The following is a 53,324-nucleotide window of genomic DNA, read 5'->3' as shown; positions in this document are numbered from 1 at the left end:
GCGCACTTCGGACAGCGCACCGACCATGCCGAAATCGATCACGCCGATGCGGCCGTCGCGCAGGTAGATGATGTTGCCGGGGTGCGGATCGGCGTGGAAGCTGCCGTCCTCCAGCACCATCTTCAGCACGATGTCGGCACCGCGCTGGGCCAGCTCGCGGCGGTCCAGCCCGGCCGCATCGACGCCGGCCAGATCGCGACCGGGAATACCGTCGACGAAATCCTGGACGTTCAGGCTCTCGCAGGTCCACTGCCAGTGCACCTGCGGAATCAGGATGTCGTCACGTCCCTGGAAGTTGCGGGCGATGCGCTCGGCGTTGCGGCATTCGGCGGCGAAATCCAGTTCGCGGCGCAGTGACACGGTGAACTGCTGGACCACTTCGGCGGGGCGGTAACGGCGAAGGTCCGGCAGTCGCGCCTCGACGATCTCGGCCAGCCGCGCGAGCAGGCGGAGGTCGGCTTCCACCACGTCGCGGATGCCGGGACGGCGCACCTTCAGCACCACCTCGCGGCCGTCATGCAGGCGCGCGCGATGGGCCTGGGCCAGCGAGGCGGCGGCCATCGGGGTTTCATCGAGGAAGGCGAACACCTGCGATGGCGAGGCACCGAGGTCGGCTTCCAGCTGCTCGCGGATGGTCGCATACGGCAGCGCCGGCACCGCGTTCTGCAGTTCGGACAGCTCGGAAATCCACTCCGACGGCAGCAGGTCGACGCGGGTGGCCAGCACCTGACCCAGCTTGACGAAGGTCGGGCCGAGATCCTGCAGGGCACTGCGCACGCGCACCGGCGCGGTCATGCGTAGCATCTGCTGGCTTTCCTCGTTCCAGTGCAGCAGGCGGCCCGCGCGCTCGAGCACGGTGGCCAGGCCGATGCGCCGGACCACGTCGCCGAAGCCGTAGCGGATCAGGACGGCGGCGATTTCCTGCAGCCGGCCCAGGTCACGGACGGTACCCAGCGTCTCCCACATTGATGCCTACTCCGGTTCCATACCGGGCCAGAATGTCACAGCTGGGCGTCGATGCCATGCAGGGCGGCCGCGACGGTCTGCCGCCGTATGGCTTCGCGGTCGCCATCGAACTGGAACAGCTCGGCGCGGGCATAGCCACCGCGGCGCTTCCAGCCGATCCAGACACTGCCCACCGGCTTGTCCGGGCTGCCGCCGCCGGGCCCGGCGATGCCGGTCACCGCCACGGCGATCCCGGCGCCGGAATTGATCAGCGCGCCGGACACCATTTCCAGCACGGCCTCGCGGCTGACCGCACCGAACTGTTCCAGGGTCTGCGCGCGCACGCCCAGCAGGCGCTGCTTGGCTTCATAGCTGTAGACCACCATGCCGCAGTCGAAGAACGCCGAGGAACCGGCGATATCGGTCATGCACTTGGCGATCCAGCCACCGCTGCAGCTTTCGGCGGTGACCAGTTGCAGCGCGGCCTGCTGCAGGCGCTGCCCAAGCGCGGCGGCCTGGGCGTTGAGATCGGCGTCGGAAGGGAAGGACATCGGTACGGATCGAGGTAGCAACGGTCATCTTGTACCGCAGATCGGCGGCGCTGTCCTCCCTTGCCCCTCAGTGGTCGTGGTGCAGGTAACGGGCCTGGCGCGGCAGGCGGAGGCTGACCAGGAAGGCCACCACCATCATCACCGTGACGTACCAGAAGAACAGCTGCTCATGGCCCAGGCTCTTCAGGCCCAGCGCGGCGTACTCGGCGCTGCCGCCGAAGATCGCGTTGCCGATGGCATAGGCCAGGCCGACGCCGAGCGCGCGCACCTGCGGCGGGAACATCTCGGCCTTCACGATGCCGGAAATGGAGGTGTAGAAGCTGACGATGGCCAGCGCCAGCACTATCAGGCCGAAGGCCGCCCACGGGCTGCTGACGTGCTGCAGGGTGATCAGGATCGGCACGGTGGTGAGTGCGCCCAGCGCACCGAACAGCATCATGCTGGTGCGGCGGCCGATACGGTCGGACAGCATGCCGAACAGCGGCTGCATGCACATGTACAGGAACAGCGCGCCGGTCATGACGTAGCTGGCGGTCTTGATCGGCAGGTGCACCGTGTTGACCAGGAACTTCTGCATGTAGGTGGTGAAGGTGTAGAAGATCAGCGAGCCGCCGGCGGTGTAGCCGAGCACGGTGAAGAACGCGGCCTTGTGGTCACGGAACAGCGCGGACAGGCTGCCGGCGTCCTTGTCATCGCGGTCGGCCTCGCTCTGCGTTTCGTGCAGGGTACGGCGCAGCAGCAGCGCGACCACGGCGGCGACGGCGCCGAGCACGAACGGGATGCGCCAGCCCCAGGCGCGGATCTCGGCCTCGCTGAGCAGCGCTTCCATGATGACGATGACCAGCACCGCCAGCAGCTGGCCGCCGATGAGGGTGACGTACTGGAAAGACGAGAAGAAGCCGCGCTGGCCGCGCAGCGCGACCTCGCTCATGTAGGTGGCGGTGGTGCCGTATTCGCCGCCGACCGACAGTCCCTGGATCAGACGCGCGACCAGCAGCAGCACCGGTGCCATCGCACCGATGGTGGCGTAGGTCGGCAGGCAGGCGACCATCAGCGAGCCGCCGCACATCATGCTGACCGAGATCAGCAGCGATTTCTTGCGACCGAGGCGATCAGCGATGCGGCCGAACAGCCAGCCGCCGATGGGCCGCATCAGGAAGCCGGCGGCGAACACGCCTGCCGTGTTGAGCAGCTGCACGGTCGGGTTGGAGGCAGGGAAGAACGCGCCGGCGAAGTAGATGGCGCAGAAGGCGTAGACGTAGAAGTCGAACCATTCCACCAGGTTGCCGGACGAGGCCGACATGATGGCGAACACGCGGTGGCGTCTCTCCGCGGCGGTGTACTGGGGGAGTGCGTCGGGGCTGACGTGGGACATGAAAGGGACTCCGGGGTGCCGTGGGGGCAGACCTTCGGATCATCCGCCCGGCGGGCGTGAGGGGATGTGCACTATCGGGCGGCTGGAATGCGGTAATCGGCCGGGAGTGCGATATGGAGTGTTCCAGCAGGGCTTGCAGCCCTGCACCTGCTAAAAGCCAGAGCAACGGCAGAAGCTGGTTTCCTGAGGGATGGCGGGGTGGGTCCGGTTGAGGGGGACGTCGTGAACCCATCCATGGGGCTTGGTCGCGGCATCCATGCCGCTCACACCCCCTCAACCGGACACACCCCGCCTTCGACAGTTTTCTGCGGGCTGTCGGGACGGCGTTCTGCTTTGGTGGGTGCCGACCGTTGGTCGGCACGGGGTCAGATCCCTTTGCGCAGCAAAGGGCTCTGACCCCGCCCGTCGTGGCTTACCACTCCGGCAGTTTTTCCGGCAGCAGGGCGCGGATCGGGCCGCCGTCGGGGCTGGCGGCCAGCTTCTCGGCTTCGGCGATCGGGATGTCGACCTGCAGCAGCCAGCCGTCTTCGTCGGCCGCTTCGCTGCGGATTACTTCCAGCTGGTGCAGGCGCGCGCGCAGGCGGCCTGCGCTGGGCGGCAGGCGCAGTTCGCCACTGACGTGCTGCAGGCCCAGGCGCTTGCCCAACACGCTCTGCAGCAGTTCCAGGCCTTCGCCGTCGCGGGCCGAGATCCAGACCCGCTCGCGGCGCGAGGGATCGGGGATGCCGTCCTGGCCGTCGTGACGCACTTCGGCACCCTCGATGCGGTCGATCTTGTTGAACACCAGCAGCTGCGGCAGGTCACCGGCACCGACGGCGGTCAGTACTTCGTCGACCTGGGCGATGCGCTCCTCGCGGTGCGGATCGGCAGCGTCGACCAGGTGCAGCAGGAAGTCAGCCTCGCGCGCTTCGGACAGGGTCGAGCGGAACGCGGCGACCAGGTCATGCGGCAGGTCGCGCACGAAGCCCACGGTATCGGCCAGCACCACGCTGCCGCCGGGCACGGCGATGCGGCGCACCGTCGGGTCCAGGGTGGCAAACAGCTGGTCGGCGGCGTACGCCTCGGCACCGGTCAGGGCATTGAACAGGGTCGATTTGCCGGCATTGGTATAGCCGACCAGGGCCACGCGAGGCAGCTCGCTGCGCAGGCGCGCGCGGCGCATCTGGGTGCGCTGCGTTTCAACCTTTTCAAGCCGCTTCTGCAGCTGCTCCACCCGCTTCTGCAGCAGGCGGCGGTCGGTTTCCAGCTGGGTTTCACCCGGGCCGCGCAGGCCGATCGAACCACCGCGCTGACGCTCAAGGTGGGTCCAGCCGCGCACCAGCCGCGTGGCCAGATGGCGCAGCTGCGCCAGCTCGACCTGCAGCTTGCCTTCGTGGCTGTGCGCACGCTGGGCAAAGATGTCCAGGATCAGGCCGGTACGGTCGATCACCCGGCGCTCCAGGAAGCGTTCCAGGTTGCGTTCCTGGCCCGGGCTCAGCGAATGGTTGACCAGGATCAGGTCCGCGCCGGTTGCGTCAGCCGCAGCCTTGATCTCGTCCAGCTTGCCGCTGCCGATCAGGGTCGACGGGTTGGGACGGTCCAGGCGCGCGGTGATGGTGGCGGCGATGCTGGCCCCTGCCGAGCGGGCCAGATCTCCGAACTCTTCCAGCACGTCTTCTTCCAGCTTGCCGAAATGGGGCTGGATCAACAGGGCGTTTTCGCCCTTTTTCGAGCGGTCAAACATTCACCGCTCCGGAATTACTCGTCTGCTTCATCACCCGCCTGACCATCATTTTCACCTGACTGCACGTAGCCACCACCCGGCCCGACTTTCACGTTACGCGCCGGCACCACGGTGGAAATGGCGTGCTTGTAGACCATCTGGCTGACGGTGTTGCGCAGCAGGACCACGAACTGATCGAACGATTCGATCGTGCCCTGCAGCTTGATGCCGTTGACCAGATACACCGAAACCGGCACGCGTTCGCGCCGCAGTGCATTCAAGAAAGGATCCTGCAGCGATTGCCCCTTGGACATTGCTAACTCCTGATTATTGTTCTTATTGGGTTGCCGGCGGATGCCGCGGCCCCCGAGCCGGCCGCCGACCCATGATGGTACACGGCCGGCGGCAGTTCAGCGTGCGACGAAGGTCGACACCGCGCCGGACAGGCGCTCGTGGTCGATATGGGGGTCGAACCAGCGGGCATCAAGCTCGCCACGAAGCCAGGTCAGCTGGCGCTTGGCCAGCTGCCGGGTGGCGAAAATGGCCTTGTCTCGGAAGCGGGCGGCGTCGCCCTGCCCGTCCAGGAATTCCCACGCCTGGCGGTAGCCGACCGCGCGCACCGCCGGCAGGTCCAGCGGCGCGGCCACGGCCGCCATCTGTGGCAGGGCCCGCAGGGTACGGACCTCGTCCAGGAAGCCCTGCAGCAGCATGGCGTCGAAGCGGGCCTCGATGCGCTGGTGCAACACGGCCCGGTCGCGCGGGGCCAGTATCAGTTTCAGGGTTCGCACCGGCAACGGCGCCACGCCGGGGCGGCGCTGCCATTCAGTGATCGGGGTGCCGGTCAGCCGGTAGACCTCCAGCGCCCGCTGGATGCGCTGCGGGTCGGTGGCGTGGATGCGCGCGGCGGCCGCCGGGTCGACCTGCGCCAGTTCGGCATGCAGGGCGGCCCAACCGCGTTCGGCGGCCTCGGCACTGAGCACCTCGCGCATTGCCGGGTCGGCCTCGGGCATCGGCGAGAGCCCCTGCAGCAGGGCGCGGAAATACAGCCCGGTGCCGCCGGCCAGGATCGGGGTCTTGCCGCGGGCGACGATGTCGGCCACCACGCGACCAGCATCGGTGGCGAACTCGGCCGCCGAATAGGTCTGCCAGGGATCGCGCAGATCCAGCAGGTGATGCAGTGCCTGCGCGCGCTCGGCGGCGTCGGGCTTGGCGGAACCGATGTCCAGGCCGCGATAGACCAGCGCCGAATCGACGCTGACGATCTCACCGTCCAACGCCTGGGCCAGGCGGATCGCCGTGGCGGTCTTGCCACTGGCGGTCGGGCCCATCACCGCGATCGCCAGCGGACGCTGGTCGACAGCCATCAGTCTTCGTCCGGCCAGCGGATCGACGGAGCAGCATCGACGCGGGACGCGGGCACCGCGTCCACGGCCTCCCAGATCTTCAGGGCATCGACCGTGGCGGCCACGTCATGCACGCGCACGATGCGGGCGCCGCGCTGCACGGCGATCAGGTGCGCCGCCACCGACGCGGCCACGCGTTCGGTCGCCACCTCGCGGCCGGTCAGCTCGCCCAGGCTGCGCTTGCGCGACAGGCCGGCCAGCATCGGCACGCCCAGCTCGAGGAAGCGCTCGGAACGGGCCAGCAGGGTCATGTTGTGCGCCGTGGTCTTGCCGAAGCCAAAGCCCAGGTCGATCAGCAGATTCTTCTTGGCGATGCCGGCCATTTCGGCAGCGAACAGACGCTGCACGAGGAAACCGTGGACCTCAGCCACCACGTCGTCGTAATGCGGGTCGGCCTGCATGTGGCCGGGTTCGCCCTGCATGTGCATCAGCACCACCGGCACCCCGGTATCGGCGGCCGCGTCCAGCGCGCCCTCCTGACGCAGGCCGAAGATGTCGTTGATCATGCCGGCGCCCGCCGCCACTGCCGCGCGCATCACCTCCGGCTTGAAGGTGTCGATGCTGATCGGCACGGTGGTGCGGGCAGCGAGCTGTTCGATTACCGGCAGCACGCGCTGCAGTTCTTCTTCCACCGACACCGGCGCGGCACCCGGGCGGGTCGACTCGCCGCCGATATCCAGCAGGTCGGCACCCTCCTCCACCAGCTTCAGGCCATGGGCCACGGCGGCATCGGTGCTGTCGTGCGCGCCACCATCGGAGAACGAATCCGGGGTGACGTTGACGATGCCCATGACCCGGGCGCGGTCCAGGCGCAGGATGCGGCCGGCGCAGTCGAGCTGGGGGGAGATATCGAACATGGGCGATCCTGCGGGCAACGGTGTTTAGTTTAGTGCGGCAGGGCTGCGCCCTGCACCCGCAGAGGCAACGGCAACGGCCGAAGCGACAGCAACAGCAACAGCTGGCTATCCGTGGGTTTGCGGGATGGGTCCGGTTGAGGGGGACGCCGTAAACCCATCCATGGGGGCTTGGTCGCGCCATCCATGGCGCTCACACCCCCTCAACCGGACCCACCCCGCCTTCGACAGACTTCCGCAATCTGTCGGAACGGCACGGGGTCGGATCCCGTTGCTACGCAACGGGCTCTGACCCCGGATGAATGTCGATATCTGACAGATTTCATCCACGCATGGCGTGGATCTACTGGCCGCTCCGACCCCATTTTGAATGTCGATATCTGACAGATGTGCCGACCAACGGTCGGCACCCACCAACAGCGCACGGAATCTGTCGAAGGCGGGGCGGTTTCGGATTGCGGGGTGTCCGCGGCATGGATGCCGCGGCCAAGCCCCCATGGATGGGTTCACGGCGCCCCCGCAATCCGACACCGCCCCGCCATCCCACGGATAGCCCGCCTTTGACGTTGACGTTGACGTTGCTTCTGCAGGTGCAGGGCGCAGCCCTGCCAAGAGAAAACCCTCAACGCTGCCGGCGGCGCTTCCGGTCCACGTACAGCGTCTTGATGATGCTCAGCAGGATGCCGACGGCGATGCCGACACCGCAGCCCAGCAGCAGGTTGTCCACGCTCAGGCCCACGGCGACACCGACGATGGTCGCGATGACCATTTCAACGGTATGGGAGATCGGTTGCGGCGGAGGAACGGACATGCAGGCTCCAGCGTAAGGCGGTGAATTCAATCGGGCCTCGCGGCCCGGAAACAACGAGGCCGGGTTTCCCCGGCCTCGTCTGCGATCAGCAATGGCGGGCCGTCAGTGCGACTCGGCCGGCCCGGCGATCGGCGGCAGCGGACGGGCGTCGCCGCCCTTGTCGTTACCACTACCGTCCTTGTTGGACTTGTTCCAGCCCGCCGGCGGCGGCGGATCGCGGCCTTCCATGATGGCGTCGATCTGCGGCGCGTCGATGGTCTCGTACTGCAGCAGCAGCTGCGACATCGCGTGCAGCTTGTCCAGGTTGGCCGTCATCAGCTCGGTGGTGCGTGCGTAGGCCTCGTCGAGGATGTTGCGCACTTCCTCGTCGATGCGGCGCGCGGTGTCGTTGGACACGCTCTTGTGCTGGGTGACCGAACGGCCCAGGAACACCTCGTCATCCTCTTCGCCATAGGCGATCGGACCGAGCTGGTCGGACAGGCCCCACTTGGTAACCATGTTGCGGGCCATCTTGGTGGCACGCTCGATGTCGTTGGACGCACCGGTGGTGACCTTGTCGGCGCCGAAGATCAGCTCCTCGGCCACGCGGCCGCCGTACAGCGAGCACAGCTGCGACTTGATCGCCACGCGGTTCATCGAGTACTTGTCGCCTTCCGGCAGGTACATGGTCACGCCCAGCGCACGACCGCGCGGAATGATCGTGACCTTGTAGACCGGGTCATGCTCGGGCACCAGGCGACCGACGATGGCGTGGCCGGCCTCGTGGTAGGCGGTCAGGGTCTTCTCTTCCTCGCTCATGGCCATCGAGCGGCGCTCGGCACCCATCAGGATCTTGTCGCGGGCACGGTCGAAGTGGTCCATGCGGACTTCCTTCTCGTTGCCACGTGCGGCGAACAGGGCGGCCTCGTTGCAGAGGTTGGCCAGGTCGGCGCCGGAGAAGCCCGGGGTACCACGCGCGATCACCATCGGCTCGACGTCGTCGGCCAGCGGCAGCTTGCGCATGTGCACCTTCAGGATGTGCTCGCGGCCCTTGACGTCCGGCAGGCCGACCACGACCTGGCGGTCGAAACGGCCCGGACGCAGCAGCGCCGGGTCCAGCACGTCCGGGCGGTTGGTCGCGGCGATGACGATCACGCCCTCACCACCCTCGAAGCCGTCCATTTCGACCAGCAGCTGGTTCAGGGTCTGCTCGCGCTCGTCATGACCGCCGCCCAGGCCGGCGCCACGGTGGCGACCGACGGCGTCGATTTCGTCGATGAAGATGATGCACGGCGCGTGCTTCTTGGCCTGCTCGAACATGTCGCGGACGCGGCTGGCGCCGACGCCGACGAACATTTCCACGAAGTCCGAACCGGAGATCGAGAAGAACGGCACCTTGGCTTCGCCGGCGATGGCCTTGGCCAGCAGCGTCTTGCCGGTACCCGGCGGGCCCACCATCAGCACGCCGCGCGGGATCTTGCCGCCCAGCTTGGTGAACTTGGACGGGTCGCGCAGGAAGTCGACCAGTTCGCCCACTTCTTCCTTGGCCTCGTCGCAGCCGGCGACATCGGCGAAGGTGACCTTGATCTGGTCCTCGCCCTGCAGCTTGGCGCGCGACTTGCCGAAGGACATCGCGCCCTTGGCGCCGCCGCCACCGCCCTGCATCTGGCGCATGATGAACAGCCAGAAGCCGATGATCAGGATGACCGGCAGGAAGTTCATCAGGATGGCCGCGAAGGAAATGCCGCTGGACGGCTCTTCCTGCACGATGTCCACGTTCTTGGTGCGCAGCACGTTGATCAGGTCGCGATCAGCCGGCGCGGCGATGGTGGCCGTCTGGCCGCCACGGGTGGTGTAGGTCAGCTGGTTGGTCAGGCCGCGCGAATCGCCACCGAAGGTGACCTTCTGCACGTTGCCGCTGTCCACCTGGTCCAGGAACTGCGAATACGTCGCGCCCTGCGCCCCGGCCCCGGAGGACTTCGGCGAGAAGCTCTGGAAGACCACCATCAGCACGACGGCGACGACCACCCATAGCAGGAGGTTCTTGGTCAAGTCGTTCATCCTCATTGGCTCCGGCGTTCCTCTTAGTGCGGGTCTTGCGTTGGGGTCGAGCGTACTCGGCGAGCTTACTTCATGTGGGCGCGTTTTCCCTGTCCCAAGGCATACACCTCGGGCGAGCGCTTGCGCGATGCTTCCGGCTTGCGGATGGAGACCTTGTCGTACCGGCGGCGCATCTCGCGCACGTAGTCGTCAAAGCCTTCACCTTGGAACAGCTTGATCAGGAACGCCCCACCGGTCTTGAGGTGGTTGTCGGCGAAGTCCAGCGCAAGCTCGGCCAAGTGCATCATCCGCGGCTGGTCGACCGCGCCCACACCACTCTTATTGGGGGCCATGTCCGACAGCACAAGGTCTACCGGCTGATCCCCGAGCATGGCTTCAAACTGAGATAGGACGGTTTCTTCCCTGAAGTCACCGTGAAGGAACTCCACGCCGGCCAGCGGCGGCATGTCCAGGATGTCCAGCGCGAGCACGCGGCCGGTGTCGCCAATCTGTCTCCGCACCTGCTGAGACCAGCCGCCCGGGGCCGCTCCGAGGTCGACGACCACCATGTGCGGCTTCAGCAACCGGTCACGTTCGAGGAGCTCCTCGAGCTTGTAGGCCGCGCGCGAGCGCATGCCTTCGGCCTGCGCCTTCTTCACGAAGGGGTCGGAGAAGTGTTCCTTGAGCCAGCGCTGGCTGCTTTTGCTACGGGTGGCCATTGGAAATAGGGGCTGATGGGGTCGTCATGATACCCTGATCGTCCCATTCAACCCCCTTTTCCTGCATGTCCATCGCACTGACCGCCTCCCAGACCCGTTTCCTGCGCGGCCACGCCCACGACCTCAAGGCCCTGCTGCAGACCGGCGGCAAAGGCATCACGCCGGCCTTCATCGCCGAGCTGAACGAAGTCCTGGAACGCCACGAACTGGTCAAGGTGAAGGTTGCCGCCGAGGACCGTGACGCCCGTGACGCGATGATCGCCGAGATCGTCGAAGCCACCGAGGCGGCGCTGGTGCAACGCATCGGCCACGTTGCCGTGCTGTACCGCCCGAGCAAGGAACAGCGCCAGATCGTGCTGCCGCGCGGCTGATCGCCCTGCCCCCATGCAGCTGAACCACGAACCGCCCGATTACGCCTACAGCCTGCGCGCTGCCGACGGCCGCTCGGCCAAGGTCAACGACCAGGTGCTGGGGCAGAGCTTCTTCCTGACCCCCGACCAACTGGTCGCGCAGTGGCCGGTGCGCCAGGCTGCGAACCTGCAGCTGGCCGACATCGAAGCGATTCTTGCGCTGAATCCGGCGCTGATCGTCCTGGGCACCGGCGACCGCCAGGTGTTTCCGCCGGCCGCGGTGATGGCCGCCTGCCTGTCGCGTGGCATCGGCCTGGAAGTGATGAACAACCCGGCCGCCGCGCGCACGTTCAACATTCTTGCCGGCGAAGGCCGCAAGGTCGCCGCCGCCTTCATTCTGGAAGGTTGAGGCAAGAGCCGCCGGGCGTGGCCCGGCGCTACCCTGGATTGCAGGTTGTCTGTAGCGCCCGAGCCGATGCTCGGGCGTTGTTGTTTGCCCGCGAAAAGCAGCCGAGCGTGGGCTCAGCTCTACAGGTGGAGCCGCCGGGCATGGCCCGGCGCTACCCGTATCTGCCGCGCTAGCGCGCCGGCAGATATTGCTGCGGGTCGACCGGCTTGCCGTAGTAGTGGGTGAGACGTCGGCGCTTGCGGCCCATGGGCCGCGCCGTCGGCGAACGCCCGGCGTGCTACGCCGGGCCGGGGATCCGCCCAGAAAGCGAATCGACGATCAACGTGCCGGCAGATATTGCTGCGGGTCGACCGGCTTGCCGTTGTAGCGGATCTCGAAGTGCAGCATGTCGCGGTTGGCGCCGGTACGGCCCATCTCGGCGATCTGCTCGCCCGCCTTGACGTTCTGCCCTTCGTTGACCAGGCGCTTGCGGTTGTGGCCATAGGCCGACAGCCACTGGTCGCTGTGCTTGATGATGATCAGCTCGCCGTAGCCGACCAGGCCGGCACCGGAATACACCACCACGCCGTTGGCGGTGGCGCGCACGGCGGCGCCGCTGGTGCCGGCGATGTCCACGCCCTGCTTGGTCGCGTCACCGGCCACGTAGCGGCCGACGATCGCGCCATCGGCCGGCCAGCGCCAGTCGATGTTGCTCTTCACCGGGCCGACCGGGGCCGTCGCCACCGGCGAAGGTGCCGGGGTGGTCGTGCCTGTTCTGCCGCGCGGCGGGGTCACCACCGTGGTCGGCGCGCGGCCGCCGGTGGCACCGGCCGGGTACAGGCGGATCACCTGGCCCGGATAGATCTGCGACGGGTTGTCCAGGCGGTTCCAGGCGATCAGGTCCGCCGGAGTGATGTCATGGATGCGGGCCAGCGCATAGATCGTGTCTCCCTTGCGCACGACCACGGTCTGCCCAGGCTTGGGCACCGAGGCCTTCGGCGTGCTGACAGTACTGCCACCGCTGCTGCCGCCGGGGCGGACGACGGTGGCGGTGCCACAGGCGGCCAGGGTGGATACCAGCAACGCCAGCGCGCCGATGCGCACTCCCTTGCTCAGACGATCTGCACTCATGCGAACTTCGACCTCCATACAAGCCAGGCAACCAGCCCCACCACCAGTACGGTGGCGATCCAGCCCAGCGGTTCAATCCAGCGACGCAACGCCGCTTCGGCACGCGCACCGCCGATGCGGATGACCGCAGCCAGCACGTACACGCGCTTGCCGCGGCCGATCAACATGCTCAGCAGGTACTGTGGCATCGGCACGCCGACGATACCCGAAGCCCACGTGAAGACCTTCATCGGGATGGGCATGAAGCCGCCCAGCACCAGGAAGGTGAACACCGCCCACGGCGACTCGGCCATCTTGGCCTGCACCGTGGCGATGCCCTGCTCGATGGCCGGCAGCATGCCCAGCGCCTCGAACAGCGGCTTGATCGCTTCGAACGCGAAATGACCCAGCGCGTAGCCGACCACCGCACCGACCATGGAGCCGGCCAGGCTGAGCGTGGCGAACCACCAGCCGCGCTTGGGCTGGGCCACGCACATCGGCGCCAGCATCACTTCCGGCATGACCGGGAAGATGATGGCCTCGAAGAAACTCAATACCGTCAGGTAGGTTGGCGCGCGTTCGTGCGCCGCCCACTTCATCGCACGCTCGTACAGCGGCCCGAAAATCTTCATGCAACCCTGCTCCGTGGATTCAATCGAGCATGCCAGACAGCAGCGGCACGAACGTGACCGGTGCCAGCACGCGTTGTTCGATGCTGCCACCTTCCCTGCGGTCCAGCTGCACCAGCGACTGCCCGCCCGGGCCGCCCACCGGCGCCACCAGGCGCCCGCCGACCGCCAGCTGCTCGACCAGGGCATCGACCAGGGCCGGTGCCGCGGCAGTCACCACCACCGCATCGAAGGGACCGTGCTCGGCCCAGCCGACCCGGCCGTCGTCATGCTTGGTGCGGATGTTCATGCCCAGCGCGCGGAAGCGCTTGCGCGCCTGCCGCAGCAGATCGCCGATGCGCTCGACGGTGTAGACCTCCAGGCCCACGGCGCCCAGCACGGCGGCCTGGTAGCCCGAACCGGTGCCCACTTCCAGCACCTTCTTCGGCGCGACCTGCAGCACCGCTTCGGTCATCCGCGCCACCACCCACGGCTGCGAGATGGTCTGGCCATGGCCGATCGGCAGCGCGGTGTCTTCGTAGGCGCGCGAGGCCAGGGCCTCGTCGATGAACAGATGGCGCGGCACCACCCGGATCGCGTTCAGCGTGGACTCGTCGACGATGCCGGCTTCGCGCAGGCGGTCGACCAGGCGGTCGCGCACGCGCTGCGAAGTCATGCCGATGCCGACGGCTTCCGGTTGCAGGCGCAGGCGCGGGCTCATGCCGGCTGATCCAGCGCGGCGCTGAGGCCGCCGACCCAGCTGGCCACCTTCTCCAGTGCCTGGTAGCGGGTCAGGTCGACCTGGATGGGGGTGATCGAGATATGGCCGGTGCGCACCGCATGGAAGTCGGTGCCGGGACCGGAATCCTGCTCGCGGCCGGCCGGGCCGATCCAGTACACCTCGTTGCCGCGCGGGTCCTTCTGCGCGATGCAGCCTTCGGCGCGATGGCGGTTGCCCAGGCGGGTCACTTCGAAGCCCTTGACCTCATTCCACGGCAGGTCGGGCACGTTGACGTTGAGGATGGTGTCGGCCGGCAGCGGATCGGCCTTCAGCCGGGCGACGATCTCCACCGCGGCACGCGCGGCGGTCTCGAAGTGCTTTGGGTCGTGGTTGCGGGTGACCAGCGACACGGCCACCGCCGGCAGGCCAAGGAAGCGACCTTCCATCGCGGCCGAGACGGTGCCCGAATAGATGACGTCATCGCCAAGGTTGGCGGCGTTGTTGATGCCGGAAACGACAATGTCGGGCTCGAATTCGAGCAGGCCGGTCAGCGCCAGGTGCACGCAGTCGGTCGGGGTGCCGGCCACCGAGACGGTGTAGTGGTCGATGCGCTTGAGCCGGATCGGCAGGTCCAGCGTCAACGAATTGCTGGCACCGGAACGATCGCGGTCAGGTGCGACCACCGTCACTTCATGGCCGGCCTCGCGCAGCACGGCGGCAAGCATCCGGATGCCTGCGGCGTCGACGCCATCATCGTTACTGACCAGGATGCGCATCTTCGATTTAACCGCTTGATTTTCCAAGAATTCGATTCCGTCACCTTGTCGCGTGGGCGGGACCGGCCGCGCCCCTGTCGGGAACCGGCGATCGCGCAAGTGCGTCGGGTATTGTGCCGCAAGCGGGCCGCCGGTCCTACCCTGCCAGTGGTGATGCGCGTCATCGAATCGACATAGGCAGACCCGCGCGGGCGGTTTACCCTGTGCGCATGTCGCACCCTGAAGATGAAGATCCGGCCGCCCTGTTCCGCTCGGCCATCGGCGAAGTGAAGCCGCTGCGCAAGGAGGTCGAGCCGGCACCGTCCGCGCCGAAACCGAAGCCGCGCGCACGCATGGCCGAACGCGACGAAGCCGAGGCCGCGGGCGAGTTCGCCCGCCTGCTGCGCGACAGCAGCCCGCTGGAAGCCGGCGACACTGCCAGCTACCGCCGCGACAACCTGCCGCCGCGGATGTTCCAGCGCCTGAAGCGCGGCCAGTATTCGGTACAGGACGAACTGGACCTGCACGGCGCCACGGCCGCGCAGGCCGAAACGCTGCTGCGCCAGTTCCTGCTGGAAGCGCACGCGCACGAGTACGGCTGCGTGCGCATCATCCACGGCAAGGGCCTGCAGTCCGATGGCGGCGCGCCGGTGCTGAAGAACCTGGTCGACCGCCTGCTGCGGCTGCGCAACGACGTGCTCGCGTTCCACTCGGCACCGACCGGCCAGGGCGGCACTGGCGCAGTGCTGGTGCTGCTGGCGCGGCGTTGACGAACCCGGCGACCGACCCGGTAGAGTCGACTGTTGGTCGACTGCCTTGTGCGGCACCTCGCCAGAACCCCGCGCTGCGCGCGATGGTCGACTAACAGTTGACCCCCACCCCACCCGCCCGTCAGGCCTGCGAGGCGTCTTCGACGGGGCCGAGCTCGTGCAGCACGGCCGTGGCGTAGCTGCCCGGCGGCAGGGCGAACGACAGCTCCAGCACGTCAGCCGCCAGCCACTGCTGCTGCAGCAGGGCCGGACGCAGGCGCAGCGCGCGGCGTTCCTGCTTCAGGCGCGCGCCCTCCAGGCCGGTACGCAGCGCCTGCGATTCCTCATCGTCCAGCGCGGACAGTTCCAGCGCGCGGGCGGCGTCGGTACTGCGCAGCTCGCCCTCGCCCCACAGCGGCGCGCTGGGGTGGATGTCGAAGCGGGCCAAGCGCTCGGCCAGCGCATCGGTGTACGGCTCGGGGCCGAACACGCTGCGGCTGCCATCAAGCATCCACACCTCGCCGTCCAGCGGCTGGTCCCAGCTGCCCTGCTCCACGCGCGCGGCCAGCACGCGGTTGAACAGCGCCGAGCGCGCAGCCGACAGCAGCAGCGAACGCTGATCCTGGCGCATGCGTCGGCCACCGAACATCGCCAGCGCCGCCGGCACGTTGCCACCGTCGCGACCGAAACGCTGCTCACCGAACCAGTTCGGCAGGCCGCGCGTGGCGATCTGCTGCAGGCGTTCATCGATGGCCGCGGCATTGCCCTGCACATCGCGCAGCACCAGCTTGAAGCGGTTGCCGGCCAGCGCACCGCGCTGCAGCTTGCGGTTATGCCAGGTGGCCTCGAGCACTTCGATCTCGTCACTGGCCAGCGTGGCCAGGTCCGGGGCGATGCGCTTGGGCAGGTGCACGCTGAAACGCTGGGTGGTGACCGCATTGCGGTCCTTCATGCCGGCGTAGCTGACGCCCATTTCCGGCAGGCCGGCCCACTTCGCCAGCACCTTGGCCACGTGCACCGTATTGGCGCCGCGCTTGCGGATGTGCAGCAGCAGGTGCTCGCCTTCACCGGTGGCTTCGAAGGCCGGCAGTTCGTCGACCTGGAAATCCTCCGGCGTGGTGCGGATGCGCGCGCTCAGCAGCGGCGCGCCAAAGGCAAGCGGCAACGGAATCATGCCGCCACCAGCAGGACCACGGCCTGCGCGGCGATGCCCTCGCCACGGCCGGTGAAGCCGAGCTTCTCCGAGGTGGTGGCCTTGACGCTGACCGCGTCCAGCGGCAGCTGCAGCAGGCCGCCGATGCGCTCGCGCATGGCCAGCGCATGCGGGCCGACCTTGGGCCGCTCGCAGATGACGGTGATGTCGGTGTTGCTGACGCGCCAGCCGCGTTCGCGCAGCAGGCTGTCGCAATGGCGGACGAAATCACTGCTGTCGGCGCCCTTCCAGCGGTCGTCGCTGGGCGGGAAGTGCTGGCCGATGTCGCCCAGCGCGATGGCACCGAGCATGGCATCGCACAGCGCGTGCAGGATGACGTCGCCATCGCTGTGGGCCAGCACGCCGCAGCTGTGCGCCACGCGGATGCCGCCGAGCATGATGTGGTCGCCTTCACCGAAGGCATGGACGTCGTAGCCCTGGCCGATGCGGACGGGCGGGAACGGAGCAGTGCTCATGGATGCAACCCTTGCAGCAGGGCCGCGCGGGCGATCAGCCGGCGCGGCGGGAAAGTACGAATTCGAAACGGTCGAGGTCGGCCGGCGTGGTGACCTTGAAATTGTCCTCGCTGCCTTCCACCAGCAGCGGACGCTGGCCCTGGCGCTCCATGGCCATGGCATCGTCGGTGACGTCGACACCGCTGGCGGCCGCAGCGGCCAGCGCGCGGATGAGCTGGTGGCGACGGAACAGCTGCGGCGTCAGCGCGCGCCACAGACGCTCGCGCGGCTCGGTGCCATCGATGCCGCCATCGTCGCCGGCACGCTTGAGGGTGTCGCGCACGGGCGCGGCAAGGATCGCGCCGACCGGGTCGGCACGCCCCACTTCCAGCAGGCGACCGAGGTCAGACAGCGACAGGTTGGGCCGCGCGGCATCGTGCACCAGCACGAACTCGTCGGCACGCACGCTGTCCGGCAGCGCCTGCAGACCGGCCAGCACCGAGCCGGCGCGGGTCGCACCACCGATGCAGGTCAGCACCGGCTTGCCGGACCACTCGGTCCAGCCCGGCCAATCCGCATCGTCCTTGCCGATGACCACCATCGCCCCGGCCACCGCCGGGTGCGCCAGCAGCGCATCCAGGGTGTGGGCGAGCAGGATCTGCCCGCCCGCCTGCAGGTACTGCTTGGGCAGCGGCGCGCCGAAACGGGTGCCGCGCCCGGCAGCCGGGACGACCGCCCAGATGGCCGCGCTCATGGCACGTCCGCCGGGTGGTCGCCGACCTGCGCGGCAACCGGTGCAGCCTGCGCCGGGCGAACCGGCGCATCCTCCACCACGCGGTAGAACTTCTCGCCGGGCTTGATCATGCCCAGCTCGCTGCGCGCGCGTTCTTCGATGGCGGCCTGGCCTTCCTTGAGGTCCTTCACTTCAGCAGCCAGCGCATCGTTGCGCTGCTGCAGGCCTTCATTGTCCCGCTCCTGGTTGGCGACCTGGGCTTCGAGCATCATCACTTCACCCGAATTGCCCGGGCCGAACCAGAAACGGTACTGCAGCCATGCCAGCAGCAGGGCCAGCAGCAACAGCAGCCAGCGCCAGTCGCGCATGGGCTCAGCGCTTCAGCGACACGAACGCGTCACGACCGGCGTAACGCGCGCTGGCGCCGAGGGCTTCCTCGATGCGCAGCAGCTGGTTGTACTTGGCCACGCGATCGCTGCGGCACAGCGAGCCGGTCTTGATCTGGGTGGCGGTGGTGGCTACCGAGATGTCGGCGATGGTGGTGTCTTCGGTTTCGCCCGAACGGTGCGAGACCACGGCGGCGTAGCCGGCACGATCGGCCATGGCGATCGCTTCCAGGGTTTCGCTCAGGGTGCCGATCTGGTTGACCTTGATCAGGATCGCGTTGGCGGTGCCCGAGTCGATGCCTTCCTGGAAGATCTTCGGGTTGGTGACGAACAGATCGTCGCCCACCAGCTGCACCTTCTTGCCGATGCGGTCGGTCAGCAGCTTCCAGCCGGCCCAGTCGTTCTCGGCCAGGCCGTCTTCGATCGTGATGATCGGGTACTGCGCGGCCCAGTCGGCCAGGAAGTCGACGAACTGCTCGGAGGTCAGGCGCTTGTTCTCGCCCACCAGGTTGTACTTGCCGTTCTCGAAGAACTCGCTGGAGGCCACGTCCAGGCCCAGCAGCACGTCTTCACCGGCGGTATAGCCGGCCTTGCCGATGGCTTCGAGGATGGTGTCCAGCGCTTCGACGTTGCTGCGGAAGTCCGGCGCGAAGCCGCCTTCGTCGCCCACGGCGGTGCTCAGGCCGTGGCTCTTCAGCACGGACTTCAGCGAATGGAAGATTTCGGTGCCGGCGCGCAGGGCTTCGGAGAACGAGGTGAAGCCCACCGGCAGCACCATGAATTCCTGGAAGTCGACGTTGTTGTCGGCGTGGGCGCCGCCGTTGATGATGTTCATCATCGGCACCGGCAGCGACGGGGCCGCACCGGTCTTGGCGGCCAGGTACTGCCACAGGGCCTGCTTGCTGGAAGCAGCGGCGGCATGTGCGGCAGCCATCGACACGGCCAGCAGCGCATTGGCGCCCAGGCGGCCCTTGTTCTCGGTGCCGTCCAGATCGATCAGGCGACGATCCAGGCCAGCCTGGTCGACGGCTTCGAAGCCCTTCAGTGCGTTGGCGATGGCGCCGTTGACGTTCTCGACGGCCTTGCGCACGCCCTTGCCCAGGTAACGGGTCTTGTCGCCGTCACGCAGCTCGACCGCTTCCTTGGTGCCGGTCGAGGCGCCGGAGGGAACCGCGGCGCGACCGAACGAACCGTCCTCCAGGATGACTTCGGCTTCCAGCGTGGGGTTGCCACGGCTGTCGAGGATTTCACGGGCGTGGATGCTGCGGATCGTACTCATGAGCGGACCGGTTACCTGTCTGGAAGAGGGAATGCGACAAATGTGAAATGCCGCGTGATTATCCCCGGCTGCCCGCCGCTTGCCAAATGGTGTGTTCGGCAGCGGCCAGCGCTGGCCCCTGGGTGGCCCCCGCCACGATCAGCAGCAGCGAGACCAGCAGTGTCAGCAGCACCATTGCGACGGTCGCGCAGACCGGTCCGCGCCGCCGACGCCAAGCCAGCACGGCGGCAGCGACTGAACCGATCAGGGAACCGCCGAGCACAAGAAGAGCGGCCAGAATCCAGTACTGCATGGCCTGCATGCCATGATTGCCATCACCGGGCGAGCCCATGCTGGCGGCGAATGCCAGCCCGGCACCGAACAGCCCGGCCCAGGCGAGCAGCGCCAGCAACAGCGCGATCAGCCCCCAGGGCCAGCCACCGGGGCGCGCTTCGCCCGTATTCATCAGAACAGGTCGTGCAACAGCGTGCCGACCCACAGCGACAGCAGAACCAGTGCCAGCGCAGCGGTGACCTTGCCGCGGTTCAAGCGCCAGGCCAGCACCGATGCGATGACACCCGCGCTGACCGTGACCAGTTCGGCGAGCGCCAGCACGATCACATAGGGCTTCAGATCGACGTCCGCGCCATCACCGGGCGGACGCATGGCTGCGCCCACCAGCATGAAGATGAAGAAGGCACCGGACAGCGACAGCAACGCCATGCCGAGCGCGATGAGCCCCCACGGCCACTGCCGCCAGGAGCGCCGGCGACGCTGGGCTTCCAGCGCCGCCCACGGGTCGAGACTCACGCGAAGCGCGAGAAACCGTGCTTCTTGGTCACCGCGTCGAGCTCCATCAGGGTCTCGAGCAGTGCTTCCATCTGGTCCAGCGGCCACGCGTTGGGGCCATCGGACAGTGCCTTGGACGGATCCGGATGGGTCTCGGCGAACAGGCCGGAGATGCCCACTGCCACCGCCGCGCGTGCCAGCACCGGCACGTGTTCGCGCTGGCCACCGGAACTGGTGCCCTGCCCGCCCGGCAGCTGCACCGAATGGGTGGCATCGAACACCACCGGGCAGCCGGTGTCACGCATCACCGCCAGCGAACGCATGTCGCTGACCAGATTGTTGTAGCCGAAGCTGGCGCCACGCTCGCAGACCATGATCTGCTCGTTGCCGGTGGACTTGGCCTTCTCGACGACCGGCTTCATGTCCCACGGCGCCAGGAACTGGCCCTTCTTGATGTTGACCGGCTTGCCGGCCGCGCACACCTTGCGGATGAAATCGGTCTGGCGGACCAGGAACGCCGGGGTCTGCAGCACGTCCACCACCGAGGCCACTTCGTCCATCGGGGTGTATTCGTGCACGTCGGTCAGCACCGGCACGCCGATCTGCTTCTTCACTTCGGCCAGCACTTTCAGGCCCTCTTCCATGCCCGGGCCGCGGAAGGCGGTGCCCGAGGTACGGTTGGCCTTGTCGAAGCTCGACTTGAAGATGAAGTTGACGCCGAGGCGATCGGTGATCTCCTTCAGCTTGCCGGCGGTATCGAGCTGCAGCTGCATCGACTCGATCACGCAGGGGCCGGCGATCAGGAACAGGGGCTGGTCCAGCCCGACCTCGAATCCACACAGTTTCATGGCGTTTCCTTGTTGTCCGCTACGCCGGCAGGACCGGCGTGCTGGGGTTGAAGCATGCAGGATGGGGGCCGAAGCCCCCCTTCACAAGTCAGGCGCGGGCTTCGGCCAGCAGTGCGCCGCCAGCCTTGCGCTCACGCGCGGCACGGATGAAACCGATGAACAGCGGGTGGCCATCGCGCGGCGTGGACAGGAATTCCGGATGCGCCTGGCAGGCCAGGAACCACGGGTGCGCGTCACGCGGCAGCTCGACCACTTCCACCAGGGTGTCGTCCATCGACTTGCCGGAGATCACCAGGCCGGCATCTTCCAGCTGGGTGCGGTAGCGGTTGTTGAACTCGTAGCGATGGCGGTGACGCTCGGAGACCACGTCCTTGCCATACAGCTCGCGAGCCAGCGTGCCTGGCTTCAGGCGCTGTTCCTGCAGGCCCAGGCGCATGGTGCCGCCGAGGTCACTCTTGTCGTCGCGCTTCTCGACATCGCCGGTGGCGGTGCGCCATTCGGTGATCAGGCCGATCACCGGGTCCGGCGACTGGCGATCGTTCTCGGTGCTGTTGGCGTTTTCCAGGCCCAGCACGTGGCGCGCGTAGTCGACCACGGCCGCCTGCATGCCGTAGCAGATGCCGAAGTACGGCACGCTGTTCTGGCGTGCGAACTGCGAAGTCAGCACCTTCCCCTCGAAACCACGGTCACCGAAGCCGCCCGGCACCAGGATGCCGTCGACATCGGCCAGCGCGGCCATGTCGGTGCCTTCCAGGTCCTGCGCTTCCAGCCACTTCAGGTTGACCTTGGTGCGCTGGCGCAGGCCGCCGTGCTTGAGGGCTTCGCCGACCGACTTGTAGGCGTCCTGATGGTCGACGTACTTGCCGACCACGGCGATGGTCACTTCATCCAGCGGATGCAGGGTCGCGTCGACCGCGTCCTCCCACATCGACAGGTCGACCGGGCCGACCTTGTCGGCCAGCTTCAGCTGGTTGACCACGATCTCGTCCAGGCCCTGTGCGTGCAGGCCCGACGGAATGCGGTACAGCACGTCCACGTCGGGCACGCTGATGACGGCGCGCTCGGAGACGTTGGTGAACTGGGCGATCTTGCGGCGCTCCGAATCCGGCACGGCCTGCTCGGAACGGCACAGCAGCACGTCCGGCTGGATGCCGATCGAGCGCAGCTCCTTTACCGAGTGCTGGGTCGGCTTGGTCTTCAGCTCACCGGCGGCGCCTATGTACGGCACCAGGGTGAGGTGCATGAACAGCGCCTTCTCCGGGCCACGCTCGGTGCGCACCTGGCGGATCGCTTCCAGGAACGGCAGCGACTCGATGTCACCGACGGTGCCGCCGATCTCGACCAGGGCCACGTCGTAGCCTTCGGTGGCCTCGTCGATGCAGCGGCGGATTTCATCGGTGATGTGCGGGATGACCTGCACGGTCGCGCCCAGATAGTCGCCGCGGCGCTCCTTGCGGATGACGTTCTCGTAGATGCGGCCGGTGGTGACCGAGTTCTTGCGGCTCAGGCGGGTACGCACGAAGCGCTCGTAGTGGCCCAGGTCGAGGTCGGTCTCGGCGCCGTCATCGGTGACGTAGACCTCACCGTGCTGGAACGGGCTCATGGTGCCCGGGTCGACGTTGATGTACGGGTCGAGCTTCATCATCGTGACCTTCAGGCCACGCGCTTCGAGGATGGCGGCCAGTGACGCAGCGGCAATACCTTTGCCGAGCGAGGACACCACGCCGCCGGTTACGAAAATCAAGGGAGTCATGGCTGCAAGCATCCTGTCTGGAAATGGAAAACGGCAGCGCCACGCCTGCCCGAGGGGCGGGCGTGGAGCAGAAAGGGGGTTTTCCGGTTCGCTGGGGCAGCGAGGGAGGCGCGGGACCGGTCGGCGGCGGGCGCCGGACGGGGACCATCGTGCGAGGTCGGGGCGGCCGTGCCGGTCAATTCGACCGTCACCTGCGACCCACATTGCTGGAGGCCACGCATGGCCGGTCCAGCCCATTCGCAAATGGTGGACACGCACTACTCCCGGAAAGCCATAGTTTACAGATAGATGGCCGCCAACCCAAGGGGCAGATGGCGTCACCACTAAAAGAAAACGCCCCGCAGTGCGGGGCGTTCAGGGGCCAGAGCCTTGCGGCAGAAGCCTCGGCGGCGGACGCCTTACTTCTTCTTCCGCGCCTCTTCCTCTTCTTCCTGCTGCGGGACCGGCTGGCCCTTGGCCTTCATTTCGGCATTGGCCTGGGCGCGCCGCTTGGCCTTGGCATCCGCCTCGGACTGCGCAGTCTTGTCCGCCTGGTCACCCTGCTGCGGGGCCGACGGGCCTGCGTTCTGCGCCATCACCAGCGGTACTGCAACGGCGGCAGCGGCCAGGATCGCAATGGTCAGCAACTTCTTCATGGAGTCCTCCTCGCGTATGGCTTGGACATGGGGGCGCCGGCGTTCAGATTCCAGCGACTGTCATTTTACCCCCTCCCCGGCGCCGAGGCTGAACCGCAGGCGTGCAAAATTCCCGTCCACGCCGCACACTTGCGCGTCGCTCCGCGCTTTGAAGATAGATGAACGCACGCTATAACGCCGCCGATATTGAAGTCCTGTCCGGCCTTGACCCGGTCAAGCGCCGTCCTGGCATGTACACCGACACCGCGCGCCCGAACCACCTGGCGCAGGAAGTGATCGACAACTCGGTGGACGAGGCCCTCGCCGGCCACGCCCGCTCGATCGAGATCACCCTGTACAAGGACGGCAGCGTGGAGGTCAGCGATGACGGTCGCGGCATGCCGGTGGACATCCATCCGGAAGAAAAGATCCCGGGCGTCGAGCTGATCCTGACCCGCCTGCATGCGGGCGGCAAGTTCAACAACAACAACTACACCTTCTCCGGCGGCCTGCACGGCGTGGGCGTCAGCGTGGTCAACGCGCTGTCCACGCTGGTGGAAATCCACATCAAGCGCGACGGTGCCGAGCATCGCATCACCTTCCGCGATGGCGACCGCGCCTCGCCGCTGGAAGTGGTCGGCACGGTCGGCAAGAAGAACACCGGTACCCGCCTGCGCTTCTGGCCGGACCCGAAGTACTTCGATACGCCCAAGTTCGCCGTGCGTGCGCTCAAGCACCTGCTGCGCGCCAAGGCCGTGCTGTGCCCGGGCCTGACCGTGAAGCTGACCGACGAAGCCACCGGCGAAGTCGACACCTGGTACTACGAAGACGGCCTGCGCGACTATCTGAAGATGGAGCTGGGCGATCGCGAATCGCTGCCGGCCGATCTTTTCGTCGGCAATCTGAAGAAGGACACGGAGATCGTGGACTGGGCCGTGGCCTGGCTGCCGGAAGGCGAGCTGGTGCAGGAAAGCTACGTCAACCTGATTCCCACCGCCCAGCACGGCACCCACGCCAACGGCCTGCGTACCGGCCTGACCGAAGCGCTGCGGGAGTTTTGCGACTTCCGCAACCTGCTGCCGCGCGGCGTCAAGCTGGCCCCGGAAGACGTGTGGGACCGCGTGTCGTTTGTGCTGTCGCTGAAGATGACCGACCCGCAGTTCAGTGGCCAGACCAAGGAACGCCTGTCCTCGCGCCAGGCCGCCGGTTTCGTCGAAGGCGCCGCCCACGATGCCTTCAGCCTGCTGCTGAACCAGAACGTGGAGCTGGGCGAGAAGATCGCGCAGATCGCCATCGAGCGCGCCAGTGCGCGCCTGAAGACCGAGAAGCTGGTCGTCCGCAAGAAGGTCACCCAGGGCCCGGCCCTGCCCGGCAAGCTGGCCGACTGCATCAGCCAGGACCTGTCGCGCACCGAGCTGTTCCTGGTGGAAGGTGACTCGGCAGGCGGCAGCGCCAAGCAGGCGCGCGACAAGGACTTCCAGGCGATCCTGCCGCTGCGCGGCAAGATCCTCAACACCTGGGAAGTGTCGTCCAACAGCGTGCTGGCCTCGGAAGAAGTGCACAACCTGGCCGTGGCCATCGGCTGCGACCCGGGCAAGGAAGACATCGCCGGCCTGCGTTACGGCAAGGTCGTCATCCTCGCCGACGCAGACTCGGACGGCCTGCACATCGCCACCCTGCTGACCGCGCTGTTCCTCAAGCACTTCCCGGCGCTGGTCGATGCCGGCCATGTGTTCGTGGCGATGCCGCCGCTGTTCCGTGTCGACGTGGGCAAGCAGGTGTTCTACGCCCTGGACGAGGAAGAGAAGCGCTCGATCCTGGACAAGATCGAACGCGAGAAGATCAAGGGCGCGGTCAACGTCACCCGCTTCAAGGGCCTGGGCGAAATGAATCCGCCGCAGCTGCGCGAATCGACCATCCACCCCGATACGCGCCGCCTGGTGCAGCTGACGGTGGATGATGGCGAACAGACCCGTTCGTTGATGGACATGCTGCTGGCCAAGAAGCGTGCATCTGATCGCAAGGGCTGGCTGGAGAGCAAGGGCGACCTGGCTTCGCTGGAAGCCTGACGCTCGCAGCCCTTCTGTAGAGCCGAGCCCACGCTCGGCTGCATTTCGCGCCGGTCCTGGCAGCCGAGCATCGGCTCGGCTCTACAGACATCACACCCCCATCGGCAAACCCAGCGCCATAATGCGCGTCTCTCTGCGTGGACCCTCGTATTGGCCAGCCACTCGCTTCTGTTCCCGGGATTGCCGCTGCACAGCGCGCGCCTGGTCCTGAGCCCGATCCGCCGCGATGATGCGGCCGACCTGTTCGCCCTTCAGTCCGACCCGGAGGTGATGCGCTTCTGGAACCATCGGGTGTGGACGCGGCCGACCGAGGCCCGCGCGCAGATCGACGACGACCTCGCCGCGCACACCACCGGCACCCAGCTCAAGCTGGCGGTGCGCGAATCACTGGACGGCCCGCTGCTGGGCATCTGCGTGGTGTTCGCCCTGGACCGCGACGCGGCCCGCGCCGAGATCGGCTACCTGCTGGCCCCGGGCAAGCAGGGCCAGGGCTACATGCACGAGGCGCTGCAGCAGCTGCTGGCCTATCTATTCGACACACTGGGCCTGCACCGGGTGGAAGCGGAGATCGACCCGCGCAACCGCCCGTCCGCGCAGGTGCTCGACCGCCTCGGCTTCCACCTGGAAGGCGTGCTGCGGCAGCGCTGGCGCATCCAGGGCGAACTGTCCGATTCGGCGGTGTACGGCCTGCTGGCCGACGACAGCGACCGCAGCGCCCTGCCCGCTTGACCGAATCTGGCTGCAACCCGCCATCCGCCGCGGCCATGCCTTTGGACACATCCGGCACGCGCGGCAGCGGCCTAGCATCAGGGCCCTCTTCCGCTACCGTCCTGGTGCCATGAAGTCCCTGCTGCACATCGCCACGCTCTGCGTCGGCCTGCTCGTTGCCCCCGCCTGCGTCGTCACTGCGTCGGCCGCCGAAACCAAGTCCGACGCCAAGGGCGACCCGACAGAAGCGCCCGCGCTGCCGGCAGATGCCTCCGTCCGCCAGAGCATCCGCCTGGCCGGCCGCACCCTCGACTACACCGCCACGGTCGGCACCCTGCCGGTGCGCGATGACAAGGGCAAGGTGATCGCCGATGTGGTGTTCACCGCCTACACCATGCCCGGCAAGGACCGGCCGGTGACCTTCGCCCTCAATGGCGGCCCCGGCGCATCGTCGGTCTACCTCAACATGGGCGCGATCGGGCCCAAGGTGGTCACTTTCGGTTCGGAAGGTGACAGCGCCTCGGCACCGGCCACCCTGCACGACAACCCCGGCACCTGGCTGGACTTCACCGATCTGGTGTTCATCGATCCGGTCGGCACCGGCTTCAGCCGCGCGCGCATCGGCGATGACGAGGCGAAGAAGCAGCTGTACAACCCCAGCGCCGACATCGAGTACCTGTCGCGCTCGATCTACGACTGGCTGCTGCGCAACCAGCGCGTGGGCGCGCGCAAGTACCTGACCGGCGAGAGCTACGGCGGCTACCGCGGCCCGCGCATCACCCACTACCTGCAGACGCGCCTGGGCGTGGCAATGAACGGCCTGGTGCTGGTGTCGCCGTACCTGAGCCCGACCCTGGAAGACAACGCCGACGTCTCACCGATGGCGTGGATGCAGACGCTGCCGTCGATCGCGGCGGCGCACCTGGAGCGGCAGGGCAAGCTGACCGATGCGGCGATGCGCGAAGTGGTCGAATACACCCGTGGTGACTACGCCACCGCGCTGATGAAGGGCCGCAGCGATCCGCAGGCGACCGAGGCGATGCTGCGCCGGGTGACCGAGCTGACCGGGCTGGACCCGCAGTTCGTGCGCCGCGCCGGTGGCCGCCTGGAAACCCAGGCCTATCTGCGCGAGGTGTTCCGCGACAAGGGCACGCTGGGCAGCCGCTACGATTCCAACGTGACCGCGTTCGATCCGTTCCCGAACGATCCGGAACAGCGCGCCAACGATCCGCTGCTGGACAGCATCATCGCGCCGACGACCACGGCAATGGTCGACTTCGTGACCCGCGTGGTCGGATGGAAGGTCGATGCGCGCTACCAGGCGCTGAACTACGACGTGAACCGGCTGTGGGACCGCGGTGGCGAGCTGCGCCAGGGGGCGGTGACCCAGCTGCGCCAGGCGGTGGCGATCGACCCGCACCTGCAGGTGCTGATCGTGCATGGTTGGAACGACCTGTCGTGCCCGTTCATGGGGTCGATCCTGACGGTGGACCAGATGCCGACGATGGGCAGCAACCCGGACCGGGTGCAGGTGCGCAGCTATCCGGGTGGGCATATGTTCTACAGCCGGGCGGACAGCCAGGCGACGTTCCGGAATGACGTGAAGGCGCTGTTCCAGCGTAATTGAGGGGTTCGGCCGGGCCTGCGGCCCGGCATCCGCTGACGGCAACGGCAACGTCCAACGTCAAAAGCCGGGTTTCCGTGGGTTGGCGGGCCGGGGTGGGCAGGCGGGGGACGGCAAAAACCGCTCCTGCGTGCCTCGTAGAGCGCCATCCATGGCGCTCTGCGCCCCCGCCTGCCCCCCCCGGCCCGCCTGTGACAGTTGGCCGGTGGCCAGTGGTCAGTAGATCCACGCCATGCGTGGATACGGAAAAATGATCTGCCCACGAAAAAGCCCGCCGGAATCCGGCGGGCTTTTTCGTTTACCGGGGTCGGATCCCTTTCCCGCAGGGAAGGGCTCTGACCCCAAGGCCGTTGGCCTCAGGTCCAGCCGAACAGCTCGAACAGCTTCAGGATCAGGTACGCGCAGCCGCCGGCGGCGGGGATGGTCAGGATCCAGGCCCAGACGATGCGTTCGATGACGCCGAACTTCAGCGAACGCGGGTTCTTGGCGAAGCCCACGCCCATGATGGCGGTGGAGATGCTGTGGGTGGTCGAGACCGGCATGCCGAAGTGGGCCGCCAGGGTCAGGATCGTGGCCGAGCTGGTCTCCGCGGCGAAGCCGTGGATCGGGTGCAGCTTGACCATCTTGTGGCCCAGGGTCTTGATGATCTTCCAGCCGCCCGAGGCGGTACCGGCAGCCATCACCACCGCGCAGGTCAGCACGATCCACATCGCGATGCCGTCACCAGCGTGCGCGTCCGGGTGCATGAAGGCCAGCCACGACGGCAGGTCGTTCAACGCGCCGGTGGCTTCGGCACCAATCAGGGTCATGGCGATGATGCCCATGGTTTTCTGCGCGTCGTTGTGGCCGTGGGCGAAGCCCATGTAGGCCGCCGAAGCGATCTGCGCCTTGCCGAAGAAGGCATTGACGATGCGCGGGCGCGCCAGGCGACCGATGGCGCCGCCGATCTTGGCCAGGCCAGCGATGATCGCCCACAGCAGCACCATCACCACGATGCCGAGCAGGAAGCCGGCGATCGGCGAGGTGATCATCGGCACGAACACCTTCCACAGCAGGCCCTTGTTCTGCGCCCAGCTGCCCAGTCGCTCGGACCAGATCAGTGCGTCCCAGTTGTTGTGGGCCGCGGCCAGGCCGGCACCGCACAGGCCACCGATGAGGGCGTGCGAAGAGGAGGACGGCAGGCCCTTCCACCAGGTGATCAGGTTCCAGATGATGCCGCCCAGCAGCGCGCAGAGGATCACCTGCGGGGTGACATCCACGACGTTGGTGTTGAGCAGGCCCGAGGCAATGGTGAGTGCGACCGCGGTGCCGGTAAGCGCGCCGATCAGATTCATGCCGGCGGCCAGCATCACCGCCCAGCCGGGCGAGAGCACCTTGGTCGCCACTACGGTGGCAATGGAATTGGCAGTGTCGTGGAAGCCGTTGATGAACTCGAAGACGAGCGCGGCCAGGATCACCACCAGGACAAGGGTCAACATGCGGCGGCGTCCGTCAGCTGTTCTTCAAGACGATCTGGTACGCCACGACGCCAGCCTCGCGGCAGCGGTCGATGGCCTTTTCCAGGATCTCGAAGAATTCCTTCAGCAGGAACATCTGCAGGTTGTCCAGGCGGCCCGAGTAGATGTCGCGGTACAGCTCGAGCATCAGGCGGTCGGCCTCGTTCTCCAGCGAGCGCAGCTTCTCATTCAGCGCGGTCATGCGGTCCAGGTTCATGTGGCGCAGGTCGGCCACCATCTCCACCACCACGCCGGCCGCCTGTTCCAGCATCGCCGCGCGCGGCGCGAAGTCGATGTGTTCCAGGTGGGTCGTGGCCAGCGAATAGCGATCGGCGAACTTCTCGATCTGCTTCGGAATCTTGTACAGGGCCGAACCCAGCGCCTCGATGTCCTCGCGCTCGATCGGGGTCATGAAGCTGTCTACCAGCGCCTGGCTGATCTTGTCCGAGGCCGCGCGCTCGCGCAGGCGGGCCAGCTTGAAGGCGTCCAGCGCCGGCTGGCGGTCGGCCTCGCGCAGCATCGAATGCAGTGCCTTGGCAGCGTCGTTGGCCGCGACGGCGGCCTCATCAAGCAGGGTGTAGAACTGTTTGCCGGAACCGAAAATGGTCTGCAGAGAGAACATTGAGAAACCTGTCAGCCGTCGCGGGAAGGACGGCACCAGGACGAATTATGACGGCTAGATGACCATTCCGGGTATCCCCGCCCCCCAGAGGGGATGAAAACCCCCAACCTGAACAGGTAGTTGCCACCCCGCCATGGGCCTTTGCTAAGATGCCAGCGCGCCCCCGGGCGCACCTTATGGACGACGACCCTTACCCCCCTGCGCCGCGCCGGACCCCGTTCCTGAGCGCCTGCCGCCACCGCAAGCACCCGCCCTCCCTGCCACCAACCGGGGACGACGCCCGTGTTTGAAATGATCCTGATTGTTTTCGCGCTTGTTCTTCTGAACGGCTTCTTTGCCATGTCCGAGATGTCGGTCATGACCTCGCGCAAGAGCCGCCTGAAGCAGATGGCGGCCACCTCCAAGCGCGCAGCCAAGGCGCTGGAGCTCTCCGAGAAGCCCGAAAGCTTCCTGTCCACCGTCCAGATCGGCATTACCGTCATCGGCGTCCTGACCGGCTATCTGGGCGGTGAGGCGCTGGGCGAAGCCTTCGGCGGCTGGATCGAGGGGCTGATGCCCGGCTTTGCCTATGCCGGCAAGATCGGCACGGTGCTGGCTGTCAGCCTGATCACCTTCATCACCCTCATCTTCGGCGAGCTGGTGCCCAAGCGCCTTGCCCTGACCCGCTCGGAGGCCATCGCCGGCCTGGTGGCCATGCCGATGAGCTGGCTGGCGAAGCTGGCCCTGCCCTTCGTCTGGCTGCTGTCCAAGACCACCCAGCTGATGCTGAAGGTGATGGGCCTGGGCCAGGACGAGGCCGCGCAGGTGACCGAAGAAGAGATCCGCATGCTGGTGGCCGAGAGCCACGAGGCCGGCGTGATCGACACCCATGAGCGCGACATGATGAACCGTGTCATGCGCCTGGGCGACCGCACCGCCGACAGCCTGATGACCCCGCGCAACCGCATCGCCTGGCTGGACACCCAGGCCGGGCTGGAGCGCAACCTGGAAATCATGGCCGAGCACGAGTTCTCGCGCTACCCGGTGCTGCGCGACAACGACATGGACGTGGTCGGCATCCTGGAGCTGAAGTCGCTGGCCACGCGCATGGCGCGCGGTGACAACGCGCTGTTCCAGACCCTGCGCGAGCCGTTGTACGTTTCCGAATCGACCCACGCGATGAAGCTGCTGGAGATCTTCCGCGAGGAACAGCAGTCGATGGCACTGGTGGTGGACGAGTACGGCGAAATCCAGGGCCTGGTGACCATCAGCGACCTGATGGGTGCGGTGGTCGGCCGCTTGCAGGCGGTGGAAAACGCCGACGAAGACGCGCTGGTGGTGACCCGCGAAGACGGCTCGCTGCTGGTGGACGGCTCGCTGCCGATCGAGGACCTGCGCGAACTGATCGGCAGCAACGAGCTGCCCGACGCCGAGGACGGCGACTACTACACGCTGGCCGGCATGTGCATCCACTACTTCGGCCGCATCCCGCACGCGGGCGAATACTTCGACTGGGCCGGCTGGCGCTTCGAGGTGGTCGACCTGGATGGCGCACGCGTGGACAAGCTGTTGCTGCGCACCCTGTCTGACGAGCAGGCCGATGAGCTCACCGCCTGAGTCAAACCAGGCGCCGCACGACGAATCGGGCGAGCCGCGCCCGATCTACCGCAACGAGGGCATCCGTACCTTGCTGGCGATGTTCGCCTCCGGCGACCCGGCCGAGCACATGCCGCTCGGGCAGATCCTGAAGGACCTGCAGCAGAGCGCTTTCGGCGTATTCCTGTTCGTGGCCATCCTGCCCTCCTTCATTCCGATTCCGGGCATGGGCGGCGCGGTCAGCGGGCCGCTGGTGGTGTTGATCGGGCTGCAGATGCTGTTCTGCCGGCGCAAGCCCTGGCTGCCGGGCTTCATTGCCCGCCGCGGCCCCAAACGCGGGACCATGCAGAAGTTCCTGCGCCGTATTGATCGGCCATTGCGTCGACTGGACCGCATGCTCTCGCCGCGCATGCCGTCGCTGCTGGTTCCTCTGCCCGCGCATGCGTTCAGCGGCCTGCTGCTGGTGCTGTTGGGGGTGATGCTCTCGCTGCCAATCCCGTTCACCAACTTCCTGTTCGGCTTCCAGCTGCTGCTGTTCGCTCTGGCACTGCTGGAGCGCGATGGCGCGCTGATGCTGTTCAACTGGGTTGCCGCGCTGGTGGCGATCGCGTTCTTCGGCTTCAGTTCCGGGCAACTGGTGGGGTATACGGTGGAGCTGTTCCAGCGCTGGTTCGAGTGATGGCCGCTGCGCTCGCCGGGCATGGCCCGGCGCTACCCTCCACGCGACATGATCATCCACGCTTGGCGTGGATCTACTGGATCATGGCGAAGCAGTAGATCCACGCCATGCGTGGATGAAACCTTCACCGCAGGTCAATGAACCCGTTGTCGCCCAGCTGCGCGGGCTCGTCCTGCACCGCCGACAGCACGAAGCTCAGCGCCTTGCCCAGCAGCGTGCCGGGGCCATCCCAGTATTCCGCCGAATCGGCGCGCACGTGGATCAGTCGCAGGTTCGGATCATCCTTGCCGCCCGGGAAGAACAGCTTCATCGGCGGCGACCACAATTCCTCGATCTTCGCGCGGTCGTCGACGATGCGCGCACGCCCCGCCACCGATACGTAAGTGTTCTTCGAAGGCGAGGCATAAGCCACGTTGACCCGCGGGTTGAGCGCGATCTCGGCCACCTTCGGGCTGTCGGCAGCGGTGGCGAACCAGAGGTCGCCATCGAAGGCGACCTGCTGGGTGCCCAGCGGGCGGCTGTACAGGCGGCCGTCGACGCCGACGGTGGTGAACATCGCCACCTCCACGTCCTTGATCAGTTCGGCCAGCTGGGCAATGTGTTCGGCGCGGGAATCGGCCATGGTGGGGGGCTCCGGTTGCAAGAGCCCCCATCAGACCCGGCGCGGCTGCAATGCGCCGTGATGCCGATGTTCAGCCCGCGTGGCGGGCGTGCCAGGCCTGCATCGCCAGCTCGAACGAGCGCAGGCGCGCGCGGTGGTCGTACAGGTTGGCGGTCAGCATCAGTTCGTCGGGCTTGTGGCGGTCGACGAAGGCGGCGATGCCCTCGGCCACCTGCTGCGGATCGCCCAGCACGGTGCAGGCCAGCGCGCGCTCCACGCCCAGCTTCTCGTGCGGTTCCCAGAAGGTCTCGATGTCGTCGATCGGCGCCGGAATCCGGCCCGGGCGACCGCGACGCAGGTTGACGAAGCTCTGCTGCTGGCTGGTGAACAACCGGCGCGATTCGGCTTCGCTGTCACTGGCGACGACATTCAGCGCCAGCATCGCGTGCGGCTGTTTGAGCGTGGCCGAGGGGCGGAATTCGCGGCGATAGACGGCCAGCGCTTCATCCATCGAATCGGGCGCGAAGTGCGAGGCGAACGCATACGGCAGGCCCATCGAGGCGGCCATGCGCGCGCCGAACAGGCTGGAGCCGAGGATCCAGGTCGGCACCCGCAGGCCACCACCGGGCACGGCCTGCACGGCCTGGCCAGGCTGCACCGGTTCGAAGTAATGCAGCAGCTCGCGGACGTCCTGCGGGAACTGGTCGGCGCTGTCGAAGTAGCGGCGCAGCGCGCGCGCGGTGGGCTGGTCGGTGCCGGGCGCGCGGCCCAGGCCGAGGTCGATGCGGTCCGGGTACAGCGACGCCAGCGTGCCGAACTGCTCGGCCACCTGCAGCGGCGCGTGGTTGGGCAGCATGATGCCGCCGGAGCCAACGCGGATACGCTTGGTGCCGCCGGCCACGTGGCCGATCAGCACGGCGGTGGCCGCGCTGGCGATGCCGGGCATGTTGTGGTGTTCGGCCAGCCAGTAGCGGCGGTAGCCCAGCGCATCGGCGTGCTGGGCCAGTTCCAGCATGTTGGCGAAGGCGGCGGTGGTATCGCTGCCCTCGCAGACCGGGGCCAGGTCGAGGATCGACAACGGGATCATCAGGCGTACTCCGTCACAAGATGTCCCCTTGCATGGGGTCGGGACGGGGCCACCGCCAGTGACGGTGGCAGGATGCTGATTCCTGCGGGGCGGGTGTAGAGCCGAGCCCATGCTCGGCTGCTTTTCACCGCTCAACGGCACCCGAGCATGGGCTCGGCTCTACAGAGTCGCGTGGTCAGAACGCGCTGGGGCGCGGCTCGGCCAGCGGTTCGTCGACCATCGGCTGCAGCGCCGCATCCAGCGCCACGCGCTCATCGAACACGAAACAGCGGCCTTCGTAACCCTCGCCGCCCACTTCCTCGAAGTAACCGAGGATGCCGCCGTCGAGCTGCAGCACGTTGTCCATGCCATCATTGACCATCCACAGCGCCGCCTTCTCGCAGCGGATGCCACCGGTGCAGAAGCTGACCACGGTGCTCTCCTTCAGCGCCTCGCGGTGCGGCGCCAGGGCCTCGGGCAGGTCGGTGAACTTGTGGATGGGCAGCACCAGCGCGTCCTTGAACGTGCCGTACTCCACTTCCTGCAGATTACGCGTATCGAGCATCACCACCGGCTTGCCGGCATCGTCGTGGCCCTCGCGCAGCCAGCGCTGCACGGTGGCCGGGTCCACCGCCGGCGCACGCGGGTATTCCAGCGGCTGGCCGTCATCGCGGCGGAAGCTGATGATCTCGTCCTTGACCTTGGCCTTCAGGCGCGCGAACGGCGGGTGCTCGCTGAAGCTGGTCTTGACCCGCATGTCGGCAAAACGTGCATCGGCATGCAGGGCGGCATAGAAGTCCTTGATCGCCTCCGGCGCGCCGGCCAGGAACAGGTTCAGGCCCTCGCCCGCCACCAGGATGGTTCCACGCAGCTCCGTGGCCTCGGCACGCGCCAGCAGCTGGTCGCACAGGACCTGGGGGGCGTCAATGACGGCGAAGTGGTAGGCGGCGGTATTGGCGATCATCCCGCCATTTTAGCGCCTCGCAACCGCACAGGCAGATTCAGGGGTCAGAGCCCTCCGCCCAGCGGAGGGATCCGACCCCTTGCCGGCCAGAGGCCGGCACTACCGCGGCGGCTTAGCCCCGCAACAACACGAACGGCAGCAGCACCAGCGCCGCCGCCACCACCATGCCCAGCAGCACCAGCACCACGAACACCGGCCTCCGCCGCAGCAGGCTGCCGAACGTCTCGGCCGTGCCCTCGCGCAGCGCCTGCTCGCGCTCGGCACGCACACGCACCCCGCGCGCCGCCTGGTACTCGGCCATCAGCGCCTTCGCCCGCGGCTGGTCGGCATCCTCGCTCAGCCACAGGCCGCCGTTGGAAATGCCCCACGGGCTGGGTTCGGTGCGGTACCAGGCGATGCCGTGCTGGTCCAGCAGCGTGCAGACGTCGGCGTATTCGTCGTCACCGACATTGCGGAGATTGAGCAGGAGTTTGGCCATGCGACCATGATACCCGGCACCGATGCGCTACCCTTGCCGCCCCCGACACCACCCATCCCGGAGACGCCCGATGCGCCGCCTGCTGCTACCCCTGCTGCTGTCCCTTGTCGCCGCCGGCTGTGCCCGCGAACCCGCCGGTCCGCCCCCGGGTGGCACCCTGACCACCTTCGAGCGCATCGACACCCAGGTCGGCACCGGCGCCGAAGCCGTCCCGGGCCAGAAAGTCTCCGTGCACTACACCGGCTGGATCTACGACCAGCGCACCGAAAGCAAGCATGGCAAGACCTTCGACAGCTCGGTCGGCCGCGGCGAACCCTTCACCTTTACGCTCGGCGCCGGCCAGGTCATCCGCGGCTGGGATGAGGGCGTCGCCGGCATGAAGGTGGGCGGCAAGCGCACCCTGATGATTCCGCCGGCCTATGGCTACGGCGACCGCGGCATCGGCCCGATCCCGGCCGGTTCCTCGCTGGTGTTCGATGTCGAGCTGCTCGATGTCAAACCGTAATGCCGCTGCACCGCGCCGGGTCGCCGTTATCGGCGGCGGTCCGGCCGGCCTGTTCGCCGCCGAGCGCCTGCGCGCGGCCGGCCTGGACGTGGACCTGTACGAGGCCAAGGGTTCGCCCGGCCGCAAATTCCTGATCGCCGGCAAGGGTGGGCTCAACCTGACCCACTCCGACCCGCGCCCGCTGTTCGACAGCCGCTACCGCGAACAGGCCGATGCCGTCGGCCAGTGGCTGGATGGCTTCGACGCCCAGGCGCTGCGCGACTGGGCCGCCGGCTTCGGCGTGGAGACCTATGTGGGCAGCTCCGGCCGCGTGTTCCCGGTCGACCGCAAGGCCGCGCCGCTGCTGCGTGGCTGGGTGCGCCGGCTGAAGGAACAGGGCGTGCGCCTGCATGCCAACCATCGCTGGACTGGATGGACCGAGGAAGGCGCGCTGTGCTTCAGCACCGAAGACGGCCCGATCGAAGTGCAGGCGGATGCAACCCTGCTGGCGCTGGGCGGCGGCAGCTGGCCGCAGCTGGGCAGCGATGGCGCCTGGGTCGTGCCGCTGCAGGCGCGCGGCGTGGACATCGCTCCGCTGCAATCAGCCAACTGCGGCTTCGACGTGGACTGGACCCCGTTCTTCGCACAGCGCAATGCCGGCGCACCGCTGAAGCCGGTGGTCGCGCACTGGATCGACCTGCAGGGCCAGCCGCACACGCTGCAGGGCGAATGCGTGGCCAGCGAGTACGGCATCGAAGGCAGCCTGATCTACGCGCTGGCCGCCGATCTGCGCGAAACCATCAACCGCGATGGCCACGCCACCCTGTGGCTGGATCTTGTGCCGGGCCGCGACGAAGCGCGCCTGCTCGCCGATCTGTCGCGCCCGCGCAAGGGCCGCAGCTTCGGCGAACACCTGCGCCGCCAGGCAGGACTGGATGCGGTGAAGACCGCGCTGGTGTTCGAGATCCTGGGCAAGGACGCCGGCAACGACCTGAGCGCCGTGGTCGCGACGCTCAAGCGCCTGCCGCTGCGCCTGCAACGCCCGCGGCCGATGGCCGAAGTGATCAGCACCGCCGGTGGCGTGCGCCTGCAGGCGCTGGATGACGGCCTGATGGTGCGCGCCCTGCCCGGTGTGTTCTGCGCCGGCGAGATGCTGGACTGGGAAGCGCCGACCGGCGGCTACCTGCTGACCGCGTGCTATGCGAGCGGGTTGCGGGCGGCCGAGGGTGTCATCGCGTGGCTGGTGGGACGCTGACCGGGGTGTTGTAGAGCCGAGCCCATGCTCGGCTGCTCCGCTTCTGTAGAGTCGAGCCATGTTCGACTGTTCTGCTCGTGTGGCAAATGCAGCCGAGCATGGGCTCGGCTCTACACGGCGCGGTGCATGCGCACCGAGGCCAGGGCCACGCCACTGGGGTGCGGATAGGCTTCCTCGGCCCCGGCGATGAAGCCCTGCCGTTGATAGAACGGCACGGCGTTGAGCGAGGCCGACAGCACCACGTCACGCGCCGGATCGGCCAGTGCCAGCAGGCGCTGCATCAGCGCCTGGCCGATGCCCTGCCCGCCCTTGTCCGGATCGACGAACAGCGCATCGACCTCGTTGCCGACGGCATCGAACACACCAAAGCCCAGCAGGGCGCCCCGCCCGTCCTCGGCCACCACACAACCGCCCTGAGCGAGCAGGCGTTGGTACTGTGCCGGTGGCGGCGAGGCCGACCATGGCGCGATCACCTCGGGCGGGTAATGACTGCTGCAGGTTTCGCGCACGCAGCGCGTGCGCAGCGCCCACAGCGTGGCCACGTCATCGGTCGTGCCGGTCCTGAACTGCATGATCCCTCCATGTAGATTCAAGCCATGCTCGACTGCTTTTGTAGATCGAAAGGCAGTCGAGCATGGCTCGACTCTACACAACCGTTACCGCGATTTGCTCGCGCGCAGCGCCTGGATGCGCGGCGGCGGCTGGAACGAATCGCTGCGCGCTTCGGCCCAGAACGAGTGGAACACCGCGTGGTCCGGCACCTTGTGCAGCAGCTCGCCCGGTTCGAGGTAGCGGTACAGCGAGGACAACGAACGGATCTCGACCGGCGAAACACGACGCAGGATGTGCTCGGGCCCCAACTCGGCCGGGTCATTGAGACCGGCCGCGCACAGCAGTTCCTTCAGCGCATGCAGGGTGTGCTCGTGGTAGCTGTGCACGCGCGTGGCCTTGTCCGGCGCATCCAGATGCTTCCAGCGCGCCGGGTTCTGGGTGGCGATGCCGGTCGGGCACTTGTCGGTATGGCAGCTCAGCGACTGGATGCAGCCGAGCGCGAACATGAAACCGCGGCCGGCATTGCACCAGTCCGCGCCGAGTGCGATGGTGCGCGCGATCTCGAAGGCACTGGTGATCTTGCCGGCCGCACCGATGCGGATGCGCTCGCGCAGGTCCAGGCCGACCAGGGTGTTGTGCACCAGCAGCAGCGCCTCGTGCATCGGCACGCCGACGTGGTCGACGAACTCGGCCGGCGCCGCGCCGGTCCCACCTTCGGCACCATCGACCACGATGAAATCGGGCAGCAGGCCGGTTTCCTGCATGGCCTTGGCAATGCCGAACCATTCCCACGGGTGGCCGATGGCCAGCTTGAAGCCCACCGGCTTGCCACCGGACAGCTCACGCAGGCGGGCGACGAACTGCAGCAGTTCCACCGGCGTGGAGAACGCCGAATGGCGCGACGGTGACACGCAGTCCACGCCCATTGGCACGCCGCGGGTGGCAGAGATCTCGGCAGTCACCTTCGGCGCCGGAAGCACGCCACCGTGTCCCGGCTTGGCACCCTGCGACAGCTTGATCTCGATCATCTTGACCTGATCGTGGGTGGCATTGGCGATGAAGCGTTCCTCGCTGAAACCGCCCTTCTCGTCGCGGCAGCCGAAGTAGCCCGAGCCGATTTCCCAGACCAGATCACCGCCCATCTCGCGGTGATACGGCGAAATCGAGCCTTCGCCGGTGTCGTGGTAGAAACCGCCGCGACGCGCGCCGTCGTTCAGTGCGCGGATCGCGTTGGCCGACAGCGAGCCGAAGCTCATCGCCGAGATGTTGAACACGCTGGCCGAATAGGGCTTGGCGCAGGTGGGACCGATCAGCACGCGGAAATCATGCGCGGCGATGGTGGTCGGTGCCAGCGAGTGGTTGATCCACTCGTAGTCCACCGCGTAGGTACTGCGCAGGGTACCGAAGGGCACCGTGTCCATCTCGTTCTTGGCGCGCTGGTAGATCAGCGCACGCTGCTGGCGCGAGAACGGCACGTCTTCCAGGTCGCTCTGCACGAAGTACTGGCGGATTTCCGGGCCGATGGACTCCAGCCCGTAGCGGAAGTGCGCCATCACCGGATAGTTGCGGCGCAGGGTGCTGCGCTTCTGCAGCAGGTCCCAGGTGCCCAGTGCCACCATCGCGGCGGTCAGACCGACACCCCAGTACCAGGCCGGCCAGATCGTGGCCAACCACAGGCACAGGGGAAACAGCAGGATGGCGAGCAGGTAGACGATATACCGGTGCATGGCGTTCCTCGATTGCAACCGCCCCAGTCTAACGTGCGCGTGTCTACAGGCGGTCGTCGACCACGTTGCGCGGCCAGGCAGACTTCACGTCGTAGACCAGCCCACCCGGCGCCAGCAGCAAGCGGATTCCATCTTCATCCAGCGCCTTGAAGCTGGCATGGGCCACCGCCAGCACCACCGCGTCGTACTGCCCGGCCTGCGGCTCGGCCACCCAGTGCACGTTGGCATCAGCGAGGGCCGCCGGCCCCACCCACGGGTCGCTCACCTGCACCTGTGCGCCGGCCGACTGCAGGCGCTGGGCCAGTTCCAGCGCGCGGCTGTTGCGCAGGTCGGGGCAGTCCTCCTTGAAGGTCACGCCCAGCACCAGGATGCGCGACTGCGCTGCCGCACGACCGCGCTCGGCCAGCATCGCCAGCACGCGGGTGGCGACGTGTTCGCCGACACGGTTGTTGACCTGCCGCGCGGTGTGGATCAGGTCCGGGTGGAAGCCCACGCTCTCGGATTTGTGCAGCAGGTAATAGGGATCCACGCCGATGCAGTGGCCGCCGACCAGGCCGGGCCGGAACGGCAGGAAATTCCACTTGCTGCCCGCAGCGTCCAGCACATCCTGGGTGTCGATGCCGAGGCGGTCGAAGATCAGCGCCAGCTCGTTGACCAGGGCGATGTTGACGTCGCGCTGGATGTTCTCCACCACCTTGGCTGCTTCGGCCACACGCATCGACGGTGCCGGGAAGGTACCGGCGGCGATGATGCGCTGGTAAAGGCCGTCGACCACCGACGCGACCGCCGGGGTCGAACCGGAGGTGATCTTGCGGATGTCTGCCAGGCGCCGCTGGCGATCCCCCGGGCTGACCCGTTCGGGGCTGTAGCCGCAGTAGAAATCCTCGTTGAAGCGCAGTCCCGAGCCCTCTTCCAGCAGCGGCACGCAGACTTCCTCAGTGGTACCCGGGTAGACCGTGGACTCGTAGATGACCAGATCGCCTGCGCGCAGATGGCTGGCCACCAGCCGCGTGGCCGAGCGCAGCGGCTCCAGGTCCGGCTGCTCGTACGCATCGATCGGCGTGGGCACGGTGACGATGTAGACGTTGCAGGCGTCCAGCTGCGCAGGGTCACTGCTGTAGCGCAGCTGCACGGCCGCGGCAAGTTCCTCCGGCTCCATCTCCAGCGTGTGGTCCTGGCCGCTGCCCAGCTCGGCGATGCGTGCCGCGTCGATGTCGTAACCCAGCGTGGGGACATGACGACCGAACGCCACGGCCAGCGGCAGGCCGACGTAGCCCAACCCGATCACGGCCGGCAGCGGTTGCTGCGCGGCGCTGATGGGCGCGCTCATGGGCGATGCCCCGTGGGCAGCGACAGGGTCTGGGTCATCCGGGTTTCCGCGGTGAAGGCAAGCATGCCCACAAGGTTAACCGCCCCGGTGACGACAGGCCACGCCGGGCTCAGGAGCCAAGGCAGACCGCGGCCGGTTCCAGTTCGCCATGGCCTCCGGTCCAGGCCTCCAGCAGCAACGCAAAACCGTGGCTGCACGACGGCGACCCGTTGTCGAAACCCTGCCACGGCGCGGCCACGATGCCGTCCAGCGTGGCCGCATCGATCATGCGGTTGGCCATGGTCCAGCGCGGGAACCAGCGCCACTGCAGGGCCCCCGCAGCCAGCTCGGCGACGCTGCCGTGACGGCGCGCATTGAGGATGCGCGCATGCACCGATGCCACGCCATCGCGCGGCCCTTCGATGTACTGCAGGAAGCGGGTGCCATCGAACATCAGTACACCGGTGACGCCGGCCATGCGGTTGAAGGCGGTCGCGTCGGCCAGCAGCGCATCGAGATCGGGCACGTCCAGCCCTTCCTTGGCCGTACTGACATAGGCAAACGCATGCAACGCCATCTCCACCACTCCCCTACCCCTGATACGGGGAAATATGACAGGAAGCACGGGGACTTCAAGCGCTGGCTATTCCGGCGGCGCCTCGATCACGTAGCCGCGCTGCGTCAGTTCTTCCAGATAGCCTTCGCCCAGCAGCTGGCTGACCGGCACCGTTGCAAACGTGCCGGCATGTTTGGCCAGCGCAGCATCGGCCGCCTGCAACCAGCGTGCGCGTACCTGCTGCGGCAGGTTGCTCCAGCCACGGCGGCGCACGAACTCCGAGTCCTGCAGCATTTCCCTGCAGCTCTGCGCCATCGTCGAGGAGGACAGGCGCTTCAACGCGGTGACATCGCCCAGCGCCCAGGCATTGGCGCGCTCGCGCAGCACCGGCGCCTGGAACTCCACCGTGTCGAGAGTACGTTCGAAGCACGCGCGGTCATCCACTTCCGACGCCTGCAGCTCCTTCAGCGCGCCACGGATGTCGTCGATCTTCAGCTTCACCTGCACATCTTCCGGCTGCAGGTCGTGCGCCTTGTAGACGCGCTTCAGTGCGTCCTTGACCTGCTTGCTGTCGCGCAGGCCATTGCGCTTGAGGAAGGCCCGGTACAGCCGGCCGGAGGCTACCAGCGGACGCTCCTTTTCCACGCTGCGATCGTTGCCGAGGTAGGTCTGCTTCAGGCCCAACCAGCGCGCATAGGTGGGTGCGGGCAGCAGCTGGTCCAGCGTGCGCCCCTGCGGATCACGCGCGGTCTTCTTCGCCAGCGGCAGCAGGGTAAGCCCCTTGAAGAAGCCGATCTTCGCGTCCAATCCAAAGCCCGGATCGCCCAGTACGTGATCGACACCGGCGATGGTGCGTTCGACGTCATCCGACCGCCATTCCACGCGCGCTGGCAGCGGCGATACCGTGCCGAGGATCCACAGCACATGGCCCTGCGGGCCGGTCACTTTCCACAGGCCGGGACCCGGCTGTTCACCGGTGACCTGCACGGTGTCCAGATCGACCACCGCGTCCGATCCCGCAGGCGGTGGTGCCGGCTGCGCCAACACGGGCCCTGCGGCCAGCCACATGGCCAGCACCAGCCCACACTGCATCCACTGCCTGCCACGTGCGTGCATGTCGCCATTCCCGGGAGAATGGGCGGACTGTAACCAGCGCCGCAGCCGGCTGCGTAAAGGCCACGTTATCCGCCGACAGCGGCGATGATTCCGTTACAATCGGCGCGCGCTGCAGGCCCGGATGGCGAAACTGGTAGACGCATCGGACTTAAAATCCGCCGGGGGCAACCCCATGCCGGTTCGATTCCGGCTCCGGGCACCACGCGCAACACGCCTCAGATCGCCCGCGAGTACCGCGGCTGTTCCTGCGCAACGCGCAGATAAGGATCAAAGCACATCGCCAGCAGCCGCAGCAGCGGCCGCCCCGGCTCACTGGCGCGAACCACCCCATCGCTGTACTCGGCCAGGCCATCGCGCTGCAGCCGCTGCACGGCCTGCAGATCCTGCGCGAAGTACTCCTCGAAGCGCACCCCATGGCGCTGGGCCAACGCATGGCCATCCACCTCGCCCTGGCACATCAGCTGCTGGATCAGCTCGGCGCGCAGCTGGTCGTCCTCGCTGAGCGCGACCCCGCGCCAGACCGGCAGCTGGCTCTGGTCAACTGCCGCTTCCCATGACGGCAGATCGCGCGGGTTCTGGCTGTAGGTGGCGCCCACGTGACTGATGGCACTGACCCCCAGGCCAAGCAGATCGGTGTCGGCGTGGGTGGTGTAGCCCATGAAATTACGGTGCAGCTGACCGGCGCGCTGCGCGCGCGACAGGTCCTCCTCGGGCAGCGCGAAGTGGTCCATGCCGATGTACTGGTAGCCCGCCGCGGAAAGACGTTCGACTGCCAGCCCAAGCAGGGCCAGCTTGTCTTCCGGCGAGGGCAGCCGACTCTCGTCGATCTGCCGTTGTGCGCGGAACAGGTGCGGCAGATGCGCGTAGCCATACACCGCCAGGCGATCCGGGCGCAGCGCCAGCACCCGCTCCAGGGTGCGTCCGAAGCCTTCCAGGCTCTGCCCGGGCAGGCCGTAGATCAGGTCGACGTTGACCGAGCGCATGCCGCTGTCACGGCAGGCCCGCAGGATGTCCAGCGTCTGCCGCACACCCTGCACGCGGTTGATCGACTCCTGCACCTGCGGGTCGAAGTCCTGCACGCCGAGGCTGGCGCGATTGAAGCCCAGGCGTGCCAGCATCGCGACGTCACCGGCATCGATGAAGCGCGGATCCAGCTCGATGGAGAAATCGCGCTTTGACGAGTCACTGAAATCGAAACGCCGACGCAGCCCTTCCACCAGCGTGGTCATGGCCTCGGCATCGAGGAAATTGGGCGTGCCGCCGCCAAGGTGCAGCTGGATCACTTCGCGCCCGTCATCGAACTGCGGTGCCAGCAGGTCGGCCTCGGCCAGCACCCGCGCAACGTAGCTGTGGCCACGGCCACGATCGCGGGTGATCACCCGGTTGCAGCCGCAATAGAAGCACGGGCTGGAGCAGAACGGCACGTGCACGTACAGCGACAGCGCGCGCGCCGTCTGGTTGCTGTCGGCGATCGCCTGGCGCAGGGCCGGCGCGTCGAAGCCATCGTGGAAATGCGGCGCGGTCGGATAGGAGGTGTAGCGCGGCCCCGGCCGGTCATGCCGGCGCAGCAGATCAGGGTCGAAGGTCCAGGCCAGGCCACCAGCAGCGGGAGAGAACGTGTCCATGGCGCCAGCATCGCGCCGGCGCGGCGCCCCCGCCTTGACCTGGATCAATCCTGGCCGCAGACGCCCAGCACCGGCAGGCCCACCTGCGGCCAGCGCAGCATCTGGTAGCGGCGCCAGAAGGTTTCAGCGATGCGCTTGGCCACGTCGTCGGCCAGCGCCTGCATCGGCGGGTTGCCGCACTCGGCGGTGGTCCTGTGGAACAGCACCAGCCAGCGGTCGAACAGATCCTTGTCCAGGTCGATGGCCATGTGCTTGGACATCGGCGAACCACTGAAGCGGCGGGTACCGCGCAGCATGGCCGACCAGAAATCGACCAGCTGGGCCAGGTGCGAGGGCCACTCATGGACGTGCCCGTTGAACACCGGCCCCAGCCGCTCTTCCTCGCGCACCCGCGCATAGAAATCGTGGACCAGGCGGGTCACTTCCTCTTCGCTGCACAGCGCCAGCGAGGCGACGGGAAGTTCGGTCGGGGATGGTGCGTTCATCGGGTTACCCAGTACGGATCGGCAGTGTGCCGAAGGCGGCGGCGGCCGCTGTTGATCCAGATCAATGTCGGCGCGGACAGGCCCGCCTAGGCTGACGCGCTTGCACGACGCATGCCCTGCGGATGCTGCGCCGACCACCGCGAAGTATACGCGCCGCCCTCTTCCTCAGCCCCGGGACAGCATGAACACATCGTCTTCCGGCCGCCGCCAGCGGCTGATCCAGCACTGGGGCGCGGTCCTCTGGCCCAGTTTCATCGCCGCCGGCCTGGCCTGCGTGGTGTTCTTCGCCTTCGTCGATCCCCTGCGGCTGCAGGCGATCAGTTTCCCGGGCAGCGCGATCAGCCGTGAGCTGGGCTACACCGCAGGCTTCTTCATGTTCTGGGCAGTCACTGCGCTGTCCAGTGCGATGACCGGCTACCTGCTGCGCCCGATCGACGAAGGCGACGACGATGAGCTGCCACTGGGATGAGCTGCGCCGCGCCCTCCCTGCCACGCCCCTGGCGCTGGCGTGGCGCCCTCAGTGCCACGCTGCTGGCGTTGTTCTACGTGCTGCCCTGGCTGCGCTGGGATGGACGCCAGGCGCTCCTGCTCGACCTCGCGGCACGCCGCTTCGATCTGTTCGGCTGGACGCTATGGCCAGATGACCTCGGCATGCTGCTGGGCCTGCTGGCGGTGCTTGCCGTGGGCCTGGCCCTGCTGACCCACTTGGCCGGCCGGGTCTGGTGCGGCCACGCCTGTCCGCAGACGCTGTGGATGCGCGCCTTTGACGGCATCGCCCGCGTGCTGGCGCAAAGGCTGCCCCCGCGCGCGGCCACGGTCTCGACCCGACTGTGCTGGGTGCTGCTCTCGCTGTGGACCGGCATCACCTTCGTCGGCCTGTTCAGCCCGATCCACGGCCTGCTCGGCCTGCCCGCCGCAAGCGGCTGGAGCGGGTGGAAAGTGTTCTGGGTGCTGTTCTATGCCGGGGCCACCTACGGCAATGCCGGCTTCCTGCGCGAACAGGTATGCCGCTCGCTGTGCCCGTTCGCGCGCCTGCAGCCGCTGCTGACCGATCCGCATACCCCGCGCATGCTGTACGACGCTCCCCGCGGCGAACCCCGTGGCGCACGACCCGCCGCACTGGGCGGCGTGCAGGCGCGCGGCCGTGGCCTGCTCGACCCGGTCACTGCGCAGGACTACGTGTTCCGTGCCGCGCATCCGCTGCTGGCGGGGCCGATGCCCACCTTCAGTGCGGACCGGCTGGGGGATTGCACCGACTGCGCGGCCTGCGTGACGGCCTGTCCGATGCAGCTGGACATCCGCCATGGGCCCCAGGCCGATTGCCTGGCGTGCGGTGCCTGCCTGGAAGCGTCCGCGCAGCAGCAGCACCGCGCCGGCTTCGGCCCCGGACTGGTGCGCTACTGCAGCCCGCAGGTGATGGCCGGGCAGGCGCCACGCCGGTGGCGCACACGCACCACCATGCTGGCGTCCCTGCTGGCCGCCCTGCTGGCGTGCGGCGCTTGGCGCCTGTGCTGACTCAACGCGGGCGGCTGCTGCCGTCCGGCGGCACCAGCTGGGCACGGCGGACGATGCCGAGCTGCTCGATGATCAGCGCCAGATCGTTGGTCACTTCGGTACGCTCGGTTCCCTGCGGAACCAGACGATCAAGCACCTGCTGGTAGGTATCCCAGAACGCCGGACCGCATCCGTGTTTGTGATAACTGGCTTCCAGTTCGCGGCGTACCCGTTCAGCCAAGCCATGCATGCCGTATTCCATACGACCTCCGTTGGACTTGTCCTGCATCGTTCACGGTCAACCGATCGACGTGCGTGGTACTGAATGACTCCCGGTCTTCACAACCGGTTGATGCCAATTAGTCATAATTTTCACGACAGGTCAATGACATGGCGCGACTTTCGTGATTGAAATTATTAATCGTTCATGATCTGAGCGATCGGACTACCCTGCCCCGCCGTCGCGCCAAAGCCGACATCCTCGCCCGATACGCATTCCATCTCGCCCCTGCCGCGCCTGTTTCAATCGAATTCAACTATGGCGATAAGCGTGCTTAACAAATCGGAATAAGCACGCTGACAGCGACAATTTCTGTCATTACTTAGATGGTTTTCACCTGATCGCTCTTTTCGGCAGGAAACAGACCGGGATAGCGCTGCTGCAGCATGTAGCGCCGCAGCGGCGGGATCGGAAAGTCGCAAGGCCATTGCGAGACAGCGGATCGGCTGATTCCAAAGAGCCTGGCCAGCTCGGCGTCGGTCTCCAGGCCCAGCCGGATGCGCACCTGACGCTTGCACCAGATTTCGTCCATTTTCGATCTCTTTCGTCATCAGACTTATTCTGGTGGCAAGGATTCTTTTGAATCCACGCGTTAAGCTGGCTTGCATAGATGAATACTCTTGGACAACGACTCGCCGCCGCAATGAAAAACGCCGGGCACCCACGTCCGGCCGACCTTGCCCGCGCCTCCGACAGCACTACGGCCACCATCAGCAACTGGCTCAACGACAACGTCAAAGCCGACCACGTAAAAGCCGAACAACTCTTCCGAATCGCCGATGCGGTGAAGATGGACCCGCGCGAACTGCTGTTCGGCCCGGTCGATGGCGCAGTGGGCGAGCGCGGCACGGCCTACATGTACCTGCCCAGCGAGGCCTACCTGGATGTCTGGGAAACCGCCTATGAACTGGTGGCCAACATCCTGGACCGACGCGGGCTTGATGTCGGCCTCCGCCGGCAGGCATCGCTGGGATTGATGGCCAACGACCTGCTGCGCGAAGGCATCAGCCGCAGCAAGGTCGCTCGCGTGGTGGCCACCGCCCTGCCCTGACAGATCCTGCCCAGCGCCGCGTCGCGCTGGTAGCATGGGCGTTGATGGGGATGGGGCTCCCCCGATAACCGCCTGAGATGGCTGATGGCTCCTGTTGTTGACGAACCCGGCGTTCGTCGATGGCAGGCCGTGCCCGCCATTGCGTACGCCGTCGATCCTGCGAACCAGCACTCGAGGCAAGCGATGCAAGCATTGAACAACTATGTCCTGGTCTTCCTGGGAGGCGGCGCAGGCGCGTGCCTGCGCCATGCCTGCAACCTGCTCGGCGCGCGCGTCGCCGTGGGCAGCCCGTGGCCCTGGTCGACCTTCCTCATCAACATCAGCGGCGCACTGTTGATGGGCGTGGTGGTGGAGGCCTTCGCCCTGCGTAATGGCGCCTCGCCGCAACTGCGGCTGCTGCTGACCACCGGCATCCTCGGTGGCTACACCACCTTCTCCACCTATTCGCTGGAAATCGGCCTGCTGCTGCAGCGCGGCCAGCATGGGCTGGCGGCATTGTATGCCGGCGGCTCGGTCGCACTTGGCCTGGCCGGCCTGTTTGGCGGCATGAAGCTGGCCCGGCTCGCGCTGGGCTGAGCACTCAGGCGGCGCTGGCGCGATCCTGTTCACGCCACTGCCGTGGCGACTGCCCGGTGTGCGCCTTGAACGCACGCGACAGCGCGGCTTCGCTGCCGTAACCGACGTCGTCGGCAATCCGCTTCAACGGCCGCCCCTGGCGCAGCGCCTGCTGGGCGAGGCCGACACGCCAGCCCTGCAGGTACTGGCCCGGCGTGGTCCCCATCGCCTCGCGGAAACTGGCGGCGAACACGCTGCGCGACATGCCGGCGGTTTCGGCCAGGTCCTCCAGCGTCCAGGCCTGCGCCGGCGCCTCGTGCATGGCCACCAGGGCCAGGCGCAGGCGCGGGTGGCCGAGCCCGGCAAACAGGCCGCCGCGCATCTGCCCACCTTCCATCAACTGGCGCAGTACCTGGATCATCACCACCTCGAACAGTCGGTTGACCATCACCGTGCGCCCGCAACGCTGCTCGAAGGCTTCCTCGAACAGCAGATCCAGCGCGGCGCTGCCGCCATACAGATCCGTCAGCGGCATGCAGATGAAATCGGGCAACGCCGCGCTGATCGGATTGAGCCGGCCGCCTTCGAAATGCAGGTTGGCGCAGGCCATGTCGGCCCCGTGCTGCGGGTCGGTACTGAAGCGGTGCGGCATCGGCCGCGGGTACAGCAGCAGGCTGGGCACATCCACCTGCACGGTGTGCTGGCCATGCGTGACCTGCACCGGTCCGCGCCGCACCAGGTGCAGGTGGCCGGCCTCATCCTCGCCCGGCAGGCTGTTGATGCCGCACAGCGCGCCGGCATGGAACACCGAGGCGCTGACCGCGAAACGTTCCAGCAGGATGGCAAGGCGGTCGACCATGGCAGGACTCCGGATCAAACAGGTGATGGTTGATGCGACCCATCGTATCGAATTCGTCGGTACGCCGGCGAGAACCGCGATGCTGCCCAACACTGCGGCAGCGCAGCGCGCGTGCCCCCCCAGGCCCTATGCTCGGCGCACCCCTGCACGGATGACTGCGATGCACGCCATGCTCTCCCTGAACCTGGCGATCGGTCTGCTTCCGACCAGCACCCTGCACGCGGCCGCGCCGCCAGCGCCGCCAGCGCCGCGCACGCTCAGCGGTGAACTGCAGGGCGCACCTTGGCGGCTGGATGTGCCCGCACAGTGGAATGGCGAGCTGGTGATGCTGGCCCATGGCTATGAGCCGGTGGGCGTGCCGCGCGAGACGCCGATGGCGGCTGCAGACAGCACCCAGGCACTGCTCGATGCCGGTTACGCCGTCGCCCAGAGTGCTTATTCCAGCCAGGGCTGGGCAGTGGCCGATGCGGTGGCCGACATGGAGCGCCTGCGCCAGCACGCGCTGGACGAACTCACGCACGTGCGCCACACCTGGATGCTCGGCTTCTCGATGGGCGGCGCGGTCGCCGTGGCCAGCCTGGAGCGCCATCCGCAGAGCTATGCCGGTGGCATTTCACTGTGCGGCGCCAACCTGCCAGGCGACGTGCTGGCCCGGGACCTGCTCACCACCCTGGCGGCCTTTGATTACTTCTTCCCCAAGGCCGAAGGCCTGCCGGCCGGCGGCCTGCTGTCGAGCGAGGCCGGCGCGCTGCCGCAGATGGCGCTGTACCAGGGCATCGCTGCCGCATTGGCGACTCGTCCGGCAGAGTCCGCACAGTTCGCTACGCGCCTGCAGGTCGCACCCGATGCACTGGCCGGTGCGATCAGCCTGCATGCGCTGGTCCTGCACGAACTGGCACAGCGCGCCGGTGGCATGCCCGCCGGCAACATCGGCATCGTCTACAGCGGCTTCGGTGACGACGCAGCCTTCAACGCGGGCGTGCAACGCGTGCAGGCCAGTGCCGCTGGGCAGGCGTACGTGCGCGACCGTCTGGCACTCAACGGCGCGTTGCAACGGCCACTGGTGATCCAGTTCAACCATGGCGATCCGAGCATCGTTCCGCGCATGCAGACGGTGTATCCACAGCTGGCAGCGCGTGCAGGCAGCGCCTCGAAACTGCATGTACTGCCTCCCGTCGGCGAAGGCCATTGCGGCTTCTCCGGCGCACAGGTGGTGGACGCACTGAAGGCGGCTTCCGCGCACTGAGGCTACGATGGAGGCACGGCGCAGCGCGCGTCGCGTACCTCATTCCATTGCCCTGTGAGCCCATGGCCTTCTTCGAACGACTGAGCGACACCCGCTACCTGCCGACCGCACATGTGGGCGGCGCCTGGAACACCAACGAGCAGCACATCGCCCCAGCGATGGGATTGCTCGCGCATCACCTGCAACGCGACGCCGCCGCGCGCGGCCACGGCTTCCTGATCGGCCGCCTGTCCTACGACATCCTCGGCACCATTCCAATCGAAGCGATGGACGCACACGTGCAGGTACTGCGCGGCGGCCGCACCATCGAACTGGTGGAAGCCACCCTCAGCCACCAGGATCGCGCCGCCCTGCGCGTGCGTGCGTGGCTGATGCGCCCGAACGATACCGCGGCGATTGCCGGCACCCCGCTGACGCGCATCGCGGCTGCCGACACGATGCCCGAATGGGACCCGGCGACGGTGTGGCCGGGCGGCTTCATCGAGAACGTGGAGATCCGCCGCGATGACCACGGCCCCGGCCGTGCGACCTACTGGGCACGCGCGAAGCAGGCGCTGCTGGACGGCGAGACGGTGAGCCCGCTGGCACGCGCCGCCACCCTGTTCGACCTGTCCAACGGCATGGCCGTGCGCGCCGATCCGAAGGACATCGCGTTCCCCAACCTGGACCTGACCGTGCACCTGTTCGGCACGCCGCAGGGCGACTGGCTGGGCTTCGACACCTCGGTCTCGTTCGGCAGCGAAGGCATCGGCCTGACCAGCACGGTGCTGCACGACGAGCGTGGCCCGATCGGCAGCATCGGCCAAGTGCTGACCGTGCGCCCCTGAGCGCAGCCGCGCAGATGCAGCGAGCGGCGTCAGCCGTCCAGCGTGCCCATGGTGAAGGTGTAACCCGAGCGCATCAGGAAATCGCGCATGCGCAGTTCAGCGCGGCGCGGTGATGGCAGATCGGAGGGGCCATACAGGGCATAGACCAGGCCCGAGCCTTCGATGCTCTCACGGCGCACGCCGCAATGGCGCGTTTCGGCCGCGATCACCCAGCCGTCCTTCAATTGATCCGGCCCGATCGACTGACCGTTCTTGAGCCGGAATGTCAGCCAGCGCACCTCCGCAGTGGATCTGCTCATCGCTGGCCTGCCGCGCATGCGGTCCTGCATGTCCCTGCTTGCCATTGCTGCCCCCGAAGACGTGGACCTTGACCATACCCCTTTGCCATGTCGTGACGGTTTGAGACTGATTGCGTCACGACCTGGCGCCCACCCGGCCCGGTCAGCGCCGCCTCAGGACGAGGACCCGGCTGGCGTGGCGTACTGCTGATTGACACGGTCTTCCTGCTCCCGGCGTGCGGACGCACAGCGCTCGCGCGCCGCGGACATCTGCGCATCGGCGGCAACGCGTTCAGAACTCAGCGACTGCTGCAGGCTGGATAGCTGCGCACGGATGCCCGATTCGAGCGTGGCAGTGGACAGTGGGCTGCTGGCCTCAGCAGGTGCACTGCGGGCGTCTGCCAATTATCGATCCAGCTCGGCGACCTGCCGGTTGACGGCCTGCGTCCGCGCTTCGAGCGGGCCGTAGATGCGCGCCTGCTCCCCCTGCAGGCTGTTCCGCTCGGCGATGCCCGCGTCGCTCATGCCGGTGGTGGGATACACCGCCGCGCGATTGGACGCCTCGCCAGCGCTCTCGGATGCGGCGCGGTTCGAACGCAGCTTCATCGGCTCGCTGCCGGCACCGCACGGGTCCTGCGAATAGACCGTCTCACCCGATGCGCCCTTGCACTTGTAAACCTGCGCCGACGCCCCCGGTGCCAGCAGCAACAGCACCAGGACCATACCGAAATTCGCGTTCATCCAGACCTCCTGTCCGTGGCCGTGGTGGCCCGCTGACTCGTACGCTACGACGGCTCTCTGGCAACGGCAAAGCCCCCGCCAGCCCGTGCAACGCGATTCCGTTCACACAACGCGTCTGCCAGCATCTGGATTTCCGCACGCATGGCCAGCACCTGCAGCCAGTCCCCGGGGATGCCGGCCGCACCGTAGAAGGCACCGGCCAACTGGCCGAGCACCGCTGCGGTGGTATCGGCATCGTCGCCCAGGTTGGCCGCTTCCAGCACCGCAGCGGCGAAGGTGTCGTGCCGGTGGAAGCACCAGAACGCCGCCTCCAGGCTGTCCACGACATAGCCACTGCCGCGGATCTGCTCACGGCTTGCCTGCTGGTACTGCCCGGCGGCGATCTGCTGCAGGCGTTCGCCGTGCACAGGGATGTCGCGCAGATCCAGCACAGCCTGCTTCGATTGCCCGTCCAGCGCACGCTCGATCGCAGCCGCCAGCACACGGCATGCGTCCAGGCATTCACGCGCGGCATGAGTGGTACGCGAACTCAGCTCGGCCATCGCCGGCAGTTCCGGCGTTCCGGCATAGCGCAGCACCACTGGCGCCAGGCGCATGATCGAACCATTGCCGGCACTGCGCGGGTCTTCATTGCCCGACAGCGGCTGCCCGCTGAGCAGGAACTGGTCGATGGCCGCGCGCGTGGCCATGCCGATGTCGAAGCACTCACCGGTCGCGCTCCAGTAACCGTTGCGATACCAGTTGGCATAGCGGGTCATCTGGTCGCGTGGGTCGAATTCACCGCAACGCACCAGGCTTTCGGCCAGGCACATCGCCATCGAGGTGTCGTCGGTCCACTGCCCCCGCTTCAGATTGAACGGGCCACCGCCGACCATGTCGGTGAGCGGCGTGAAACTGCCGCGCGGCTTGAACTCCACCGTGGTGCCGACGGCATCGCCGCAGGCCAGTCCGAGCAATGCGCCGCGGAAGTTGTCGATCTGGTTCATGCCCCGAGTGTAACCAGACACGGCATCAGGCGTTCCCGGACACCCGTCTCAGTTCGAGCGCGGCAAACGTATACCAGCCAAATGCCGGCAGCAGCGCGATGCGCTGGGTCAGCCCGTGCCAGGGCTGCGGATCGAAACCGGACAGCATCAACCACAGATAAGCCATGCCCAGCAGCGACGTGGCGCGCGCCACCCAGGCGATGCGCCTAGAGGCATCGGCACCGAGCTCTACCAGGAACAACAGCGGCGTCAGGATGGAAAAGATGCCGATGGAGTACATGCCGTGCAGCGGGCTGCCGGTGGTGAACACCCCGTTGCTGAGCATGGCCACGCCGAACAGTGTGGAGGTGAGCGCGGTGAGTGCGAAGCGGTGGCCCCAGCCCAGCAGCGCAAGACTGAAGAGGAGGATGGCCGCGCCATTGACCGCGATGCAGGCCGTCAACATATTTGCCGACAGGCCCGGCATCAGGCCCATCTCGCTGAGGTGCTGCGAGAGCGAGCTGTAGCCGGGCACGGTGAAGCCGAACGCGATTGCGGCGAACATCGCGCCGAGGGGAAGGTAGATTGCCTGCCGGATTGCCAACGCGCGCACTGCCTGCCCTCTTCCTGAGTGTGACCGCGGACGTTAGCAGGGGCGCTTATTGGCGAGGAGTGCGGTTTGGCAGGGGGCGGCCCAAAGAAAAAGCCCTGACCGGAGTCAGGGCTTTTCAATTGGAGGCCTCAAGCGGAATCGAACCGCTGTAAACGGATTTGCAATCCGGTGCATAGCCACTCTGCCATGAGGCCAAACGTACTGCGGCCAGGAACGATGCCCCTGACATGACAAAACCCCGCGATGGGGCCTGTCGAAACTGGAGCGGGAAACGAGACTCGAACTCGCGACCTCAACCTTGGCAAGGTTGCGCTCTACCAACTGAGCTATTCCCGC

61 protein-coding genes, 3 tRNA genes and 1 riboswitch (1 of these 65 running past the window's edge) are annotated in these 53,324 nt (G+C 67.2%); of the genes, 17 read left to right on the top strand and 47 right to left on the bottom strand.

The features are described 5' to 3' along the window. The 10 genes from ubiB to rlmE form a co-directional block, all read right to left on the bottom strand. Positions 1-966: the 5' portion of a 2-polyprenylphenol 6-hydroxylase gene (gene ubiB / locus NQ204_RS11115; protein WP_256643888.1), read on the bottom strand. 717 nt of this gene lie to the left of the window's left edge; only the first 966 of its 1,683 coding nucleotides appear in the window; its start codon is at positions 964-966; its stop codon lies beyond the left edge, outside the window. Between the two features lie 35 nt (positions 967-1,001). Continuing rightward, a complete protein-coding gene (locus tag NQ204_RS11110) occupies positions 1,002-1,496 on the bottom strand; it encodes a CinA family protein (RefSeq protein WP_116864252.1) in 495 nt (164 codons plus the stop codon). A gap of 67 nt (positions 1,497-1,563) precedes the next feature. After that, positions 1,564-2,871, bottom strand: a complete 1,308-nt coding sequence (locus NQ204_RS11105; protein WP_256643887.1) for an MFS family transporter — start codon at positions 2,869-2,871, stop codon at positions 1,564-1,566. Positions 2,872-3,283: 412 nt separating this feature from the next. Further along, positions 3,284-4,594: a ribosome rescue GTPase HflX gene (gene hflX / locus NQ204_RS11100; protein WP_108768476.1), complete on the bottom strand. Its 1,311-nt coding sequence runs from the start codon at positions 4,592-4,594 to the stop codon at positions 3,284-3,286. A 14-nt stretch (positions 4,595-4,608) separates the two neighbouring features. Next, the gene (hfq, locus tag NQ204_RS11095; RefSeq protein ID WP_116865406.1) at positions 4,609-4,887 is read right to left on the bottom strand and encodes an RNA chaperone Hfq; all 279 of its coding nucleotides are present in this window, start codon (positions 4,885-4,887) and stop codon (positions 4,609-4,611) included. 96 nt (positions 4,888-4,983) lie between these two features. Beyond that, positions 4,984-5,937, bottom strand: a complete 954-nt coding sequence (gene miaA / locus NQ204_RS11090) for a tRNA (adenosine(37)-N6)-dimethylallyltransferase MiaA (RefSeq protein WP_116865407.1) — start codon at positions 5,935-5,937, stop codon at positions 4,984-4,986. Further along, positions 5,937-6,833 carry a dihydropteroate synthase gene (gene folP, locus NQ204_RS11085; protein WP_116865408.1) on the bottom strand — a complete coding sequence of 299 codons (897 nt, stop codon included), beginning with the start codon at positions 6,831-6,833 and terminating at the stop codon, positions 5,937-5,939. Before folP ends, miaA begins: the two co-directional genes overlap by 1 nt. A gap of 619 nt (positions 6,834-7,452) precedes the next feature. Further along, positions 7,453-7,641: a hypothetical protein gene (locus NQ204_RS11080; RefSeq protein ID WP_108768472.1), complete on the bottom strand. Its 189-nt coding sequence runs from the start codon at positions 7,639-7,641 to the stop codon at positions 7,453-7,455. Between the two features lie 102 nt (positions 7,642-7,743). After that, a complete protein-coding gene (ftsH, locus tag NQ204_RS11075; RefSeq protein WP_165835756.1) occupies positions 7,744-9,681 on the bottom strand; it encodes an ATP-dependent zinc metalloprotease FtsH in 1,938 nt (645 codons plus the stop codon). A 65-nt stretch (positions 9,682-9,746) separates the two neighbouring features. Further along, positions 9,747-10,379: a 23S rRNA (uridine(2552)-2'-O)-methyltransferase RlmE gene (gene rlmE / locus NQ204_RS11070; protein WP_008265654.1), complete on the bottom strand. Its 633-nt coding sequence runs from the start codon at positions 10,377-10,379 to the stop codon at positions 9,747-9,749. A gap of 65 nt (positions 10,380-10,444) precedes the next feature. Here rlmE and yhbY point away from each other — a divergent pair, with 65 nt between their 5' ends. Next, positions 10,445-10,750 carry a ribosome assembly RNA-binding protein YhbY gene (gene yhbY, locus NQ204_RS11065; RefSeq protein ID WP_079221444.1) on the top strand — a complete coding sequence of 102 codons (306 nt, stop codon included), beginning with the start codon at positions 10,445-10,447 and terminating at the stop codon, positions 10,748-10,750. Positions 10,751-10,763: 13 nt separating this feature from the next. Then, entirely contained in the window at positions 10,764-11,138 is a 375-nt protein-coding gene (locus NQ204_RS11060; protein ID WP_116865259.1) for an Mth938-like domain-containing protein, read from the top strand. A 318-nt stretch (positions 11,139-11,456) separates the two neighbouring features. On the opposite strand, the gene NQ204_RS11055 is transcribed toward NQ204_RS11060, so the two are convergent. From NQ204_RS11055 to surE, 4 genes are read right to left on the bottom strand one after another with little or no spacing between them, the layout of a single operon-like run. Further along, positions 11,457-12,248, bottom strand: coding sequence for a peptidoglycan DD-metalloendopeptidase family protein (locus NQ204_RS11055; RefSeq protein WP_116865260.1), 792 nt, complete (start codon positions 12,246-12,248; stop codon positions 11,457-11,459). Further along, positions 12,245-12,859 carry a YqaA family protein gene (locus NQ204_RS11050; protein WP_108768468.1) on the bottom strand — a complete coding sequence of 205 codons (615 nt, stop codon included), beginning with the start codon at positions 12,857-12,859 and terminating at the stop codon, positions 12,245-12,247. The genes NQ204_RS11055 and NQ204_RS11050 overlap by 4 nt, the downstream gene beginning before the upstream one ends. 19 nt (positions 12,860-12,878) lie before the next feature. Beyond that, the gene (locus NQ204_RS11045) at positions 12,879-13,556 is read right to left on the bottom strand and encodes a protein-L-isoaspartate(D-aspartate) O-methyltransferase (protein WP_256643886.1); all 678 of its coding nucleotides are present in this window, start codon (positions 13,554-13,556) and stop codon (positions 12,879-12,881) included. Beyond that, positions 13,553-14,332: a 5'/3'-nucleotidase SurE gene (gene surE, locus NQ204_RS11040; RefSeq protein ID WP_108768466.1), complete on the bottom strand. Its 780-nt coding sequence runs from the start codon at positions 14,330-14,332 to the stop codon at positions 13,553-13,555. Before surE ends, NQ204_RS11045 begins: the two co-directional genes overlap by 4 nt. A gap of 209 nt (positions 14,333-14,541) precedes the next feature. Here surE and NQ204_RS11035 point away from each other — a divergent pair, with 209 nt between their 5' ends. Further along, positions 14,542-15,081: a Smr/MutS family protein gene (locus NQ204_RS11035; RefSeq protein ID WP_108768465.1), complete on the top strand. Its 540-nt coding sequence runs from the start codon at positions 14,542-14,544 to the stop codon at positions 15,079-15,081. Positions 15,082-15,202: 121 nt separating this feature from the next. Here the strand turns inward: NQ204_RS11035 and truD are convergent, their stop codons facing one another. The 10 genes from truD to NQ204_RS10985 form a co-directional block, all read right to left on the bottom strand. Then, the gene (gene truD, locus NQ204_RS11030; protein WP_116865016.1) at positions 15,203-16,234 is read right to left on the bottom strand and encodes a tRNA pseudouridine(13) synthase TruD; all 1,032 of its coding nucleotides are present in this window, start codon (positions 16,232-16,234) and stop codon (positions 15,203-15,205) included. Beyond that, positions 16,231-16,728, bottom strand: coding sequence for a 2-C-methyl-D-erythritol 2,4-cyclodiphosphate synthase (gene ispF / locus NQ204_RS11025; protein ID WP_256643885.1), 498 nt, complete (start codon positions 16,726-16,728; stop codon positions 16,231-16,233). The genes truD and ispF overlap by 4 nt, the downstream gene beginning before the upstream one ends. Before the next feature lie 34 nt (positions 16,729-16,762). After that, entirely contained in the window at positions 16,763-17,461 is a 699-nt protein-coding gene (gene ispD, locus NQ204_RS11020) for a 2-C-methyl-D-erythritol 4-phosphate cytidylyltransferase (RefSeq protein ID WP_256643884.1), read from the bottom strand. After that, the gene (gene ftsB / locus NQ204_RS11015) at positions 17,458-17,808 is read right to left on the bottom strand and encodes a cell division protein FtsB (protein WP_079221434.1); all 351 of its coding nucleotides are present in this window, start codon (positions 17,806-17,808) and stop codon (positions 17,458-17,460) included. Before ftsB ends, ispD begins: the two co-directional genes overlap by 4 nt. A gap of 4 nt (positions 17,809-17,812) precedes the next feature. Continuing rightward, positions 17,813-19,105: a phosphopyruvate hydratase gene (gene eno, locus NQ204_RS11010; RefSeq protein ID WP_116865014.1), complete on the bottom strand. Its 1,293-nt coding sequence runs from the start codon at positions 19,103-19,105 to the stop codon at positions 17,813-17,815. Positions 19,106-19,163: 58 nt separating this feature from the next. Next, positions 19,164-19,550: a hypothetical protein gene (locus NQ204_RS11005; RefSeq protein WP_116865013.1), complete on the bottom strand. Its 387-nt coding sequence runs from the start codon at positions 19,548-19,550 to the stop codon at positions 19,164-19,166. After that, positions 19,550-19,894: a hypothetical protein gene (locus NQ204_RS11000; RefSeq protein WP_116865012.1), complete on the bottom strand. Its 345-nt coding sequence runs from the start codon at positions 19,892-19,894 to the stop codon at positions 19,550-19,552. The genes NQ204_RS11005 and NQ204_RS11000 overlap by 1 nt, the downstream gene beginning before the upstream one ends. After that, positions 19,891-20,721, bottom strand: coding sequence for a 3-deoxy-8-phosphooctulonate synthase (kdsA, locus tag NQ204_RS10995; RefSeq protein ID WP_079221430.1), 831 nt, complete (start codon positions 20,719-20,721; stop codon positions 19,891-19,893). The genes NQ204_RS11000 and kdsA overlap by 4 nt, the downstream gene beginning before the upstream one ends. Positions 20,722-20,809: 88 nt before the next feature. Beyond that, a complete protein-coding gene (pyrG, locus tag NQ204_RS10990; protein ID WP_079221429.1) occupies positions 20,810-22,474 on the bottom strand; it encodes a CTP synthase in 1,665 nt (554 codons plus the stop codon). Positions 22,475-22,872: 398 nt separating this feature from the next. Then, positions 22,873-23,109, bottom strand: a complete 237-nt coding sequence (locus tag NQ204_RS10985; protein ID WP_116865010.1) for a hypothetical protein — start codon at positions 23,107-23,109, stop codon at positions 22,873-22,875. 158 nt (positions 23,110-23,267) lie between these two features. On the opposite strand from NQ204_RS10985, the gene parE reads away from it, so the two are divergent. The 3 genes from parE (at position 23,268) to NQ204_RS10970 (ending at position 27,492) form a co-directional block, all read left to right on the top strand. Further along, positions 23,268-25,157 carry a DNA topoisomerase IV subunit B gene (gene parE, locus NQ204_RS10980; protein WP_079221427.1) on the top strand — a complete coding sequence of 630 codons (1,890 nt, stop codon included), beginning with the start codon at positions 23,268-23,270 and terminating at the stop codon, positions 25,155-25,157. Positions 25,158-25,307: 150 nt separating this feature from the next. Next, positions 25,308-25,886, top strand: coding sequence for a GNAT family N-acetyltransferase (locus tag NQ204_RS10975; RefSeq protein ID WP_116865009.1), 579 nt, complete (start codon positions 25,308-25,310; stop codon positions 25,884-25,886). A gap of 109 nt (positions 25,887-25,995) precedes the next feature. After that, the gene (locus NQ204_RS10970) at positions 25,996-27,492 is read left to right on the top strand and encodes a S10 family peptidase (protein WP_256643883.1); all 1,497 of its coding nucleotides are present in this window, start codon (positions 25,996-25,998) and stop codon (positions 27,490-27,492) included. Between the two features lie 353 nt (positions 27,493-27,845). On the opposite strand, the gene NQ204_RS10965 is transcribed toward NQ204_RS10970, so the two are convergent. Together NQ204_RS10965 and NQ204_RS10960 are read right to left on the bottom strand one after the other, a co-directional pair. Further along, a complete protein-coding gene (locus NQ204_RS10965) occupies positions 27,846-28,967 on the bottom strand; it encodes an inorganic phosphate transporter (RefSeq protein WP_256643882.1) in 1,122 nt (373 codons plus the stop codon). A 13-nt stretch (positions 28,968-28,980) separates the two neighbouring features. Further along, positions 28,981-29,607 carry a DUF47 domain-containing protein gene (locus NQ204_RS10960; protein ID WP_079221423.1) on the bottom strand — a complete coding sequence of 209 codons (627 nt, stop codon included), beginning with the start codon at positions 29,605-29,607 and terminating at the stop codon, positions 28,981-28,983. 291 nt (positions 29,608-29,898) lie between these two features. Between NQ204_RS10960 and NQ204_RS10955 the strand changes: the two genes are divergently transcribed. Together NQ204_RS10955 and NQ204_RS10950 are read left to right on the top strand one after the other, a co-directional pair. Beyond that, positions 29,899-31,203: a hemolysin family protein gene (locus NQ204_RS10955; protein WP_079221422.1), complete on the top strand. Its 1,305-nt coding sequence runs from the start codon at positions 29,899-29,901 to the stop codon at positions 31,201-31,203. Beyond that, positions 31,187-31,861: an exopolysaccharide biosynthesis protein gene (locus NQ204_RS10950; protein WP_256643881.1), complete on the top strand. Its 675-nt coding sequence runs from the start codon at positions 31,187-31,189 to the stop codon at positions 31,859-31,861. Before NQ204_RS10955 ends, NQ204_RS10950 begins: the two co-directional genes overlap by 17 nt. Before the next feature lie 124 nt (positions 31,862-31,985). Here the strand turns inward: NQ204_RS10950 and NQ204_RS10945 are convergent, their stop codons facing one another. The 4 genes from NQ204_RS10945 to NQ204_RS10930 form a co-directional block, all read right to left on the bottom strand. Continuing rightward, complete coding sequence (locus NQ204_RS10945) at positions 31,986-32,483, bottom strand: pyridoxamine 5'-phosphate oxidase family protein (RefSeq protein WP_116865336.1); 498 nt, start codon at positions 32,481-32,483, stop codon at positions 31,986-31,988. A gap of 70 nt (positions 32,484-32,553) precedes the next feature. Continuing rightward, entirely contained in the window at positions 32,554-33,549 is a 996-nt protein-coding gene (locus NQ204_RS10940) for an LLM class flavin-dependent oxidoreductase (protein WP_200733348.1), read from the bottom strand. Positions 33,550-33,724: 175 nt separating this feature from the next. Beyond that, on the bottom strand, positions 33,725-34,492 hold the full coding sequence (locus NQ204_RS10935) for a sulfurtransferase (RefSeq protein ID WP_256643880.1): 768 nt from the start codon (positions 34,490-34,492) through the stop codon (positions 33,725-33,727). 112 nt (positions 34,493-34,604) lie between these two features. Then, positions 34,605-34,970, bottom strand: coding sequence for a DUF6164 family protein (locus tag NQ204_RS10930; RefSeq protein ID WP_108768450.1), 366 nt, complete (start codon positions 34,968-34,970; stop codon positions 34,605-34,607). A 70-nt stretch (positions 34,971-35,040) separates the two neighbouring features. Here NQ204_RS10930 and NQ204_RS10925 point away from each other — a divergent pair, with 70 nt between their 5' ends. Together NQ204_RS10925 and NQ204_RS10920 are read left to right on the top strand one after the other, a co-directional pair. Then, complete coding sequence (locus NQ204_RS10925; protein ID WP_108768449.1) at positions 35,041-35,475, top strand: FKBP-type peptidyl-prolyl cis-trans isomerase; 435 nt, start codon at positions 35,041-35,043, stop codon at positions 35,473-35,475. Then, positions 35,462-36,709, top strand: a complete 1,248-nt coding sequence (locus tag NQ204_RS10920) for a TIGR03862 family flavoprotein (RefSeq protein ID WP_256643879.1) — start codon at positions 35,462-35,464, stop codon at positions 36,707-36,709. The genes NQ204_RS10925 and NQ204_RS10920 overlap by 14 nt, the downstream gene beginning before the upstream one ends. Before the next feature lie 110 nt (positions 36,710-36,819). On the opposite strand, the gene NQ204_RS10915 is transcribed toward NQ204_RS10920, so the two are convergent. The 5 genes from NQ204_RS10915 to NQ204_RS10895 form a co-directional block, all read right to left on the bottom strand. Further along, complete coding sequence (locus NQ204_RS10915; RefSeq protein WP_116862959.1) at positions 36,820-37,281, bottom strand: GNAT family N-acetyltransferase; 462 nt, start codon at positions 37,279-37,281, stop codon at positions 36,820-36,822. 84 nt (positions 37,282-37,365) lie between these two features. Then, positions 37,366-38,988, bottom strand: a complete 1,623-nt coding sequence (locus NQ204_RS10910; RefSeq protein ID WP_116862958.1) for an FMN-binding glutamate synthase family protein — start codon at positions 38,986-38,988, stop codon at positions 37,366-37,368. A gap of 43 nt (positions 38,989-39,031) precedes the next feature. Next, positions 39,032-40,318 carry a nucleotide sugar dehydrogenase gene (locus NQ204_RS10905; RefSeq protein WP_256643878.1) on the bottom strand — a complete coding sequence of 429 codons (1,287 nt, stop codon included), beginning with the start codon at positions 40,316-40,318 and terminating at the stop codon, positions 39,032-39,034. 109 nt (positions 40,319-40,427) lie between these two features. Beyond that, entirely contained in the window at positions 40,428-40,874 is a 447-nt protein-coding gene (locus NQ204_RS10900; RefSeq protein ID WP_256643877.1) for a BLUF domain-containing protein, read from the bottom strand. A 66-nt stretch (positions 40,875-40,940) separates the two neighbouring features. Then, complete coding sequence (locus tag NQ204_RS10895) at positions 40,941-41,969, bottom strand: TraB/GumN family protein (RefSeq protein WP_256643876.1); 1,029 nt, start codon at positions 41,967-41,969, stop codon at positions 40,941-40,943. Positions 41,970-42,084: 115 nt separating this feature from the next. On the opposite strand from NQ204_RS10895, the gene NQ204_RS10890 reads away from it, so the two are divergent. Further along, a tRNA-Leu gene (locus NQ204_RS10890) sits at positions 42,085-42,171 on the top strand. A 13-nt stretch (positions 42,172-42,184) separates the two neighbouring features. Here NQ204_RS10890 and hemN read toward each other — a convergent pair. Together hemN and NQ204_RS10880 are read right to left on the bottom strand one after the other, a co-directional pair. Then, a complete protein-coding gene (gene hemN, locus NQ204_RS10885) occupies positions 42,185-43,594 on the bottom strand; it encodes an oxygen-independent coproporphyrinogen III oxidase (protein WP_256643875.1) in 1,410 nt (469 codons plus the stop codon). 44 nt (positions 43,595-43,638) lie between these two features. Continuing rightward, positions 43,639-44,079, bottom strand: a complete 441-nt coding sequence (locus NQ204_RS10880; protein WP_116862954.1) for a group III truncated hemoglobin — start codon at positions 44,077-44,079, stop codon at positions 43,639-43,641. A 181-nt stretch (positions 44,080-44,260) separates the two neighbouring features. On the opposite strand from NQ204_RS10880, the gene NQ204_RS10875 reads away from it, so the two are divergent. Next, a complete protein-coding gene (locus NQ204_RS10875) occupies positions 44,261-44,548 on the top strand; it encodes a hypothetical protein (protein ID WP_256643874.1) in 288 nt (95 codons plus the stop codon). Further along, entirely contained in the window at positions 44,545-45,594 is a 1,050-nt protein-coding gene (locus NQ204_RS10870) for a 4Fe-4S dicluster domain-containing protein (RefSeq protein WP_256643873.1), read from the top strand. The genes NQ204_RS10875 and NQ204_RS10870 overlap by 4 nt, the downstream gene beginning before the upstream one ends. A 1-nt stretch (position 45,595) precedes the next feature. On the opposite strand, the gene NQ204_RS10865 is transcribed toward NQ204_RS10870, so the two are convergent. Beyond that, positions 45,596-45,835, bottom strand: coding sequence for a hypothetical protein (locus tag NQ204_RS10865; protein WP_116862951.1), 240 nt, complete (start codon positions 45,833-45,835; stop codon positions 45,596-45,598). 340 nt (positions 45,836-46,175) lie between these two features. After that, positions 46,176-46,385 carry a hypothetical protein gene (locus NQ204_RS10860; RefSeq protein WP_116862950.1) on the bottom strand — a complete coding sequence of 70 codons (210 nt, stop codon included), beginning with the start codon at positions 46,383-46,385 and terminating at the stop codon, positions 46,176-46,178. Positions 46,386-46,496: 111 nt separating this feature from the next. On the opposite strand from NQ204_RS10860, the gene NQ204_RS10855 reads away from it, so the two are divergent. After that, positions 46,497-46,904: a helix-turn-helix domain-containing protein gene (locus NQ204_RS10855; protein WP_343238491.1), complete on the top strand. Its 408-nt coding sequence runs from the start codon at positions 46,497-46,499 to the stop codon at positions 46,902-46,904. Positions 46,905-46,941: 37 nt separating this feature from the next. Beyond that, positions 46,942-47,005, top strand: a riboswitch (Fluoride riboswitch). 82 nt (positions 47,006-47,087) lie between these two features. Beyond that, a complete protein-coding gene (gene crcB, locus NQ204_RS10850; RefSeq protein ID WP_116862948.1) occupies positions 47,088-47,480 on the top strand; it encodes a fluoride efflux transporter CrcB in 393 nt (130 codons plus the stop codon). Positions 47,481-47,484: 4 nt separating this feature from the next. Here crcB and NQ204_RS10845 read toward each other — a convergent pair whose 3' ends face one another. Then, positions 47,485-48,318: an AraC family transcriptional regulator gene (locus NQ204_RS10845; RefSeq protein WP_256643871.1), complete on the bottom strand. Its 834-nt coding sequence runs from the start codon at positions 48,316-48,318 to the stop codon at positions 47,485-47,487. Positions 48,319-48,478: 160 nt separating this feature from the next. Here NQ204_RS10845 and NQ204_RS10840 point away from each other — a divergent pair, with 160 nt between their 5' ends. Next, positions 48,479-49,564: an alpha/beta hydrolase family protein gene (locus NQ204_RS10840; RefSeq protein ID WP_256643870.1), complete on the top strand. Its 1,086-nt coding sequence runs from the start codon at positions 48,479-48,481 to the stop codon at positions 49,562-49,564. Positions 49,565-49,626: 62 nt separating this feature from the next. After that, the gene (locus tag NQ204_RS10835) at positions 49,627-50,391 is read left to right on the top strand and encodes a thioesterase family protein (protein ID WP_256643869.1); all 765 of its coding nucleotides are present in this window, start codon (positions 49,627-49,629) and stop codon (positions 50,389-50,391) included. Between the two features lie 29 nt (positions 50,392-50,420). Here NQ204_RS10835 and NQ204_RS10830 read toward each other — a convergent pair whose 3' ends face one another. The 7 genes from NQ204_RS10830 to NQ204_RS10800 form a co-directional block, all read right to left on the bottom strand. Further along, positions 50,421-50,690: a hypothetical protein gene (locus NQ204_RS10830; RefSeq protein WP_256643868.1), complete on the bottom strand. Its 270-nt coding sequence runs from the start codon at positions 50,688-50,690 to the stop codon at positions 50,421-50,423. A 153-nt stretch (positions 50,691-50,843) separates the two neighbouring features. Beyond that, positions 50,844-51,074: a hypothetical protein gene (locus tag NQ204_RS10825; protein ID WP_256643867.1), complete on the bottom strand. Its 231-nt coding sequence runs from the start codon at positions 51,072-51,074 to the stop codon at positions 50,844-50,846. Then, positions 51,075-51,410 carry a DUF4124 domain-containing protein gene (locus NQ204_RS10820; protein ID WP_256643866.1) on the bottom strand — a complete coding sequence of 112 codons (336 nt, stop codon included), beginning with the start codon at positions 51,408-51,410 and terminating at the stop codon, positions 51,075-51,077. It lies immediately after the preceding gene. Positions 51,411-51,454: 44 nt separating this feature from the next. Beyond that, the gene (locus NQ204_RS10815) at positions 51,455-52,396 is read right to left on the bottom strand and encodes an ADP-ribosylglycohydrolase family protein (protein WP_116862943.1); all 942 of its coding nucleotides are present in this window, start codon (positions 52,394-52,396) and stop codon (positions 51,455-51,457) included. Positions 52,397-52,421: 25 nt separating this feature from the next. Continuing rightward, positions 52,422-52,988 carry a DUF998 domain-containing protein gene (locus tag NQ204_RS10810; protein WP_133249386.1) on the bottom strand — a complete coding sequence of 189 codons (567 nt, stop codon included), beginning with the start codon at positions 52,986-52,988 and terminating at the stop codon, positions 52,422-52,424. A 120-nt stretch (positions 52,989-53,108) separates the two neighbouring features. Beyond that, positions 53,109-53,182: transfer RNA gene (locus NQ204_RS10805), tRNA-Cys, on the bottom strand. Positions 53,183-53,248: 66 nt separating this feature from the next. Then, positions 53,249-53,324 (bottom strand) — tRNA-Gly (locus NQ204_RS10800).

This window comes from Stenotrophomonas testudinis, from assembly GCF_024499815.1.
Lineage (GTDB): Bacteria > Pseudomonadota > Gammaproteobacteria > Xanthomonadales > Xanthomonadaceae > Stenotrophomonas.
This window is presented reverse-complemented; position numbering and strand designations above follow the sequence as displayed.

Excerpts from the sequence above, each read along its gene's own strand:
- NQ204_RS10855 (WP_343238491.1), top strand. The coding sequence starts at position 46,497 with ATGAAAAACGCCGGGCACCCACGTCCGGCCGACCTTGCCCGCGCCTCC.
- hemN (WP_256643875.1), bottom strand. The coding sequence starts at position 43,594 with ATGGACACGTTCTCTCCCGCTGCTGGTGGCCTGGCCTGGACCTTCGAC.
- NQ204_RS10960 (WP_079221423.1), bottom strand. The coding sequence starts at position 29,607 with ATGTTCTCTCTGCAGACCATTTTCGGTTCCGGCAAACAGTTCTACACC.
- NQ204_RS10925 (WP_108768449.1), top strand. The coding sequence starts at position 35,041 with ATGCGCCGCCTGCTGCTACCCCTGCTGCTGTCCCTTGTCGCCGCCGGC.
- NQ204_RS10930 (WP_108768450.1), bottom strand. The coding sequence starts at position 34,970 with ATGGCCAAACTCCTGCTCAATCTCCGCAATGTCGGTGACGACGAATAC.
- hfq (WP_116865406.1), bottom strand. The coding sequence starts at position 4,887 with ATGTCCAAGGGGCAATCGCTGCAGGATCCTTTCTTGAATGCACTGCGG.
- hflX (WP_108768476.1), bottom strand. The coding sequence starts at position 4,594 with ATGTTTGACCGCTCGAAAAAGGGCGAAAACGCCCTGTTGATCCAGCCC.
- kdsA (WP_079221430.1), bottom strand. The coding sequence starts at position 20,721 with ATGAAACTGTGTGGATTCGAGGTCGGGCTGGACCAGCCCCTGTTCCTG.
- NQ204_RS10945 (WP_116865336.1), bottom strand. The coding sequence starts at position 32,483 with ATGGCCGATTCCCGCGCCGAACACATTGCCCAGCTGGCCGAACTGATC.
- NQ204_RS11105 (WP_256643887.1), bottom strand. The coding sequence starts at position 2,871 with ATGTCCCACGTCAGCCCCGACGCACTCCCCCAGTACACCGCCGCGGAG.
- NQ204_RS10835 (WP_256643869.1), top strand. The coding sequence starts at position 49,627 with ATGGCCTTCTTCGAACGACTGAGCGACACCCGCTACCTGCCGACCGCA.
- NQ204_RS10865 (WP_116862951.1), bottom strand. The coding sequence starts at position 45,835 with ATGGAATACGGCATGCATGGCTTGGCTGAACGGGTACGCCGCGAACTG.
- yhbY (WP_079221444.1), top strand. The coding sequence starts at position 10,445 with ATGTCCATCGCACTGACCGCCTCCCAGACCCGTTTCCTGCGCGGCCAC.
- NQ204_RS10955 (WP_079221422.1), top strand. The coding sequence starts at position 29,899 with ATGATCCTGATTGTTTTCGCGCTTGTTCTTCTGAACGGCTTCTTTGCC.
- ftsB (WP_079221434.1), bottom strand. The coding sequence starts at position 17,808 with ATGCGCGACTGGCGCTGGCTGCTGTTGCTGCTGGCCCTGCTGCTGGCA.
- pyrG (WP_079221429.1), bottom strand. The coding sequence starts at position 22,474 with ATGACTCCCTTGATTTTCGTAACCGGCGGCGTGGTGTCCTCGCTCGGC.
- crcB (WP_116862948.1), top strand. The coding sequence starts at position 47,088 with ATGCAAGCATTGAACAACTATGTCCTGGTCTTCCTGGGAGGCGGCGCA.
- NQ204_RS10915 (WP_116862959.1), bottom strand. The coding sequence starts at position 37,281 with ATGCAGTTCAGGACCGGCACGACCGATGACGTGGCCACGCTGTGGGCG.
- NQ204_RS10895 (WP_256643876.1), bottom strand. The coding sequence starts at position 41,969 with ATGCACGCACGTGGCAGGCAGTGGATGCAGTGTGGGCTGGTGCTGGCC.
- NQ204_RS11045 (WP_256643886.1), bottom strand. The coding sequence starts at position 13,556 with ATGAGCCCGCGCCTGCGCCTGCAACCGGAAGCCGTCGGCATCGGCATG.
- ispD (WP_256643884.1), bottom strand. The coding sequence starts at position 17,461 with ATGAGCGCGGCCATCTGGGCGGTCGTCCCGGCTGCCGGGCGCGGCACC.
- NQ204_RS10950 (WP_256643881.1), top strand. The coding sequence starts at position 31,187 with ATGAGCTCACCGCCTGAGTCAAACCAGGCGCCGCACGACGAATCGGGC.
- NQ204_RS10830 (WP_256643868.1), bottom strand. The coding sequence starts at position 50,690 with ATGAGCAGATCCACTGCGGAGGTGCGCTGGCTGACATTCCGGCTCAAG.
- NQ204_RS10910 (WP_116862958.1), bottom strand. The coding sequence starts at position 38,988 with ATGCACCGGTATATCGTCTACCTGCTCGCCATCCTGCTGTTTCCCCTG.
- NQ204_RS11055 (WP_116865260.1), bottom strand. The coding sequence starts at position 12,248 with ATGAGTGCAGATCGTCTGAGCAAGGGAGTGCGCATCGGCGCGCTGGCG.
- NQ204_RS10905 (WP_256643878.1), bottom strand. The coding sequence starts at position 40,318 with ATGAGCGCGCCCATCAGCGCCGCGCAGCAACCGCTGCCGGCCGTGATC.
- NQ204_RS11060 (WP_116865259.1), top strand. The coding sequence starts at position 10,764 with ATGCAGCTGAACCACGAACCGCCCGATTACGCCTACAGCCTGCGCGCT.
- NQ204_RS10965 (WP_256643882.1), bottom strand. The coding sequence starts at position 28,967 with ATGTTGACCCTTGTCCTGGTGGTGATCCTGGCCGCGCTCGTCTTCGAG.
- miaA (WP_116865407.1), bottom strand. The coding sequence starts at position 5,937 with ATGGCTGTCGACCAGCGTCCGCTGGCGATCGCGGTGATGGGCCCGACC.
- NQ204_RS10985 (WP_116865010.1), bottom strand. The coding sequence starts at position 23,109 with ATGAAGAAGTTGCTGACCATTGCGATCCTGGCCGCTGCCGCCGTTGCA.
- NQ204_RS10875 (WP_256643874.1), top strand. The coding sequence starts at position 44,261 with ATGAACACATCGTCTTCCGGCCGCCGCCAGCGGCTGATCCAGCACTGG.
- NQ204_RS11110 (WP_116864252.1), bottom strand. The coding sequence starts at position 1,496 with ATGTCCTTCCCTTCCGACGCCGATCTCAACGCCCAGGCCGCCGCGCTT.
- NQ204_RS11005 (WP_116865013.1), bottom strand. The coding sequence starts at position 19,550 with ATGAATACGGGCGAAGCGCGCCCCGGTGGCTGGCCCTGGGGGCTGATC.
- NQ204_RS10860 (WP_116862950.1), bottom strand. The coding sequence starts at position 46,385 with ATGGACGAAATCTGGTGCAAGCGTCAGGTGCGCATCCGGCTGGGCCTG.
- surE (WP_108768466.1), bottom strand. The coding sequence starts at position 14,332 with ATGCGCATCCTGGTCAGTAACGATGATGGCGTCGACGCCGCAGGCATC.
- NQ204_RS10870 (WP_256643873.1), top strand. The coding sequence starts at position 44,545 with ATGAGCTGCGCCGCGCCCTCCCTGCCACGCCCCTGGCGCTGGCGTGGC.
- truD (WP_116865016.1), bottom strand. The coding sequence starts at position 16,234 with ATGATTCCGTTGCCGCTTGCCTTTGGCGCGCCGCTGCTGAGCGCGCGC.
- rlmE (WP_008265654.1), bottom strand. The coding sequence starts at position 10,379 with ATGGCCACCCGTAGCAAAAGCAGCCAGCGCTGGCTCAAGGAACACTTC.
- NQ204_RS10940 (WP_200733348.1), bottom strand. The coding sequence starts at position 33,549 with ATGATCCCGTTGTCGATCCTCGACCTGGCCCCGGTCTGCGAGGGCAGC.
- NQ204_RS10840 (WP_256643870.1), top strand. The coding sequence starts at position 48,479 with ATGCACGCCATGCTCTCCCTGAACCTGGCGATCGGTCTGCTTCCGACC.
- eno (WP_116865014.1), bottom strand. The coding sequence starts at position 19,105 with ATGAGTACGATCCGCAGCATCCACGCCCGTGAAATCCTCGACAGCCGT.
- NQ204_RS10820 (WP_256643866.1), bottom strand. The coding sequence starts at position 51,410 with ATGAACGCGAATTTCGGTATGGTCCTGGTGCTGTTGCTGCTGGCACCG.
- NQ204_RS10815 (WP_116862943.1), bottom strand. The coding sequence starts at position 52,396 with ATGAACCAGATCGACAACTTCCGCGGCGCATTGCTCGGACTGGCCTGC.
- NQ204_RS10970 (WP_256643883.1), top strand. The coding sequence starts at position 25,996 with ATGAAGTCCCTGCTGCACATCGCCACGCTCTGCGTCGGCCTGCTCGTT.
- NQ204_RS10935 (WP_256643880.1), bottom strand. The coding sequence starts at position 34,492 with ATGATCGCCAATACCGCCGCCTACCACTTCGCCGTCATTGACGCCCCC.
- NQ204_RS11080 (WP_108768472.1), bottom strand. The coding sequence starts at position 7,641 with ATGTCCGTTCCTCCGCCGCAACCGATCTCCCATACCGTTGAAATGGTC.
- ispF (WP_256643885.1), bottom strand. The coding sequence starts at position 16,728 with ATGAGCACTGCTCCGTTCCCGCCCGTCCGCATCGGCCAGGGCTACGAC.
- NQ204_RS11035 (WP_108768465.1), top strand. The coding sequence starts at position 14,542 with ATGTCGCACCCTGAAGATGAAGATCCGGCCGCCCTGTTCCGCTCGGCC.
- ftsH (WP_165835756.1), bottom strand. The coding sequence starts at position 9,681 with ATGAACGACTTGACCAAGAACCTCCTGCTATGGGTGGTCGTCGCCGTC.
- parE (WP_079221427.1), top strand. The coding sequence starts at position 23,268 with ATGAACGCACGCTATAACGCCGCCGATATTGAAGTCCTGTCCGGCCTT.
- NQ204_RS10845 (WP_256643871.1), bottom strand. The coding sequence starts at position 48,318 with ATGGTCGACCGCCTTGCCATCCTGCTGGAACGTTTCGCGGTCAGCGCC.
- NQ204_RS10900 (WP_256643877.1), bottom strand. The coding sequence starts at position 40,874 with ATGGCGTTGCATGCGTTTGCCTATGTCAGTACGGCCAAGGAAGGGCTG.
- NQ204_RS11050 (WP_108768468.1), bottom strand. The coding sequence starts at position 12,859 with ATGAAGATTTTCGGGCCGCTGTACGAGCGTGCGATGAAGTGGGCGGCG.
- NQ204_RS10920 (WP_256643879.1), top strand. The coding sequence starts at position 35,462 with ATGTCAAACCGTAATGCCGCTGCACCGCGCCGGGTCGCCGTTATCGGC.
- folP (WP_116865408.1), bottom strand. The coding sequence starts at position 6,833 with ATGTTCGATATCTCCCCCCAGCTCGACTGCGCCGGCCGCATCCTGCGC.
- NQ204_RS10880 (WP_116862954.1), bottom strand. The coding sequence starts at position 44,079 with ATGAACGCACCATCCCCGACCGAACTTCCCGTCGCCTCGCTGGCGCTG.